Source organism: Streptomyces sp. NPDC058534 (assembly GCF_042717365.1).
Classification (GTDB): Bacteria; Actinomycetota; Actinomycetes; order Streptomycetales; family Streptomycetaceae; genus Streptomyces.
Window position 1 is genome coordinate 55,527 of record NZ_JBHXNW010000021.1, and the last position, 54,357, is coordinate 109,883.

A 54,357-nucleotide genomic window follows, 5' to 3' on the forward strand; every position below is an offset into this window, starting at 1 on the left:
GGTTCTTCTCGTCGTCGCCGTCCCGGTTCTTCTCGTCCTCGCCGACGATGTACGTCCCGTCGTCGTCGCCGTCCTCGGACTTCTTGCCGTCGCCGTCCTTGTCGCCCTCGGCGCCGGCCGCCTTCTCGCCCTTCTTGGGCTTCTTCACCGGGCCGCCGGGCACCCATCCCGCGTCCGCGAGCAGCGCTCGGGCCTCCTTGGCGTCCTGCTCGCCGAGCGCGCCGCTGCCGTCGGCGTAGGCGGGCTGGCCGGCCAGCGCGAGGTGGCTGCCGACCGGCTCGGCCGGCAGGCCCAGCGGCCCCAGGACCGCCTTGGCCAGCTTCTTCCGGTCCAGGGCGCGGGCCACGGCCCGGCGGACGCGCTCGTCGGCGAGGGGGCCGTCGGCGCCGTTGAGGGCGAGCTGGGTGTAGGCGGGCTCCAGGGACTTGCGCACCTCGAAGCCGCTCAGCGCCCGCTGCCTGCGTTCCCGCTTGGCCAGGGCCTCCTCCCGCTCCTCGCGGGCGAGGGTCTCCTCCTCGGCGGCGTCCTCGTCGGAGCCGTTGGCGATGGCCCAGGAGCGCAGCGCCCGCGCGGCCGACCTGCCCTGCGGTCCTGTGGCGGGGCCGCCCTCCGGGCCCATCAGCGGGGTGCCGGCGTCGCGGGGGCGGGCGGCCACGGCGACCTCCTCGGCGGTGTCCGGGTCGATCTCCGCGAGGTCGAGCTTGCCCGCGGCGAGCTGGGAGACCCGCTTCTCGCGGGGGACGGCGCGCAGCACGATCTGCTCCAGTTTGGCCGGCTCACCCCACCAGCGCGGGTTGCCGGTGAGGACGACCTCGTCCTCCTTGGTCTCGACCCGCTCGACGGCGAAGGGTCCCGCGGTGACCTTGAGCTCACGCCGGGCGCCGTCGTTGAAGGCGTCGGGGGTGCCCATGACGTCCTTCGGGTACAGCGGCGTGAACAGGGACTTCCAGTCGGCGTAGGGCCGGCTGAAGGTGACCTTGACCTCCAGGTCGTCGCCGCCGCGCTCGATCTTCTCGATGCGGTCGTAGCCGGCGTTGCGGGCGGTCCAGTACGCGCTGTCCTTGCCGGACAGGGCGCGCCACTGGGCGGCGAAGTCGGCGGCGCCGATCTCCCGGCCGTCGCTCCAGACCGCCTGCTGGTTCAGCTGGTAGACGACGACCTGTTTGGGCTCGGTGTCGACGACCTCGGCCGACTCCAGGTAGTCGGGGTTGCGGACCGGGCGGCCGGTCTCGTCCATCCGGTACATCGAGGGCAGTACGGCCTGCGCGACGCGGGCGGTGGTCGCGTCGGCGTCGGACTGGAAGGCGTTCAGGGTCTCCGGCACGGAGTCCGCGGCCCAGCGCAGGGTGCCGCCGTCGGAGATCCGGGCGCGGGCCGCGGCGGCGATGTCCTGCGCGGCGAGCGGCTTGCCCGACGGCTCCTCGGAGGTGCAGCCGGCCAGCGCGGGGACCGCGAGGACGCCCGCGGTGAGGAAGGCGACCGAGCGCGTGACAGCGCGCGGTCCGACGCCGACGTGGGACATCTCTGCTACCTCCGGAAGGCCGCGGGCGTTATGATCGCTTTTGGCAGTATATGGAGTTGATCATTTGTATCCAGCCGTATGTGGCCACTGAAGGGGAAAGGATTCGGCAGCGGAGGGCGACACGTCGGCAACGGCCGGTAAGGCCACCCGAGTGGAGCAACACACCTGGGAGTGCATCCACGCGCCTCGGCCAATCGGTGCACATCCCTTCCCACCGGCAGGTGTGACGCGCAACACTCGCAGGCGCATGAACGTCGCCATCCAAGGCCGGCCCCTGGCCGCGTCCGAAGGAAGTGAGGTCACGTCATGTCCGTGCACGATGAACTGACAAGGATCCAGCACACGCTCGACGACCTGTCCCGCTCGGTGGGCCGCCTTGAACAGCAGGTCGGCAGCGGCGGCCTGGAGATCCGCCGCGTCCGCACCGACGCCGAGCACCTGCGCGAGAGCGTCGCGCTGCTGCGCGAGGCCGCTGCCTCGCCGGGCGCACCGAAGCGGCCCGACCTCGTCACCATCTCCGACGATCCGTACGACCTCTCGCTGTGGACGGACACGGACGACGAGGGACTGGGCGCCCGCGACCGCCACGCCCCCTGAACCCGACCCGACGACCGGAGTCGCCCAGTGGCCACTGGAACCGAACCTCCAGCCACCGAACCCCATCCCCGGGGCGGCGGCGTCCACACCCCGACGCGCGCCGCCATCCGCGCACCGCACCTGCGCACCGACCGCTGGTGGCTGGCACCGGCCGCCACCGCCGCGGGCCTGCTGGCCTTCGTCGTCTACTCGACCTGGCGGGCCTTCGCGGGCGCGGACTACTACGCGGCCCCGTACGTCTCGCCCTTCTACTCCCCCTGTCTGGCGGAGAACTGCGAGCCGATGCGCGGCGGACCCAACTGGGAACTGTTCGGCGGCTGGTGGGGCATCTCCCCCGCGATCATCATCCTGATCTTCCCGCTCGGCTTCCGCCTGACCTGCTACTACTACCGCAAGGCCTACTACCGGGGCTTCTGGGCCTCCCCGCCCGCCTGCGCCGTGGCCGAGCCGCACAAGAAGTACACCGGCGAGACCCGCTTCCCGCTCATCCTGCAGAACATCCACCGGTACTTCTTCTACGCGGCGCTGCTGGTCGCCCTGATCCTGACCTACGACACCGTGCTCGCCTTCCGCGACGAGCACTACGCGTGGGGCCACATGGGCCTGGGCACCCTGGTGTTCCTCGCCAACATCGTGCTGATCTGGGCGTACACCCTCTCCTGCCACTCCTGCCGGCACATCGTCGGCGGCAAGCTCAAGCACTTCTCCCGGCACCCCGTGCGCTACCGGATGTGGCAGTGGGTCGGAAAGCTCAACGCCCGGCACATGCAGCTCGCGTGGGCTTCGCTGGTGAGCGTGGCGCTGGCCGACTTCTACGTGTATCTGGTCGCGTCAGGTGTCTTCGACGATCCGAGGTTGTTCTGATGTCCGTGGTCGACCGGCAGCAATGGGACGTCGTCGTGGTGGGCGCGGGCGGCGCCGGGCTGCGCGCCGCCGTCGAGGCCCGCGAGCGGGGCGCCCGTACGGCCGTGATCTGCAAGTCGCTGTTCGGCAAGGCGCACACCGTGATGGCCGAGGGCGGCATCGCGGCCGCCATGGGCAACGTCAACTCCGGGGACAACTGGCAGGTCCACTTCCGCGACACCATGCGCGGCGGCAAGTTCCTCAACCAGTGGCGGATGGCCGAGCTGCACGCCCAGGAGGCGCCGCAGCGGGTGTGGGAGCTGGAGACCTGGGGCGCGCTGTTCGACCGTACGAAGGACGGCCGGATCTCCCAGCGGAACTTCGGCGGCCACGAGTACCCGCGCCTCGCCCACGTCGGCGACCGCACCGGCCTGGAGCTGATCCGCACCCTCCAGCAGAAGATCGTCTCGCTCCAGCAGGAGGACTTCCGCGAGACCGGCGACCACGAGTCCCGGCTCAAGGTCTTCCAGGAGTGCACGGTCACCCGCGTGCTCAAGGACGGCCGCCAGGTGTCCGGCGTCTTCGGCTACGAGCGGGAGACCGGCCGCTTCTTCGTGCTGGAGGCGCCCTCGGTGGTGATCGCCACCGGCGGCATCGGCAAGTCCTTCAAGGTGACGTCGAACTCGTGGGAGTACACCGGGGACGGCCACTCCCTGGCGCTGCTCGCCGGGGCGCCCCTGCTGAACATGGAGTTCGTGCAGTTCCACCCGACGGGCATGGTCTGGCCGCCGTCGGTGAAGGGCATCCTCGTCACCGAGTCGGTGCGCGGCGACGGCGGGGTGCTCAGGAACTCGGACGGCAAGCGGTTCATGTTCGACTACATCCCGGACGTCTTCAAGGAGAAGTACGCCCAGTCCGAGGCGGAGGGCGACCGCTGGTACGACGACCCGGACCACAACCGGCGTCCGCCCGAACTGCTCCCCCGCGACGAGGTCGCGCGCGCGATCAACGCCGAGGTCAAGGAGGGCCGGGGCTCCCCGCACGGCGGGGTCTTCCTGGACGTGTCGACCCGGATGCCCGCCGACGTGATCAGACGCCGGCTGCCCTCCATGTACCACCAGTTCAAGGAGCTGGCCGACGTCGACATCACGGCCGAGGCGATGGAGGTCGGGCCCACCTGCCACTACGTGATGGGCGGCATCGCCGTCGACTCCGACACGGCCGCCGCGCGCGGGGTGCCGGGGCTGTACGCGGCCGGTGAGGTGGCCGGCGGCATGCACGGCTCCAACCGGCTCGGCGGCAACTCGCTCTCCGACCTGCTGGTCTTCGGACGCCGGGCGGGCCGGCACGCCGCCGAGTACGCGGCGGGCGGCGCGTCCGGCGCCCGTCCGCGGGTGCACGACCCCCAGATCGACGCCGCCGCCGCGGAGGCGCTGCGGCCGTTCTCCGCAGAGGCGGAGGCGCCCGACGAAGGCCCGCCGGAGAACCCGTACACCCTCCACCAGGAACTCCAGCAGACGATGAACGACCTGGTGGGCATCATCCGGCGGGAGCCGGAGATGAAGCAGGCCCTGGAGAAACTGGCCGAGCTGCGGGTACGGGCCCGCCGGGCCGGCGTCGAGGGGCACCGGCAGTTCAACCCGGGCTGGCACCTCGCCCTGGACCTCAGGAACATGCTGCTGGTCAGCGAGTGCGTGGCCCGGGCCGCGCTGGAGCGCACCGAGTCCCGCGGCGGGCACACCCGTGAGGACCATCCGTCGATGGACCGCCGGTGGCGCCCGGCCAACCTGCTGTGCTCGCTGGCCGACCCGGCGGGCGGCCTGGTCGCCACGGACCCGGAGCGCGGCCAGATCACCCTGGAACGGCAGACCACCGAGCCGATCCGGCCCGACCTGCTCGCCCTCTTCGAGAAGGAGGAGCTGGTGAAGTACCTCGCCGAGGAGGAGCTGTCCGAATGAGCGGCTACGAGGCCCGCTTCAAGGTGTGGCGCGGTGACGTCGAAGGCGGCGGACTGGAGGACTTCAAGGTCGAGGTGAACGACGGCGAGGTGGTCCTCGACATCATCCACCGCCTCCAGGCCACCCAGGCCCCCGACCTCGCCGTGCGCTGGAACTGCAAGGCGGGCAAGTGCGGTTCGTGCTCCGCGGAGGTCAACGGGCGGCCGCGGCTGCTGTGCATGACCCGGATGTCCGTCTTCACCCGCGAGGAGACCATCACCGTCACGCCCCTGCGCGCCTTCCCCGTCGTCCGCGACCTGGTGACGGACGTCGGCTTCAACTACACCAAGGCCCGCGAGATCCCGTCCTTCGTCCCGCCCGCCGACCTCGGGCCGGGCGAGTACCGGATGACGCAGGAGGACGTGGACCGCTCGCAGGAGTTCCGCAAGTGCATCGAGTGCTTCCTGTGCCAGGACACCTGCCATGTCGTCCGTGACCACGAGGAGAACAAGCCGGCCTTCGCGGGCCCCCGCTTCCTCATGCGCGTCGCCGAACTGGACATGCACCCGCTGGACGCGGCCGAGGACACCGGCCTGGACCGCGGGCGCACGGCCCAGGACGAGCACGGCCTCGGCTACTGCAACATCACCAAGTGCTGTACGGAGGTCTGCCCCGAGGGCATCAAGATCACGGACAACGCGCTGATCCCCCTCAAGGAACGGGCCGTGGACCGCAAGTACGACCCACTGGTCTGGCTGGGGTCGAAGATCCGGCGCCGGTCCTAGATCACCGGTCCTGACGGACCCAGCCCTCGCGGTACTCGTCCCAGTTCGCCTCGCTCGCCGCGAAGTCGATGTACGGGGCGACACCGAAGAGCTCCCGGTCGGCGTCCGTCCGGGACAGTCCGAGGCGGACGCCGCGGACGGCGGCGGCGACGGTCTCGGCGTGGCCCCAGTGGTCGAAGTTGCTCTCGTAGTAGAAGGGCAGGCCCATCAGCAGGTGGGTGGTGGGCGGCGTGACCTCCAGGGCGAGGGAGGTCTGCTGGGCCACGTAGCCGCCGTAGGTGCCCTCCAGGGGCTGCGCGGTGTCGTACGACATCACGGCGATCTGGGAGCGGGTCGATCTGGTGGGCGGCGACGGAGAGCTGCGCGTCCCGGGCCCGGGTGACGGCGTGCACGTCGTCCAGGAGGGAGAGGTAGTCCCGGTCTCCGGAGAGTCGACGACGGCGGCGCGGGTGGCGGCCTTCTCCAGGTGCATGCCGTCGGGGCCCTCGGTGGCGAGGACGTCGCCGAGGAAGGCCTGGACCCGGACGCCGGGCAGCTCGCGGTGCACGGCGTCGATCAGCCAGCGGGCCTTGGGGTACAGCGACTTCGGCAGGGTGCCGTCGTGCTCCATCGGGCCGGTGTGGACGTCCTGGTCCTGCTCCTCCCCCTCCTCACCGCCGAGACAGCCCTCCGCGTCAACTACATGGGCGACCCCGCCGACGGCACGTACACCAGGAACCGCGACGCGATCTGGCTCGGCCACGCCTGGGTCGACGGCCGCAAGGACGACGCGAGGGTGATGCGGCGGAGCCGTCTTCTTCTTTTTGGTTTCCCACCCGCACCACCCGTGCTGCTTTCGTTGTCGGGTGCGGGTGGCCCCTTTGGGGTGTCCTCGCCGTCGGCGGCTTTCGGTTCCGTGTGTCCCACCGGGTGTCCCCTCCCTGCGGCGCGCGTACGCTCCGGACCTGTTGCCTGCGGGGACGAGTCGAACCAGTGTTCCGGTTGCGGTCAGGGGTGCGGTCAGAACAGGCTCAGCAGGGCCTCCGCCGGGTCCGTGAGCTGGGTGTCGCCGCCCGGCAGGGGCAGTTCGAACCACACCGTCTTGCCGCGTGGCGTACGGCGGGAGCCCCAGGCCGCGCTGAGCAGCCCGACCAGTTGCAGGCCCCGGCCGCCCTCGTCGGTGTCGCGGGCGCGGCGCCTGCGGGGCTGGACCAGGCCGGAGTCCCAGACCTCGCAGACCAGGGTGCGGTCGAGGAGGAGGCGGAGCCTGATCTCGCCCTCGCCGTACCGGAGCGCGTTGGTGACGAGTTCACTGACCAGCAGCTCCGTCGTGTCGACCAGCGGTTCCATGTCCCAGTCGAGCAGCTGGGCGCGGGCCAGCTCGCGGGCCCGGCCGACGCTGCGCGGCTCGCGCGGCAGGGTCCAGTCGCCGACGGACTCCGTGGGCAGGCCCTGGACGCGGGCCATCAGCAGGGCGATGTCGTCCTCGCCGTGGTGGCTGTCGAGGGTGTTGAGGACCTGGTCGCAGACGTCCTCCAGGGGCCGGGTGGGGTCCGTGAGGGCGCCCACGAAGGCCTGGAGTCCCTCGTCGAGGGGATGGTCGCGGCTCTCGACCAGGCCGTCGGTGTAGAGGGCGAGCAGGGCGCCCTCGGGCAGTTCGACCTCCACCTCCTCGAAGGGCTCCCCGCCGACACCGAGCGGCAGGCCGGGCGGCACGTCCAGCATCAGGGCGGACTCGCCGGGCTCGACCAGGACGGGCGGCAGGTGGCCGGCGTTGGCGAAGGTGCAGCGCCGGGTCACCGAGTCGTAGACGGCGTACACGCAGGTCGCCAGGTAGACCTCGGAGAGGTCGGCCTCGCGGGGGCGGCGGGCGGCCCGGGTGGCCTGCTGGACGCCTCCGGGTGCGCCGAGGCCGCGCGCGATCTCGTCCAGCTGGGAGAGCACCTCGGCGGGTTCGAGGTCGAGCTGGGCCAGGGTGCGGACGGCGGTGCGGAGTTCACCCATCGCGACCGCGGCGCGCAGACCGCGGCCCATGACGTCGCCGACGACCAGCGCGGTGCGGTGGCCGGGGAGTTCGATGACGTCGAACCAGTCGCCGCCGACCTCGCTGGCCCGGCCGGTGGCCGCGTTGCCGGGCAGGTAGCGGCAGGCGATGTCGAGCCCGGACGCCTCGGGGTCGCCGGGCGGGAGCAGGGAGCGTTGCAGTATCAGCGCGCGTTCGTGCTCGCGCCGGTAGAGGCGGGCGTTGTCGATGCAGACGGCGGCGCGCGCGGCCAGTTCCACGGCGAGGTCGCGGTCCCGGTCGCCGAAGGGCTCGCTGCCCTTGGTGCGGGCGAACTGGGCGAGTCCGACGACCGTGTCGTGGGCGACCATCGGCACGGCGAGCGTGGACTGCACGAGGCTGCCGTCCTCGGCGGGGACGGTGCGCGGGCGGGCCGTGCGCAGGGCGTCCGCGCAGGGCGAGTTGAAGGGGTAGTGGTGGACGGCGCCGAGCTGGACGCGCTCGCCCGCGCCGTGCAGGGGCGCGTCGGAGACGGCGCTGGAGTAGGCGACGCGGCGCAGCTCCGCGCTGCCGTCGGCGAGGCCGGGCGGGGTCTCGTCGCCGACGAGGAGGCCCTGGTAGAGGTCGACGGTGGCGAGGTCGCAGAAGCCGGGGACGACGACGTCGAGGAGTTCGCGGGCGGTGGTCTCCAGGTCGAGGGAGTTGCCGATGCGGGCACCGGCCTCGTTGAGCAGGGCGAGGTTGCGGCGGGCGGCGGCGGCCTCGCGGGCGGCGGCGCGGCGGGCGGTGATGTCGGTTCCCAGCCAGGCGACGCCGATGGGGCGGCCGGAACCGCTGTGCACACGGTAGAGGTTGACCGACCAGTGGCGGCGTTCCTCCGAGCCCGGCACGAATCCCGTGACGTGCATGTCCGTGATGGAGTCGCCGCTCTCCAGCACCCGGCGCAGGGTCGCGGAGACCCGGTCGGCCTCGGCGCGCGACAGATAGTCGTGGACGCCCTTGCCGCGGTGGTCGTCGGGCGTGCCGCCGAAGGTGGAGGCGAACCGGTGGTTGGCGCGGCGCACCCGGAGGTCGGGGTCGATCAGCAGGAAGCCGAACGGAGACTGGCCGAATATGGCCTGCGAGGCGGCGAGATCGGTCTCGATGCGGCGCAGGACGCGCACGTCGACGACGATGCAGACGGCGGCCTTCTCGCCGTCCTCCGTGCGCGTCGGCATGACGTACACCTCGGCGAGGCCGCGTGTTCCGCGTCCGGTCCCTGAGCCGCTGCCGGCGTCCGGCGCGCGGTAGGGGACCACGCCGGTCCACTCCCGGCCGTCGAGGATCTCGGCCATCTTGCGCTGGCCGCGCTCCCGCAGGTCGGGGTCGATGAAGGCGTCGATGGGGTCGGTGCCGACGGCGTGTTCGGCGGGGATGCCGAGCAATTGCTCCGCGCGCAGGCTCCACTGGTCGACGAGCCCGTCGGGGCCGATGGAGAAGGACGCGACCTTGATGTAGTCGTAGATGGAGCCGGGCGGGCTGCTCTGCCACACCGCGTCACCGAGTGGCGCGTCTTCCGACGGGCCCTCTGACTCCGTGGGCCTCGCTGGTATCTCGCTCACGCGAACCGTCCCCTCCAGCTCACCGCGTCCGGCACCGGTCACCCAAGGCGGCTGCCCGCAGTATCCAGCACTACGGCACCGCACAACACGGTGTTCACGATCACAGCACGGTCCCGATGGTTTTCGGTCCGGACCGTGCCAACACTTCCAGTCTTCTAACCAGCGGACACGGCATCGAATCACGCAGTTCGACAACTGCCACTGGCCTGAACCAGTTGTAGCCGTTCTGTCATCCCGGGAGCGTGAGTTCGAACCACACCGTCTTGCCCGCCTCTCCGGCCCGGGTGCCCCAGCGGTGCACGGAGGATGCCACCAACTGGAGACCGCGGCTGTCCTCGTCCTCGGGACTGGCGACGCGCTCGCGCGGCGGGTCGGGCAGCGGGTCGGAGACCTCCACCAGCAGGATCCCGGGCGGGGCGGCGGGGCGGCGGAGCAGGCAGACGCCTATGGGGCCGGTGGCGTGCCGCAGGGCATTGGTCACCAGCTCGCTGACCAGCAGGATGGCGATGTCGCCGACGCTGTCCAGGCCCCACTCGCGCAGGGCGCCGCGGACCTGCCAGCGGGCGGTTCGCACGGCGTCCGGCGCCGCGGGAAAGACCCACTCGGCACGGCCGCCCTCGCTGTCGATCACGCCGCTCACTTCCCGGCCGGCGATCCCCCACCCATGTCTGGTTTCATGGGGTTAATGGGCACATACCCGGGATTCGGGCTCGGTACCGCTCGGGAGGGCGCACTGTGGCACGAGCGGCGTGCGGGGCGCTCATGACGGCCCGTTCACACACCCCGCGCATCCGTCGCGCCCAGCCCCAGGTGCGCGAGCGCCCGCTCGACGGCCGGCACGTCCTGGTCGAGCCAGGGCACGTCCCAGATCCGGGCGGGGGTCAGCCAGCGCAGGGCGTCGTGGTCCTCAAGAGGTTCGGGGGCGGGGGAACCGGGGAGCAGCCGCGCGGTCCACACGTGCAGGACGAAGGGTGATCTCAGGGGCCACTGCCCCGGGACGCGCTCCCCGGCTTCGACCGCCACTCCCAGTTCCTCGCGCAGTTCACGCACGAGGGCGGCCTCGGGCGTCTCGCCCGCCTCGACCTTGCCGCCGGGCAGCTCCCAGCGTCCGGCCAGTTCGGCCGGTGCGCTGCGGCGCGCGGCGAGCAGGCGTCCGGCGTCGACCAGGGCGGCGCCCACCACGATCCGTTCCGTCATGCGCCGGAGCCTACGGGCTGTCCGGCCGGCCGTCGGCCCCGGTCAGTCCGCCGCGCCCTTCCCGTTCGCACTGAGCCGCTCGACCCAGTAGAGCTGCTGGTGACCGCGGCCGTCGAGGGTGTCCGCGATCTTCTGGGCCTCGGCCCGGGTCGCGTACCTGCCCACGCGGTAGCGATTGCCGTTGTCGTCCTGCCGGACGACCAGCCAGGGAAGAGTGACCGTGCTGTCGTTCATCGCGCCCCTCCACTTCCCGCCCACGGCCCGCGCCGCGCCCCGCCCGCCAAGGAAACCCCGATCCGCATATGCCCGAGCCTACGCCCAACCTTCACGGAGCGAATACGGCTTTGTACAAAGAGGTACGCAACCAGCCAGAACGCAGGGGGCGCACGATGCGGAACGCGCCGTCTCCGCACACCGATGCTTCCGGTCGGAGGCATGGCGGCGCCGACGGAGGCCACCTGCGGGAACGATCGGATTGACCGGATTCATGCGCCGCGCGAACGGCGGGACCGGGCGGCAGGGCGGGCCGACGGGCACGGGAAGGGGGCGCGGGAGGCGCACGGGAGGCGTGCGCCATCTCACACACCTGTAGGCCGCCCCAACTTCCCCGGCGGCGCCGCTGGTTGGTGGCGGGGGCCGCCGCCGGGTGACGGGCGGGGGCCGCCGCCGACAGACGGGCGGGGGCCGCCGCCGACAGACGGGCGGGGGGGCGCCGTCGGGTGACGGGCGGGGGCCGCCGCCGACAGACGGGCGGGGGCCGCCGCCGACAGACGGGCGGGGGGGCGCCGTCGGGTGACGGGCGAAGGCCGCCGCCGGACGACGGGCGAGGGCCGCCATCGAGTGACGGGCGAGGCCGCCGCCGGACGACGGGCGAGGGGCGCCGCCGACAGACGGGCGGGGGGGCGCCGTCGGGTGACTGGCGAAGGCCGCCGCGGGATGACGGGCGAGGGCCGCGATCGGGTGACGGGCGAGGCCGCCGCCGGACGACGGGCGGGGCCGCCGGCAGACGGACGGGGGGCGTCGCCTGCTGACGGACGGGGAGCGTCGCCCGCTGACGGACCGGGGGGCGCTACCTCACCGGCAAGTGGTAGGCGACCCGGTACCGGTCGGCGGGGACGACAACCTCGGCCGTCTCCACCGCGCGGCCCGAGGCGTAGAACGTGCGCTGGACGACCAGGACCACATGTCCGGGGACACCGCCGAGGGCGAGCAACTCCTCGGCGAGGCCGGGGCGGGCGCCGACCTCCTCGGTGACGTTGTCGACGACGACGTCGATGGCGGCCATCCGCTCGACGACGCCCATGCCGCCGAGCGGCCCCTCCTCGGGCAGCATCACGGGAGTGCGGCCGGTGACGTCCAGCGGCTCCCAGGAAGTGGAGAGCATCATGGCCTCGCCGGCCTCCCGGAAGACGTACCGCGTGCACATCACGCGGTCGCCGGGCTTGATGGCGAGCCGCTCGGCCACGGCGACGCTCGCCTCGGCCTGTTCGCTGCGCGACTCCCAGGTGCCGTGCGCGTCGCCGTCGGCCTGCTCCTGCCGGAAGGGGGTGGCGCCGCCGGTGGGCCGGTATCCCGAGCGGGCGACACGGCGGGGCACGGGCCGCTCGCGCACGTACGTCCCGGAACCGGAGCGGCCCTCGACCAGCCCCTCGGCCATCAGCACCTTGCGCGCCTCCAGGGCGACGGTGTCCGAGACGCCGTACTCCTCGCGGATCCGCGCCTGCGACGGCAGGCGGGTATGGGGCGGCAGCAGGCCGTCGGCGATCTTCTTGCGGAGATCACCCGCGACACGCAGATACGCCGGCTGCTCACCGAATGTCACTGGCCGCTCCCATCAGGTTGTACAGACAGCAACAGCGTGGCAACCGTAGGTTGTACCAGGCAAGCAAAGGCCAGAGAATCACTCGATGTGATGACGTGTGCCGCCCGGGGGCTTTACGCAGGCACTTTCTCCCCGTTATAGGAGCGGTCACACCTCCAGACCGGGGTCGCTCCCGCCGCCGTCGCCGCCGCCCTCGTACTCGGGCGACGTGGTGGCCAGCCCCAGAGCCTTGCGGGCGGTGACCGTGGTGTCGGCGAAGACGAGGTCGTAGCCCTTGCCGTAGTGCTCGAAGTACGCGTCGACGTCAGGGGCCTTCGCGGCCAGGGCCCACTCCTTCTGCGCCACCTTCAGGTCCTCGACCAGCTCGGCGACCGGACGGTCCGCGTCGGCGGGCCAGTCGTGCCGGTCGAGCATCGCGATCTCGCCCCTGAGCGCCTCCGACACCTGCCCCGCCCAGACCCGGTAGGCCGCGAAGTCGTCCTCGACGGCCTCCGCGTCGGGCACCTCGTCCATCGCCCGGTTGAGGTAGCCCTCCGCCAGCAGGTACGTGTGCTGGTCCGAGTCGAGTCCGGCACCGTCGTTGCGGAGCGAACCGGTCAGCGTGGCCCGCTCGTCCGTGTTCCCGAACAGGCAGGTGATCTCCCGGTCGCCGGTCCGCCAGCTCTCGGAGGTCGGGGTCAGGTAGTACACGTCGACGTCGGCAGGCAGCGCCCACCGGTCCATCGCGTAGGCGTCCTGAAGGGCGTAGCACCGGTCGTCCGCGGTCCGCGTGATCTCCGCGTCGCCGGGGAAGGAGCCGCTCGGCAGCTCGAAGGAGGCGAACACCTCGCCGTCGTGCTTCTCGTCGCAGGAGACCTCGTCGACGTCGTACGTCACGCCCTGGAGGGAGCCGCTGGGGGTGGTGAAGCACTGGCCCTTCTCCAGCCCGTAGGCGGTGCCCTCGCCCCGCGCGGCGTCCCGGAAGCCGTCCCAGAAATCGGCGGCGGCGCCGGTGGAGAGCGACACCACCCACAGGACCAGCCCCACCGAGGACAGCACGGAACCGGCCACGGCGAACCCCTTGCCCCGCTCGCCCCGCTTCCTGATCTGCGCCAGCGCGACCAGACCCAGCACGAGCCCGACCGCCGGCACGAAGCACAGGAGACCGAGCACGAAGGCGGCGATCGCGAGCCCGTTGACGGACGGCCGCTGGGGGTACGCCCCGTAGGGGCCGTAGGGGTTCCCGGGATGCCCCGGATACCCCCAGGCACCCGGATACGGGTGCGGGGGCGCGGGGTACGGCCCCGGCGGCGGCTGCTGTCCCGGCGGGTACTGCCCCTGGGGATGGGGGCCTTGGGGCCCGGGCGGCGGCGGTATGGACACGTGTGCCGTGCTCCTGTTTCGGACGGTGACGCGAAGGCGCCGCGGAACTGAGGCCGGGCCCTCGCGGTGGCCGGCCGATCACTGAGCGCATGGTAAGCCGTGCTCTCCGCGGCCGGCGTCCGGCCCCTCGCGCTCCGGCATTCGCGCCTCGTCCTCGCGGCGGGCCGGGTCGCCGACCCGAAGCCTTACCGCGAGGACGAGTTCGTTCACTGAGCTGCCGTCAGAACGCCGTCAGAACTGCGTCAGAGCTGCGTCAGAACTGCAGGGCCCAGGCGTCGATCCGCCCGGTGTCCCACGACGCGTTGTCGCTGACGCGGAGCTTCCACGTGCCGTTCGCGGTCTCCGAGGAGGCGTTCACGGTGTACGTGGTGTTGATGTCGTTCGCGCTGCCGCCGGTGCCGTACGACTTCAGGGTGTACGCCGTGCCGTCCGGGGCGACCAGCTGGACCTGGAGGTCACCGATGTAGGTGTGGACGATGTTCACCTCGACCGCGAGGGACGACGGCGCGTTGCCCGAGACGCCGGAGACGGTCACCGGGGACTCGGCGGTGGCGTTGTCCCGGATGGTGTAGTCGCCGGTGTTCTCGAAGCGGTCGCCGGTCGGCGGGGGCGTGTCGCCGTCACCGACGTACAGCAGCCGGTTGGGCGAGCCGCTGCCCGGGTTCGAGACGGCGCCGCTGGTGGCGGCGGACGTCAGGGCGGTCGCGACCTGCGCGGGCGTGGCCGTGGGATTGCCGGCCAGGTGGAGCGCGGCGGCGCCGGCGACGTGCGGGCTGGCCATGGACGTGCCGGAGATGGTGTTGGTGGCCGAGTCGCCGCTGTTCCAGGCGGAGGTGATGGACGAGCCGGGCGCGAACAGGTCGAGCACCGAGCCGTAGTTGGAGTAGCTCGCGCGGGCGTCGCTCGACGTGGTGGCGCCGACGGTGATCGCCTCGGTCACCCGGGCCGGGGACTTGGTGGAGGCGTTGGTGGACTCGTTGCCGGCCGCGACGACGAAGGTGACGCCGGACGCGATGGCGTTGCGCACGGCGGTGTCGAGGGCGCTGTCGGCGCCGCCGCCGAGCGACATGTTGGCAACGGCGGGCTTGACCGCGTTGCGGGCGACCCAGTCGATGCCGGCGACGACCTGGGCGGTGGTGCCGGACCCCGAGTTGTCGAGCACGCGGACGCCGACGATCTTGGCCTGCTTGGCCACGCCGTAGGCGCTGCCCGCGACGGTGCCGGCGACGTGGGTGCCGTGGCCGTGGCCGTCCTGGGCGGTGTTGTCGTTGTCGATGGCGTCGTAGCCGTAGGAGGCGCGGCCGCCGAAGTCGTTGTGGGTGATGCGGACGCCGGTGTCGATGACGTACGCCGTCACACCCTGTCCGGCGCTGTCCGGGTAGGTGTACGAGTTGTCCAGGGGGCGGTTGCGCTGGTCGATGCGGTCCAGGCCCCAGGACGGCGGGTTGGGCTGGGTGCCGGTGACGTGGAAGGTGCGGTTCTGGACGACGGAGGCGACGGCCGGGTCGGCAGCGAGACGTTTCGCCTCGGTCTCGGAGGCCTCGACCGCGTAGCCGTTCAGGGCCTTGGTGTAGGTGCGCTCGATGTCGGCGCCGTACTTCTTCGCCAGCGCGCGGCCCTCTGCGGAACCGGACTTCGCCTCGTCCGCCTCCAGGGTCACGATGTAGCTGCCGGCGACCGCGTTCGCCGCGTCCGCGTACTGGACGTGGCCCTCCGCCGCGGTGGCGGGGAGCGCGGAGACGAGGCTCGCGGCGAGGGCCGCGGTGGCCACGGCGCCGACGGCGGACAGTCTTCGTCGGTTGGTGCGAGGGGGGTTGTGACGCAGCACTGCCATGTGAGGGGTCCTCCTCGGTCGGTGGTGCGTGGTGGGGTTCGTGCACGCCGAGCAGACCGCCCCGGAGAGACCATTAGGTCATGGCCATGTCAAAGCGGGGCGGTTTTGGTGCGTCAGCCGAAAGATTGAGGCTTCCAGAGGAATTGCACAAGGGTCCTGCACGGATGTGCGGACCCCGGTGTCGTTTGAGCGCCCGACTCGCCGGCCGCGTCGACCGGCGCTCAGTCGGCGCCCAGTCGGCTCTCAGTCGGGCCTCAGTCGGGCCTCAGTCGGGCCTCAGTCGTCGAACGCCGTGGCCCGGGTCTGCTTCTCCCACGCCTCGACGTCCCCCCGCACCTGGTCGAGATGGCCGAGGACCGCGCCGACCCCGTCGCCCCCGAGCGGCAGGCGCAGCGGGGTGTGCTCGGCGGCCAGGGCGGCGCGGATGACGGCCGCCGCCTTGGCGGGGTCACCGGGCTGGCTGCCGTCGCCGCCGGCGACCATCCCGCGGGTCTCGCCGACCTTGGCGTACACACCGCTGTCCGCGCTGGTCCCGGCGTTGCCGGCCGCGAACAGGCCGGTCCGGAAGGCGCCCGGCTCGACGATCAGCACCTTGATCCCGAACTCCCGCACCTCGTCCGCCAGCCCCTCGGACATCCCCTCCAGCGCGAACTTCGTGCCGCTGTACGCCGAGAACCCCGCGACCGACATCTGCCCGCCCATGCTGCTCATCTGCACGATCGCGCCCGAGCGCCGCTCCCGCATGTGCGGCAGCACGGCCCGGGTCAGCGCGGCCGGCCCGAAGACGTGCACGTCGAACAGCGCCCGCAGCTCCTCCTCGCCGGTCTCCTCGAAGGCACCGACGTGGGTCCGGCCCGCGTTGTTGACCAGTACGTCGATCCGTCCGTGCCGCGCCACCACGTCCCGCACGGCGGCCCCGGCGGCGGCCGTGTCGGCGAAGTCCAGGCGCAGCGCCTCCATCTGGTCCGGGTGCGCGGCCACGAGGTCGTCGAGCGCCTCGGGTCGCCGGGCCGCGCCGACCACCACGTCGCCGTCGGCCAGGGCTGCCTCGGCGATCGCCCGCCCGAAGCCCAGCCGTTACGCCCTGGCCCGGCGCCGGGAGGACGAGGGTCGGCCCCTGGTACGGGGATACGTGGAGGCGTACCGGCGGGTGCAGGCCGGGGGTGACGCAGGGTGACGGGCATTCAGGGCGTCGCGGTCTGTTCGTCGTTCATGCCCAGCCGGGCCTGCTCCTCCTCCACGATCCTGCGCGCCAGGTCCGTGTCCGACACGTACACGGCGTCCGGCGTCGCCTCGGCCACCGCGCTGCGCCGGGCGTAGGCGTCGAAGAGGCGGGTCTTCTTCTCCAGGAGCCGCACCATCCGCTCGTCCACTCCGCCGGTGGCGAGGAGCCGGTGCACGCTGACCGGCCTGACCTGGCCCATGCGGTGGGACCGCGCGACCGCCTGGTGCTCGATGGTCGGCTTGATCGGGGGCGCGCACACGACCACGACCGAGGCGGCCTGCATGTTGAGCCCGATCCCCGCCGCCTGGATCTGCGCCAGCAGCACCGCCGGGCCGGGTACGGCCGTGAACTCGTCGACGAGCAGCTGCCTGCGGGCGGGCGGCACACCGCCGGTGAGCGGGCCGCCTCGTGCAGCCTCGTGCCGCGCGCGACCGCCTCCCGCTCATCGCGCCCCATCCGGTACCGCGCCCCCTCCCGGCCGCTCCCCGGCCGTCCCCCCGGCCCGCCGTTCAGCCGCTGTGCACATGCGCGCGCACTCCCTGCAGCCCGAACAGGACGAGCAGTTCGACCGCGCCCCCGTCGGCGCTGCCCAGCCAGTGCGGCAGCGACGTGTCGAACTCGGCGGCCTCACCGGAGGACAGCGTCAGGTCGCGCTCCCCGACCAGCAGCCGCAGCCTGCCGCTCAGCACGTACAGCCACTCGAAGCCCTCGTGCGTCTGCGGCGTCGGTTCGAGCGGCGCGGGCCGGCTCGGGATGATCATCTTGAACGCCTGGGTCCCGCCGGGCCGCCGGGACAGCGGCACGAAGACCATCCCGAAGCGCCGGACGGGCTTCAGGTGGATCCGGGGATCACCGGTGCGCGGGGCGCCGACGAGGTCGTCCAGCGGGACGTCGTAGATCCGCGCGAGCGGCAGCAGCAGTTCCAGGGTGGCGCGGCGCTGTCCGCTCTCCAGCCGCGACAGGGTGCTCTCCGACACCCCGGTCGCCGTCGCGAGGTGGGCGAGGGTGATGCCCCGGTCCCGGCGCAGCGCGCGCAGCCTCGGGCCCACCGCGTCGAGTACGTCGTCCGTTCCGGCGTCCATCCGGCCACCTTGCCACAACGGCAAGTTTTCGTGCCAGCCGGTCGGGTGCCCGGTGAGACTGGCGGCATCACGACACGAGAGGGAGGAGTTCCGATGAGCGCCACGGACGAGGTCACGTTCTGGGACGGGCTCTACGCGGCCCGGCCCGCGGCGAACGACGCGCGGCCGAACCACCGGCTCGTCGAGGCCGTCACCGGGGTGCCGCCCGGCGACGCGCTGGACCTGGGGTGCGGCAACGGCGGCGACGCGCTGTGGCTCGCCCGACAGGGCTGGCGGGTCACCGCCGTCGACATCTCGGCCGTGGCGACCGAACGGCTCGCCGCGCACGCCCGCTCGCAGGGCATCGGCCACCTGGTCGGCGCCGAACGGCACGACCTGCGCGCGTCCTTCCCCGAGGGCCGGTTCGACCTGGTCTGCGCCCACTACCTGCACACGCCCTTCGACCTGGACCGGGCGGCGCTCCTGCGCACGGCCGCACACGCGCTGCGCCCGGGCGGGCGGCTGCTGGTCGTCGACCACGGCTCGACCGCGCCGTGGTCGTGGAACCAGGACCCCGACGCCCGGTACCCGAGCCCGCATGAGGTCGCGGCGGACATCGGCCTCGACCCGGCCGCGTATCCGGTCGAACGGGCCGACGCCCCGCGCCGCCTCGCGACCGGGCCCGGCGGACGGACCGCGGAGGTCGTCGACCACGTGCTGCTCATCCGGCGCGACGCCTGACGACGGCGGCCGACACACGACGCCTGACGGAGCGACGCCTCACGGAGCGACGCCTCACGCGACGCCTGACGGAGCGACGCCTCACGGAGCGGCCGAGAACGGTCGGTCGCCCCACCCCGACCAAGGAGGTCACCATGCCCCCCGCCACCCGACACGGCCGCCGCCGGGACACCCCGCCGCCCCGGACCGGGAGCAGCGAGGCCGAGACCCTGCGCGGGTTCCTCGACTACCTCCGGACCTCGATCGCCGGCACGGTCGACGGCGCCCCCGAACCCCAGGTCCGTACGGCCGCCGTGCCGTCCGGCACGAATCTGCTCGGCCTGCTCCACCACCTGACCCACGTCGAGCGCGCGCTCTTCCTCGGCGCGGAGGTGCGGAACTGGCAAGCGACGTTCCGGGCCGCGCCGGAGGACAGCGTGGCCGGCGTCGTCGCCCGCTACCGGGAGACCGTCGAGCGCGCGAACGTGGCGCTCGACGCGTGCACCGACCTCGCCGCACCGCTCCCCCGGCACCGGCCCGGCAAGCCCGCCCCCAGCGTCCGCTGGGCCCTCACCCACATGATCGAGGAGACGGGCCGCCACGCCGGCCACGCGGACATCCTGCGCGAGCTGATCGACGGCGCGACGGGGCGGTGACGGCGGTCGCCCCGGTGCGGTGGTGTGCGCGTACGGCGGTCAGCGCGTACGGCGGTCAGCGGCTCGGCGGTTGCGCCACCAGGTGACCAGCCAGAGGACGTTGACGCCGCCGAGCGTCACCAGCACCGCCGCCGAGTCGGCGTTGCGGGCGAGGCCGTGCTCCGGTCCCAGTCCCCGCGCCGCCCGCACCAACAGGGCGACGTCGAGGGGGATCGTGACGACGGCCATGAACGTCAGGCAGGCGGCCGTGCCGACGACGAGGACGACGCTGTAGAGGCGCACGGCCCGGCGTTCGTGCGGGGGGCAGCCGGGTGCTCGGATCGTCGGCCCTGGTGACCCGGGTGGTCCGAGGACGGACACGCGGCGCCCGCACCAGCCGCCGGAACCGGTACCGGGCGTACGCGAGACCGTCGCCGTACAGGTCCCGGCAGCCGGTGAGGTCCTGGAGGACGAAGTAGAGGTCGGCGCGCGTGAAGACCATGCACTGGAAGGGCAGCGGCAGGAGGGCCAGCAGCAGGGCCGCGGCCAGCAGCCGGTGGGCGGTCGTGCCGGTGTCGGTCAGGGCGAGGGCCAGGATCAGGGACGAGGCGACGGAGAGATTGAGCGCGACGCCGGAGAGGTAGGCGGTCAACCGGTGACGGTGCGGGGCGAGTTCGAGCCGCTGATGTCGGTCTGCATGACGAGGAACTGGAGCCGGGTGCCCAGCCGCATCCGTCCCGGCACCCCCGCGGCACGGGCGGTGACCAGATGCGCCGGCTCATGGGCGAGCAGCAGCGTCCACCCGGCCGCCGCCCCACTGAGCAGCACCAGGCTGCCGTGCGGGCTCCACAGCAGGTCGCGGTAGCCCGGCACCAGGTCGGGCCGGCGGAACAGGACGACGACGGCCACCGTCAGCAGTACACCGCCGAGCACGGGCAGCGCCGGGTGCAGGGCGAGCCGGACCTGGTGCGGGCCCAGCCACGGCAGTGACGCGCGCGGCGGTGCGACGTCCGGCACCGGACGGTCCCCGATCCGCGCCACGAAGCCCAGCGCGGTCAGGTCCCTGACGAAGTCCGTGATCGAACTCCTCGCCGGTCTCGGCGCGCAGGGTCCGTGCGGTACGGGTCACGCTGCATCCCTCGCCCAGGAGTTCCACCGCGCGTGCCCCGGCCGCCGGAAGCGCGACGAAGGTGCGGGTGCTCATGCGGCCGACGATCCACTCGTCCCGGTCCCGCCGTACCGCCAGGTCGTGCAGCAGGACGCGGGTCGACGGGTCGATCCGGGGCGGGTCCTCGGCGGCGGTGTCCGTCACGAGGGGTCCGTGGGGGCGTCGTTCACCTGATGCGCCCCGCAGGCCGGGCAGTCGGGGCGTCGTTCCGCGCGCTGCGTGATCGGGTCGCCGGGCAGCATGAGGTTGAGGCCGAACCGGCAGCCGGACGGGCGGGGCGGTGGGCGACCCGGTGGACGCCACGGAGACCTGACCCGGCCCTCCCCGCTGTCGTTTCCGTCCAAGACGAACCCCCGGGCCGCGTTCTAACGTGACCTCAACAGCTCGCCGACCACCATGAGGAGACAGCACCATGCGTGACTTGGTCTACACCGGCTTCATGTCGCTCGACGGCGTCGTGGACTCACCAGGCGGCGGGCCGAGCGAGGGGCACCGCAGCGGCGGCTGGGTGTTCAAGGACCTTGAGTTCGTGCCGGAAGCCTGGTCGCTGAAGGCCGAGGAGCTGGCCGACACGACGGCGCTGATGTTCGGCCGCCGCAGCTACGAGGCGTTCGCCCCGGTCTGGCCCGGCTCGGAGGACCACGCCGCCTACAAGGACATGCCCAAGTACGTCGTCTCGACCACGCTGTCCGACGATGCCCTCGTCGACGGGTGGGGGCCGACGACCATCCTGCGCTCGACCGAGGACGTCGCCGCGCTCAAGGAGGGCGAGGGAGGCGCGGTCTTCATCCACGGAAGCGCGGAACTGGCCCGGCGGCTCTCGGACGCGGGCCTGATCGACCAGTACAACCTGCTCGTCTTCCCCACGCTGCTCGGTGCCGGGAAGAGCCTGTTCGGCCGGTCCGACCGCGACAAGCAGATGCTGACGCTGCGGGAGTCGCAGAGCTATTCGAACGGCATCCTGAAGCTGGTCTACGACGTCAAGCGCTGATCCGGGCACTGATCCAGGTCAAGCGCGATCGGCCCGCCGGCCCCCTCGCGCAACTGTCCGGCGGTGCGACCGACATAGGCGCGCAGGGCCCGGGCCAAGTGCGGCTCGTCGAAGTACTCCAGCTTGACGACGACGTCGGCGGCCGGTCCCCCGGCCGCCAGCAACTCCGCTGCCATACGCGCCCGCTCGATCTGCCGGACGGCACCCCGCGTCAGCCCGGTCGCGGCACGGAACCGCCGCTCGACCGTACGCCCCGAGACCGCCGGCCGGTCCCCCCGAAGCACCTCGGAGACGAGCGGATCACGGACAAGAACCCCGGCCCGGACCAGACGCTCGACCAGCGCCTCGGCGTCATCGGCCCCGGGAGTCTCCCAGCGCCCCCCGTCCAGCCGGAACGTCCGCCGCGTGGTGTCGGGAAGCGCGACACCACCGTCGACCAGCCCCGACACGGGCACGGCCCGCAACGACGTACCCACGGCGAACTCGATCCCGGTGAACCTCGCCCCCTCCGGCACCGGCGCCGTACCGGCCCGAGTCTCGGGCCCGGTGACGCCCGCGAACGCCCGCCCCTCCTGCTCCCAGAACACCAGACCCCAACGCACCCCGGCGACGGACGTCATCCCGGTGACCTGCTCACTCCGGCAGGTCCACACGGCGTCGACCCACGACGAGTCGGACCCACGGGTCTCAAAGCGCAGCGACACGGCGGCAGAATACGCGGCGCCATGGCGACGCGGGCACCCGTCTCTCGACTACACGTTGAAGTGGAACTCGACCACAAGCCTCTGGCCTGCGAAAATACAGGCGCATCCCAGCACAGGATTCACGACAGAGCACAAGCGGGAGCAGGGCGTCTCGATGCCCTCGGAACTCCTCGGTGCCCTGCGCACGCGCCCCGGTAAGCGCGGCGTCTCCGCCTACGTGACCGCGGCAGTCCGGCATCAGCCGGCGATGGACGGCCTCGCCGAGATCGTGGCCGCCTACGAAGCCGAGCACGAGCCGTTGAGCGAGGCCGAGGTCCAAGCAGCGCAGCGCGAACTGTTCGGTGACGCACCGGCGCCGTACGCATCCGGCGACAGCACCGCATGAAGGCACCCGCGGCCAGGTCCCTGGTGAACACTCGGCCCGTACAGGCACAGTCGAGCGACTTCCCAGCGCCGTTGCTCCGTCACGCGAATGGCAAGTATGCGCTTGTCCCGCACTGACCATCCCGCGGCTTCTTCAAGCACCATGGAGAGTGCCTCCACGCGGCTAAGCATGGGCTCGACGCGGCCGAGAATGCCGGCCGTGAGCAGCCGACCCGGGCGACGGCGACCGGTGGTCAGCATCATGGTCACCATAAGGAGAGCCGGGATCCAGGCCGTGTTGAAGTTGAAGAGCTTCATGAAGAGGCTGACCTCATTCTCTCTCCACCCTGGCGCCGGACTGCTGGCGAGCACGCTGTAAGCGGTTGTTATGCACATGGACGTCACGATCATGGGCCGGAGCTTGGCAGTCGCCACTGACAGTGCGGCCCGGAATCGGCACACCCAGGTCAGCCGCTTTCCCCTTGACTTAATGACACAATCATAGTGTCATTGCTCCATGATGTACGTGACTCCGCGATTGGATGCCAACGACCACCGGGCCCTTGACGAAATCGAGGTCATGCGCCGTGCCCTGCGCCACATGCTCAGGGCCACCCCGCGCTGGACCCGCCAGCTACGCCGCAACCTCACCGCCCGCGCGATCGCCGGATCGAACACCATCGAGGGATACGCCGCGACGGTCGACGACGTGGAAGCCCTCATGTCCGGCGAGGAACCGCTGGAGACCGGGGAAAAGACACGTGCCGAGCTGGAGGGCTACCAGCGCGGCATGACCTACATCCAAGCCCTCGCCGACGCAGGTGACGCCTTCCGCTACGACGCCGGCCTGCTCAACGGCCTGCACTTCACATTGCAGGGCCACCATCTCGACAAGCGCCCCGGCCGCTGGCGCGACGGGCCCGTCTACGTCACCAGCCCCGACGACCCCCTGGTCCCCGCCTACACCGCTCCCGACCAGGCCGACGTCCCCACTCTGATGTCGGAGTTCATCGACTGGCTCAACGAAGGCGACCTCGACGCCCCCGTCCACGTCCGCGCTTCCATGGCCCACCTCAACCTCGTCAAGATCCACCCGTGGAAAGACGGCAACGGACGCATGTCCCGCGCCCTGTCCACCCTGGTGTTCTCCCGCGAGGCCCTGATGCCGCCTGAGTTCTCCTCCATCGAGGAGTGGCTCGGCCGGGGACAGAACACGTACGCCTACTACCAGGTCCTGGAGGACGTGGGCGGCCCGCACTGGAGTCCGGAGCGGGACACCCGGCCCTGGATCCGGTTCTGCCTGACCGCACATCACCGCCAGGCCCAGCAGGCCCAGCGCCGCTTCGATGTGATGTCACGGGCTTGGACCCGCTTGGTCGAAGGCGTAGAGGCAGCCGGCCTGGACGAGCGGGTCGTTTATGCCCTGCTGCCCGCCTTCTCGGATGCGAAGGTCCGCCGCACCGTCTACCAGCAGGACGCCGACCTCAGCGACCAGCAAGCCATTCGCGACATCCGGGAACTCGTCGCCCGCGGCTGGCTCGTCCCCCACGGCAAGGCCCGAGCCCGCTACTACGCCCCAGGCCCCCTCATGGACCCGGTCCGGGAAGAGGTCCGCCAGTCCATGGAGCCGTACGTGGATCCGTACCGGCGAGAGCGCTGACCCACCCGCACTTCCCTACCGCCGCCAGGCTCTGGACAGTGCACGCCCAGCATGTGCGCTCTCATCCAGCACGAATCCAGCACGGTACGGATAGGAGGGGTGATGACAGGTGACAGGAGGTCAGAGTATCCAGCACCTATCCAGCACCGTAAAGATCAAGGGGCCTGACCCCGGAGACCCAGACCCCGTCTCACCTGCACGTTTGCCAGATCAGCGACGTGGCGATACGTCAGCCGCTACACGGGCCGAGGTCTGCAGGACTTCTCCGCAAACGTCTGCGGCCCGATCGCGCTCACCAACTCCCGCGCCTCGCCCGTCATCCGCCACTCACAGCGGCCAGGCAGTCAGCAAATCGCCGGGGCCGTAGGCGGCATCGAGCCCCGGACAGTCGACTCCGCTGCGCGAGACCGCCGCGACCGGAACGGGTTCGTCGGTGAGGGCGGCCCGGTGTCGATGGAGAGCTGCCAGGTCGTGCCGGTCGAAGGGCGACTGCTCCAGCCACTTGATGGAGCCGACGAAGAGCAGCTCCTTGGCAACGGGGGCGCGGTCCGCCCCGACGATGTCGATTTCGACGTCGTGGGTGCGGGTCCAGTAGCCGCCCACCGCGGGGGCCGCGGGCAGCTGGTCGTCGGGCAGTATCCGCGCCAGGGCCTCACGGACAAGGGGCTCGACGGCCCGTCCGCGCCAGCTGGTCCAGTTCTCCCGGATGCGCGCCAAGGTCAGATCGCCTCGCCCTCGCTCGATCTCCGCCATGACGGGCCGAGCACGTGCAGCCAAAACCGCAGGTAGGGATCTGTCACCCGGTAGCGGCGGTCCTTCGACGGGCGCAGCGATACGGGTAGCTCCCCGGCGACGATCCGCTTGTCCGCCAGCAGCTCCAGCGCTCGCTGCAGCGGGGTCGCCCCGATGCCGCCGGCCGCGCGGGCGATGTTGGTGAAGGTCCGCTCGCCGCTGCCGATCGCCGCCAGCACCGCACGGGCCTGGGCCTGGGGTGGGAACTCCGCTGCCAGCGAGCGCTCGGCGGATACCAGCAGGGCCGAGACCGGATCGTTCAGCGCTTCGCCAAGGAAGTCCCACAGCCCCGCGCCGTGCGGCCACTCCGCGCAGATCAGCGGCAGCCCGCCGGTGACCAGCGCGGCGTCGAGGGCTTCCGCCGGATCCAGCTCGAGCATCCGCCCCACTTCGGCAGGGTTCAGCGGTCCCAGCACCATCTCGCGGCCGCGCTGATGAGCCGCGGCCGCGTCCAGTTCCGCGTACGTGATGACATGGCCGTCGAAGCGCAGGGCGGGCCGGTCCGGATGGCGACGGGCCGTCGCCGCCAGGTTCTCCGCGATGTTGGGCATGGGTCCTCCTGTGGTGCTGCGGCTCGCAGACCTGTGATCATCAAGTGCGCTGCGGGATGGGGTGGTTCAGGCGGTCCACGTGGGGCGTCCACCGAAGTAGGTGGCGGTCACGGCGACCTGGTCCAGGAAGCGGTCCGGGTCGGCGGTGCGCGGGTCCCGGCTCAGGACGGCCAGATCCGCGCGCATGCCGGGGCGCACCATGCCGATCTCGTTCTCCAGGTGGAGCTGCCAGGCGGGGTTGACGGTGACCGCGCGCAGCGCTTCGTCGATGGTCAGCCGTTCCCGTGTGCCGTGGACACGGCCGCTGCGGAGCGTGCGGCGAGTGAGGGCGGTGGCGATACTGGACAGCGGGTCGGTGGGTGAGCAGGCGCCGTCGTTGTGAAGGGAGAGGCGGTGGCCCGCGTCCTGGGCGGAGCGTGCCGCCATCCAGTTGTCGGCGATCTCAGAGCTGAACAGGTCGTCGGCGAGGACGTCGCCCCACCAGCGGATGTGGTCCATGAACAGGCTGACGGTGGCCCCGAGTTGGGCCGCGCGACGAAACTGGGCCGGAGTGACGGCGCCGCAGTGCTCCAGGCGGGGCCGTAGCCGGCGCAGTCGCTGCGGGTCGTCCTGTGCCGCTTGTTCGTACGCGTCGAGGACGGCGTCGACGGTGACGTCACCGTGCACGTGGCAGGCCACGGGGAAGCCGCGCTCGGCGAACATCCGGACCAGATCGGCGAGTTCGCCAGGCGTGTAGTTCATGGATCCGTGGGAGCAGGGGTCCAGACCGATGCGTCGCGTCGCCTCGTTGTCCTGATAGGGGAAGCTGGTGGCGATGCTGCCCTCCCAGGCGGTGCCTTCCGCCCAGAACTTGATGCCGCTGACCCCGAAGAGCTCCGTCGCGGGCGCATGGCCGGCGAATCGCTGATCGCCTTCCTTGGCCAGCGCGGCGGTGCCGATGAGGTAGGAGCGTACGCGCAGCGGTACGCCGGGGCGCTCAGCGGCCTGCCGCAGGGCGTCCACCAGGTCGGGCAGGGTGGCCATGTCGGTGGCTGTGGTGATGCCAACCCGGGCGTGCTCGGCGTAGGCCCAGTCCAGAGCGGCCGCGAGCCGGTCGGGCCGCAGGCGGTCGCCGATCGCCACGCGGGCCAGCGGCTCGACCGCGGCGGTCTCGTGGGCCACGCCGGTGGGTTCGCCGTCGGCGTCGCGGACGTAGCGGGCCCCGGCCGGGTCGGGGGTGTCGCGGGTGACACGGGCCGCGCGCAGCGCCGCGGTGTTGGCGTAGGCGGCGTGGCCGCTGTTGGTGAGGACGACCAGGGGCGCGTGCGGCGACATCTCGTCGAGCACGTGTCGCTCCAGGGGCGGCAGGTCGCGCTGGAGCAGGAGATCGATGCCGTACGCGGCGACAGGCTCCCCCTCGGCGGCCGCCACCGCCTCGCGGATGCGGCGCAGCACCCCCTGCCCGGTCGGTTCCATGAAGGGGCGCACGTCCAGGGCGGGCGGCGCGAGCGCCAGGGCCATGGTGGTGGGGTGGCCATGGGCCTCGATGAAACCGGGCAGAACGGACTGCCCGGCCAGATCGACGGTTTCGGTGCGCGGGCCGCGCAGCGCGAGGACCCGCTCGGCCGTGCCGACGGCCTGGATGAGGCCGTCGGACACGGCGATGGCCTCGGCCTCGGGGGCACTGGTGTCCATCGTCAGGACCGGGCCGCCGGTGAGGATCAGTTCGGGATGGTCAGCCATGTCTGCTCCAGGGGGGAAGGTCAGGAGGCGGCGGGGTGGGTCAACCACTCGGACGCGGCGCTCAGCATCAGCCGTACGCCGGTCTCGATCGCGGGACCGGCCAGCGGGGCGAACCGCGGCGAGTGGCTGCTCGGGACGTCCGGCAGCCGCCCTTCGGTGACCAGGTCGGCGAGCTGGAAGCCGTCGAAGATCTCCGGGTCGAGGGCGCCGTAGAACCAGAACACCGACGGGACCTGGAGCGCCGCTCCGAAGGTGCCGAAGTCCTCGCTGCCGGTCACCGGCTGCGGCATCGTGAACGCCCGCTCCGACCCGACGACGCGGGCCATCGCCGTGAGGACCTGGTCGGTGGCGGCCGGGTCGTTGACCGTCACCGGGAAGGTGTGCAGCTCGGTGATCTCCGGTTCGCGCGGCGCCGCGGAGGCCATCGCCTCGCTGCGGATGATGCGCTTCACCGCGGAGACGACCTGCTCGCGCACGGCCGGGCCGGCGCTGCGAATGTTGATCTTCAGTTCGGCCGTGTCCGGGATGATGTTCTCCTTCGTCCCGGCCTGGACGGCACCCACGGTGACCACGGCCATCTGGGTAGCCCCGATCTCCCGGGCCACGACCGTCTGCAGCCGCATGATGACCGCAGCCGCCATCACCACCGGGTCCACGGTGGTCTCGGGCGCCGACCCGTGCCCGCCCTTGCCGAACAGCCGTACGTGCAGGTTGTCGGAGGCCGCCATCACCGTGCCGTGCCGGGTTCCGGCGTATCCGACCGGGAGCGGCGCGACATGCTGGGCCAGGCACACGTCGGCGCGCGGGAACCGCTCCAGGAAGCCGTCCTCGATCATCACGGGGGCCCCGCCCACCTCCTCGGCGGGCTGGAACACGGCGAGCACCGTGCCGCGCCACGTATCCGGGTTGGCAGCCAGCAGCTGCGTGGCGCCCAGCAGACAGGTGACGTGCATGTCGTGCCCGCAGGCGTGCATGACGGGCACCGTCTCCCCCGTCTCGTTCACGGCGGTGGCGGTGGAGGCGTACGCGAGGCCGGTCTCCTCCTTGACCGGGAGGGCGTCCATGTCGGCGCGCAGCAGCACCGTCGGCCCTTCTCCGTTGCGCAGTACGCCGACCACGCCGGTGCCGCCGACGCCCGCGGTGACTTCCCAGCCCTGCCCGCGAAGCCGGTCCGCGACGACCTGGGCGGTGCGCTTCTCCTGGAAGGAGAGCTCGGGGTGGGCGTGCAGGTCCTCGTACAGATCCCGCAGGCCGGGCAGCAGTGCGGGCAGACCGGCGAGCAGCGGGTGATCGGTCGACGTCATGACAGGTCCTTTTCGTATGAGGGAGAGCCGGCAAGGGCCCCGGCCTGGATGCGCTGATCGGCCGTCGCAAGCAAGGAAGCGGTGTCCTGCGGGGTGAACCAGGCCATCACCGCAGCGATCACCGCCCCCAGGGCGAGGAAGGCGAAGGCGACCTGGAAGGAGAACGCATCGGCCAGCACTCCCATGACCGTGGGCGCGACGATGCCCGCCAGCTGGCCGCCGAAGAGCACCACCCCGCTGGCCACGCCGATCTGCTGGGCCGACAGGCTGCGCACCGGGACCGCCAGGATCGGCATGTAGCACAGCGACACAGCGAAGACCGCGACGGTGGCGAGGACGACGAACATCGCCAGGCCGGACGCATAGGCCATGGCGGGCAGGGTGACGACGGCGATCGACATGGCAGGCACGACCACCTTGCGGTGTCCCCCGCCCATCCGGTCGATCAGACGGCCGCCGATCACCGTGGCCACGGCCGCGGCCAGCGCGGGGATGGCCATCAGGACGCCCGCCGAGGAGAGGTCGATGTCCCGCTCGTCGTTGAGATAGGTCGGCACCCAGCTGACCAGTCCCCAGATGATCAGGGAGTAGCCGAACATCATCGCGCCGAACCGCCACAGCACCCCCCACTTCAAGAGGACCTTCGTCGGGGTCTTGGGCGCCGCGGCCGTCTCCTCCTCCTGCGCGAGCGGCGGCGGCAAGCGGCGCGCCATCGCCGTGTAGACGAAGACGCCGAGCGCGGCGACGGAGAAGTACGCCGAGCGCCAGCCGAAGGCCACCACCAGCGGAGCGACGACCAGGGGTGTGCACACGCCGGCGATCGCGTTGGAGCTGAGGATCAGACCGTTGGCCCGCATCCGCTCCCCGGGCTCCGTCCGCTCCACCGTCACCTTCATGGCCGCGGGCGGGAACACCCCCTGGGCAAGGCCGAACAGAAGGCGCAGTACGAGCAGCGCGGCGAACGACCAGGCGAGCCCGGTCAGCACGGTGAACACCGTCCAGGCGCCCAGCGCCCACAGGGCCATCCGCCGGCCGCCGATCCGGTCCGCGAGCAGGCCGCCGGGTATCTGGCAGATCGCGTACGCCAGAAAGAACACCGAAATGATCAGACCCTGCTGGCTGCGGTTGAGGTCGAACTCATCGCCGATCGACGGCAGTACGAAGTTGATCACGAGCCGGTCGGCGTAGTCGATGAACCAGGCCGCGAACAACAGGGCCACCGTGGTACGGGCAGTACGGCTCAGCGGGGCGGATCTCCTGACACGAGAACCGCGGGATCGGGGAGCGAGCACCGGCACTCCTTCCAGCAGATGGCCGATAATCGACCGTGGCGGGGGATCCCCCACATGCTCCGACCCACGTGCGGAAGGGCCTCGAAAATGCCGGAAAGCAGCGGATCGCAGGTGAGGTCACAGAAATCCGATGCCGGCTTCTCCGAAGGTGACCTGGCGCTCATCGACGCCCTGCAGTCCTCACCTCGCGCCACCTGGACACAACTCGGCAGGGCGCTGGACATCGACGCCACGACCGCCGCGCGCCACTGGGAACGGCTGCGGTCCGAAGGGCTGGCCTGGATCACCGCCTACGAGACGCCCCACATCGCGACCGTCGCGTATGTCGAAGTCCGCTGCAGGCCACGGCGGTTCGAGTCGGTCAGCCACGCGCTGACGCAGCTCCCCTGGGTCGTCAGCGTCGACGAGACGGCCGGCGAGTTCGACCTGTTCCTCACCGTCGCCGCGGCCGATCTGCATTCCCTGGGCAAGGCGGTCCACGGCACCATCGGCCGTCTGCTGGGCGTCCGTGCCACCCACACCCGCCTCGGCCTGACCCTCTTCGGCGAGGGCAGCAACTGGCGCACCCGCGCCATCCCGTCCGCAAGCCGGGCCCTGCTGCCGGATTCCGGCACCGTCCACGAGTCCCGCGACGCCTACAGCACCCACATGCTCACCCGCCTCACCCCGCAGGACATCGCACTTCGCACCGCGCTCGGCCACGACGGCCGCCTCAGCTACAAGGATCTCGGCGCCGAGATCCGTATGAGTGAGTTCACCGCCCGCCGAAGGGTCCGGCGTATGCTCCGCGACCGCGAGCTCACCTTGCGCTGCGACTTCGCGCACCCGCTGGCCGGGTACCGCGCGGTGGCCCTCTACCGCGCCACCGTCCCGCACCCCCACCTCGAACACACCGGCGCCACCCTCGCCCGCATGGAGCAGGTCCGCCTCGCCGTCTCCGTCAGCGGGCCCCACAACCTTCTCGTCATGGTCTGGGTCCACGACCTCAACGGGATCAACTCGTTCGAAGCCCTCCTGGCCGACCGTCTGCCCCACCTCGAGGTCAAGGACCGGACCATCACCCTCCACACCCCCAAGCGCATGGGCTGGCTTCTCGACCCCCTCGGCCGCGCCATCGGACACATCCCCCTCGCGCTGCCTCTCGACGGTGGCATGTGAACGGACCTCAACGACGGACCTCATCGGGCGAGGAGATCGCAGGCGCACAGCTCGCCACCGCTCGACGCCGCACGTCGTCCTCGGCTCGGAGCGGGCCTTGCCGCCGGAAAGACAAAGGGTCCGACCCCGAAGAGTCGGACCCTCTCTGACCTGCACGTTTACCAGATCAGCGACGTGGTGTTATGTCGGCCGCTACACGTTGAAGCGGAACTCCACCACAACTGGTCTGACCTGGGGTTATGCGGACGCATCCCAGCACCGTCCCAGCACGGGATTCTCGACAAAGTACGAGAAGACTCGACGCCGAGAACGCTACCCAACGTCTGCGGGCGCCGGTGTGCGGATGCTCGAAGCTCTGGCCTGAGTTCCAGCCGCAGTCCCCGAACCACGCCTTTGGGTAGATCCGCGACGATCCGGCTGACGACGAGCATGCCCTGGCATGGCATGAGCGTTCCCGGCTCAGTCGGCGGTGCCGGGCTCCACGACCCACTCGGCTTGCAGTCCGCTCACCGAAGCAATCATGTCGAAGTCGCCGTCGTAATGCAGGACCGTGGCCCGATGCCGCTCGGCGGTTGCCGCGATGAGGACGTCGGCCAGCGAGAGCGCCCGGTGAAAGCCAGCATTCAGGGCCAGGGCCTGGATCTCGAGCGCCCGATCGAACTCTTCGTCATTGCAGGGCAGGTAGTCGAACCCCCGGAGCAGGGTCCGCAGCCGCAGCGCCTCGGGCTTTCCGCGCGCCGAGTACAGAACCTCGTACTCGGTCGGGGCGCACACCGCTAGGAGCCCGTCGCGGTCCAGCGCATCCAGTCGTGCCCGCACTGCCGGTTTGCCCCGGCGGGCCAGCGCGGACTTATCGATGAGGTAGCGCCCCTTCACGCCGCCGAGGCCCCGCCTTCGCGCTTCAGCGAGCCGTCCGGATTCCGCGGCCCCGTCTGCGAGCGAATCTCCGCGAACGCGTCCTCGAACTCACCATCATCAATGGCATCGAACAGCTCCCGGCGCAGCCGCAGCCTCACCCCCTCCTCCATGGCCGCCCGCACTGCGGCGGCCTTCGTATTCACTCCGTACACCCGCATCGCCTGCTCGACAATCGCCTCGTCCAGATCGATCACAGTCCTGGCCATCAGTTATCCCTCCACGTCCCGACGACACAACAACGATATCAATTCGTACTCGAAAATGACATCAGGACGCTGGGGCGCGTCGATCAGGGGCGGGAGCACAGCGCCGGAGAACGATCACCAGCCGGATCGTTCAGCGTCCAGTTCGAACGCCTCGCTCAGACCCCGAGGACGTACGGGCCGAGTCACTCCGCGTAGAACATTCCGCACCCGCCCTCACGATGCAGCGGACGTGCATGAAGATCAGAGCGGGGACGTCGTTGCCGGCCCAGTCGGCCACCCGAGGCAGGCGGGAGGTTACAGGCGCATCCGCTGCTGCGGCGAGTTGCACTCGTGCACGGGGCAGCCCAGATCGCCGGGGCCTCAGAGGTCGTGAGCGATGAGGGCGCGGAGGGTCGCAGCCTGACCGCCCCGGTACCCAGCGTTCGGGAAGCGCTGCTGGGGTCGCCGTCGAGCCGGGCTCTCGCACAGCAGCCAGAGTCTTCCTCACACAGAGAGCATCCCACCATCTGCTACAACTACTTCGTGGATCTGTCCCTTTCTGCCTCAGAATGCCGGTTGCTGCGCCATCTCGCCTTGGCGGACATGCCGTACTCCGACCAAGACGCAACTCCCGTAGCTGTGCGAGGTCTCGACGGCGAGCAGATGCAGGACGATGTCCGGTCGCTCGCGTGGAAAGGGATGGTGGCAGCCGAGGGCGGCAGCCTTTCCCTCACGCCACTCGGCGCGGCGGCGCACTACGCAGCTGAGGTAGAGCTGCTGTCGGCGCGTCTGGTCGATGTGAGTGTCCTTGCGGACGAACTCGAGCGCCTCACTCCATCTCTTGCCCGTGAGATGCACGCTGTACGTCAAGTAGCCGAGGGAGCTTGGCCGTTGGAGCAAGCCATGCGCTACGGCTCGGGCAAGAACGCTGCAGACGCGGACTGACAGCACACGCGCTATGACTGGCTCTGTGCATCACATAAGCGTGTTGGCATCGCTTTCGTCGCCGCTGCTGAGCGTGAGAAGCCGACGCCGAGGCTTTCGTGTCTTCGCGCCGACCGGCAAAATTCCGGCCTTAGTGAGGTCTGACTCGGTGATCACCGAACCGGCCACAACCCGTTCCAGGAGCACCTGCTGAGCAGGTTCGAGTTCCACCAGCCGACGCAGCACCGAGAGAAGTTCCATCAGCTCCGTTGACCACTCCGCGGGCCAGGACTCGGCATGAATATCGTCCAACGGGCTGGTCTTCCTGCTGTTCGGCTTGGCCTTGCGGTAGCCGAACCACTTCTTGACGATCTGCATGCCGCCGACGTCGTACGCCCAGACCTCTGGCGGGACGGGTCCGAACTGGCCGGAGCCCAGGTGTAAGGTCTCCGTCATCTCGGCGTACTTGATTTCAGCCGGGAGCTCCTGCCCCACAGCCTGTTGATAGCGGACGCGGCGCGGATCCCCTTGGGGATAACAGACATCTCCTTCAGGCCGGCCCTCCGCGGGTGCGACGTAGCGCTCGCCGTATGTCGACGCCCAGAGCACCTCGGAGCCCAGTCGGACAGCCTCGTTCCACAACTGCGGGTCACGAGTGAGCGGCAACCGCACACCAGGTGTGAGTAGTTGCTCTGTGAACTGCTTGGTGAAGCCGGAGTGCCCTGTCACCGCCGCTACGTAAGCTGCCAGGTCGTGCACGGTCACTCGAGGGATTCCCAACTCCGTGGCGAGGTGGGCGAGTAGCCCAGGGGGAACATTGGGCGTTCCGTCCGGGTGGAGGATGGGCATGATTTTGCCGCCCCGCCCATTGAAATGGTGAGTGTCCGGCAGTAGCGCGGTGGCGACGACCGCCGGTCCCGAGTCGATCTCATGCGATGACTGCTGGTTGAGGAACAATTGATTCGGTTGCAGTGACTCCCACAGATCTGGGCGCGGAAAGTCGATGACCCGGTTGTCCGCGACGAGCCACTGGCGGTCGAAGCTACGCATGCCGATCCGGATCAATCCGGGCTGCAACGCCGTCTCCTGCCAATCGCCGTCTCATGCTCAGGGCTACCAGGCAGCGGCGCCAACTTCTTCTCGAGCGTGCGGTCGCGGGTCTCCTTGAGTAACTCGGCCTTCTTGGCCCGGTCCCGCTGAGAGACAAGATGGGCCCACCGCCGCTGGAGGATGTCCTCGGCCGGACCGTTCACCCACGAGCGGTTGGCCGTAATGCCGAGGCTTCCCCATGGGAAGAGGTCGCTCAGTTGCGGGCACTCTCCCCAGCCGGTCCCCGTGGTCGGACGGAATGGCTCTATGGCTCCGGAGTGAGCTTCGTGCCATCCCCCATCATCCAAGCGAATTTCCTTGAGCTGACGGTACTTGGAGCTGCGCTTTCCCTCGACCGTGCGGTAGTGGATACGAGCTGGGCGCTCCGGATCATGGTCGGTACGCCGTACAAAGATGCAGATGGCCAGCGGCTGTGCCACACCCGGGAAGATTCGGGTACCCACGTCCGGACGATGGCCTTCCGGAGAGACGTCGATGATCCAGCCTTCATCGCAGGTGCGCCGAAGGTAGTCCCTCATGCCGCGGCCACCCGGTCCACTGGCGAAACCGGAGGGTGTAATGAAGCAGACCACGCCGTGCTGATCCTCGTCGTGTGCGTTGAAGACCTTCCACGTCGCCCAGCGCCAGAAGTAGATGTACAGGTTCTTCAGGATGTGTTCGTAGCGCCCGTTGCCGGGCCACTTGAACTCGTTGATCGGCGGCGCACCACGTCCCGCGGCGCCGCTCTCGATCCATCCTCCGCGCCCCTTGGCCTTGTCGTCGTACGGCGGGTTACCGATGACCACGGTCACCGGAGCGGTGGCCTTCACCTGGTTCGCGCGCTTCCGTGACTCCGATATCACCCCGTATGTCGAAGCCAGGGACTCCTCGGCCACATACGGGTTGTCCAGCGTGTCCGTGACGTAGAGCTGCAGCCCTTCCCTGGGATGCGCCGCGCGATGACGCTTCAACAGGTCAGAAGTACGCAGCTCGGCAACTGCGAAGGGGCCCATCTGCAGTTCGAATCCGACCAGGCGACGAGCGAGGCCACTGATGGCCTCCGGAACTGCCCCGGGGCCGGTGTGCTGTTCGGTCCACTCAGCCACATGCTCGATGATCGCGTGGAGGTAGGTGCCCGTCCCCATTGCCGGATCGACAATGCGCACGTCCTGGCTCGCATAGCCCTGCGGCCGCTCAAGGCGCGTACGTAAAACGTCCTCGGTCAGCCGGACCATCTCTTCCACGACCTCGCGAGGCGTGTAGTACGAGCCGCTTTTCTGCCGGAGTTGTTCGTCGTAGACCTCAAGGAACGACTCGTACAGATGCAGATAGGCATCTCGACGACCCTTGCGGATGGACTCCCAGCGCACTGCGTCGATCACGCGCACAAGTAAGTCCAGCGTCACCTCGAAGTTTTCGGTGACGTTGTCGGTGAGTAGTTGGAGGGCCTTGCCCATCAGGGCATGCCCGGCATCGAGTCGCCGGCCGATCTCGTGCAGCCCGGTGTCCGTCAGGCGGAGGTCCTCCGTGCGGGCCAGCAGAAGCGCGAAGGTGACAGCCTGCGCGTAACCGTCCGCGAAGGTGGCGTCGTCTGCCGTCGGGAAGAGAAGTTTGCGCCAGTCACCCATCAGACCGGTGAACCGAAGATCCCTTGAACGCGCCCCATCGGCTGCCGCGCGCCGTTCGGCCTCCAACTGCTCCAGTACCGCGGCACGCAGGAGACGACACAGCGGAGCTATCCGCCGTACAAGTACGGAGACTTGGCGGATCTCTTCGGGATACCAGTGGAGGAAGGTCTGTAACAAGGAGTGGAACGCGTCCGGGGCAACGACCTTCAGGGCGACGCCGGCTTGCTCCAGATCGCCGTCGAAGACGACGGGGTCGCCGACTGGCTCTCCATGCCGGAACAGGCGCCATTCCGTGCCGTTCGTATAGAGCAGGTTCGGCAGGTCGCGCAGGCGCTCCCACTGCTCCTTGTTCCTGCCAGTGAACTTGCTCGGGTCAACGCTGTGCCCGGGCCTCTTGATCTCGATGTAGCCGATGATGGCGCCGTGGACCTCGACCGCATAGTCGGGGCGTACTCCAAGATCCGGGAGCGGCGTCTCGGTGTGCCACAAGACATCCTGCAGGGCGTATTGGGCACCCGCGGTCTGCAGAAGCTTCTCCAGCGGTGCACGAATGGCGAATTCGGGCCACCCCGGCCCGGCGAGCATCGCCTTGCACGAAGCACCGAAGTCCGACACGGCCCTCGTTAACCACCTGCGCTGGGTCTCCACCATGTCGCGCCCCCCACGACTTCCAACTCACGATCTCGCTGAGAGTATGTCAGGGAGCCGTCGATCATGAAAGGCGCACGAACCTTCGCATCGCACCTCCAGCCATCGATCGCGATCGTCACCCTCGAAGACGGCTGAGTTCTGCACGGCGTTGGCCAACAGCCTGACAGACCTTCGGTCGAGATACCCGCCGTCGATCCTCCCGGTCCACAGCGACGCGCACTCGAAGGAAACCGAGGTACAACCTCAGCGGGTTCATCCAGGGTGCGTGCCGCGCACCGACGCCACGCTGGACAGCACCCCAACGGGCACGCCCCTCTCGACGCAAAAGCCCTCGTCCCAGTGGAATCCCCACTGCCCCCGACTCGTAGCGTCCAGGGCAGTGGAATCCCCACGGCCCTGGACGCTACGAGTCGGGCTCTGCACCGGGTCAGTCCCAGCACCGTCAGCCCATCCACATCCCAGCACAATCCCAGCACGGTACGGATGACCAGGGATGACGGCAGGTGACGAGGGGTCAGCTATCCCAGCACCATCCCAGCACGGGAAAACGCAAAGGGCCCGACCCCAAAGAGTCGGACCCTCTATGACCTGCACGTTTGCCAGATCAGCGACGTGGTGTTATGTCGGCCGCTACACGTTGAAGCGGAACTCCACCACATCCCCGTCCCGCATCACATACTCCTTGCCCTCCATCCGCGCCTTGCCCTTCGCGCGGGCCTCCGTTACCGAACCCGTGGTGACCAGGTCGTCGTAGGAGATGACCTCGGCCTTGATGAAGCCCTTCTGGAAGTCGGTGTGGATGACTCCCGCGGCCTCGGGGGCCGTGGCGCCCTTCTTGATGGTCCATGCGCGGGATTCCTTGGGGCCGGCCGTCAGGTAGGTCTGGAGGCCGAGGGTGCGGAAGCCGACGTGGGCGAGGGTGGCGAGGCCGGGTTCCTCCTGGCCGACGGACTGGAGGAGTTCCAGGGCCTCGTCCTCGTCCAGCTCGGCGAGGTCCGACTCCAGCTTGGCGTTGAGGAAGATCGCCTCTGCGGGGGCGACCAGGGCGCGCTGCTCGTTCTTGAAGGATTCGTCGATCAGCTCGTCCTCGTCGACGTTGAAGACGTAGAGGAAGGGCTTGGTCGTGAGGAGGTGGAGGTCGTGGAGGAGTTCGTCGCGCTCGGTGCCCTGGACGATGCCGTGGGCGAAGAGTGTGTCGCCCTTCTCCAGGATCTCCTTGGCCTCCTCGACGGCCTTGACCTTCGGCGCGACGTCCTTCTTGATCCGGGACTCCTTCTGGAGGCGCGGGAGGACCTTCTCGATGGTCTGGAGGTCGGCGAGGATCAGCTCGGTGTTGATCGTCTCGATGTCGTCCTTGGGCGAGACCTTGCCGTCGACGTGCACGACGTTCTCGTCCCGGAAGGCGCGGATGACCTGGCAGATCGCGTCGGACTCACGGATGTTCGCGAGGAACTTGTTGCCCAGGCCCTCGCCCTCGCTGGCGCCGCGCACGATGCCCGCGATGTCCACGAAGTCGACGGTGGCCGGGAGGACCTTGTCCGAAGAGAAGATCGCGGCCAGCTTCGTCAGGCGGGGGTCCGGGACGCCCACGACGCCGACGTTGGGCTCGATCGTGGCGAACGGGTAGTTGGCCGCGAGCACGTCGTTCTTGGTCAGGGCGTTGAACAGGGTCGACTTGCCGACATTCGGCAGACCGACGATTCCGATCGTGAGCGACACGTTGCGACTTCCCGTACGTGAGGATGCGGAGGGGGTGGGGCGGGCCAGGCAGGGGGCCGATCCACCAGTCTACGGGGTGGCCGGTACCGCCCCCGCGTGGTGTCGAACGCTTGGCCAAGGTCTGGCCGACGGCGTGTCTGTCGGCCTATTCGGCACATAAACCGACCTAAGTTGGTCCAGTGGAGCAACACAGGACGCGACCTGCGCAGTACGGACCGCGACAGAGCCGGGCAGCGCTGCCCCCGCAGGGGCGGGGCGGCGCCGCTGCCGCCCGGCCGGTCGGGCGGCCGACGGGACCGCGGGCGGGCGGCGGTCCGGCGCGGGCGGCCAGGGGCCGGCAGGCGGGCCGGCCGGGTCCGCCGGCGGCGCGGGAGGTGCGCGCCCCGCGCACGATGCCCAACCCGCGGCTGACGGGTCTGGGCAGCGGTCTGTTCTGCGCCGCCGTCATGGTCGTGCTCGGCTACCTCGACGCGCTGCTGTTCGGGGCGTCCCTGACCGTCTACGGCGTGCTGTTCGTGCCGGTGTGTCTGCTCACCGCGGTCTGGGTGCGCCGGGGCGACCTGCTGACCGCTCCCGTCGTCGTGCCGATCGCCTTCGCGGTGGGGCTGGTGACCGTGGCCGAGAGCGGGGACGGCGGCCTCGGGGGGCGCCTGATGGGGATCGTGACCGCGCTGGCCACCGAGGCCGGGTGGCTGTACGGCGGGACGCTGGTCGCGGGGTCGACGGTGATCGTCCGCAGGGTCCGGCTGATGCGCCGGCGGGCCGCCGCCGCCCGGAACCGTCCGCCGGTGTGACATGCGGCGGACGGTGCGAGGGCCGTCGTCAGCCGGAGGCGTGCATCGCCGCCCCGACGATTCCCGCGTTGTTCTGGAGCTGCGCGGGGACGATCTCCGCCTGGATGCCCTCGATGTAGTGCAGGAACTTCTGTGACTTGCGGCTGACCCCGCCGCCGATGATGAACAGCTCGGGCGAGAACAGCATCTCGACGTGGGCGAGGTACTTCCGCACGCGGTGGGCCCAGTGCTCCCACGACATGTCGTGGTCCTCCTTGACCTTGCTGGAGGCGCGCTTCTCCGCGTCGTGGCCGTCCAGCTCCAGGTGCCCCAGCTCGGTGTTGGGGACGAGGACGCCGCCGTGGAAGACGGCGCTGCCGATGCCCGTGCCGAAGGTGAGCAGGATGACCGTGCCCTGCCGGCCGCGGCCGGCGCCGAAGTTCAGCTCGGCGACGCCCGCCGCGTCCGCGTCGTTGACGACCGTCACGTCCAGCCCGCCCAGCCGCTCCGCGAACAGGCTCCGCGCGTCCGTGTCGACCCAGCTCTTGTCGACGTTGGCCGCGGTGCGGACCATCGCGCCGCCGGTCACCACGCCCGGGAAGGTGAGTCCGACCGGTCCGGTCCAGCCGAAGTGCTCGACGACCTCCTTGACCCCGTCGGCCACGCCGTCGGGGTCGGCCGGTTGCGGAGTCAGTACCTTGCAGCGCTCCTGGGCCAGGTCGCCCCTGTCGAGGTCCACAGGGGCGCCCTTGATCCCGGATCCGCCGATGTCCACGCCGAAGATCTGCATGGCACCACGTTACGGCCTGCGACTGACGGTCACGCCCCGGCCGTACCCGAGCCGCCCCGCCCCTCCACCAGGGTCGCGGCCTCCTCGCGCAGGTCGCGGCGGAGCTCCTTGGGCAGCGAGAAGATGATCGACTCCTCGGCGGCCTTGACGATCTCCACGTCCTCGAAGCCGTGCGGCGACAGCCACTCCAGGACCTGCTCGACCAGGACGTCCGGGACGGACGCGCCGGAAGTGACGCCGACCGTGGTCACGCCCTCCAGCCAGGCCGCGTCGATCTCGTCGGCGAAGTCCACGAGGTACGCGTCGCGGGCGCCCGCCTGCTTGGCGACCTCGACGAGCCGCTTGGAGTTGGAGGAGTTGCGCGAGCCGACGACGATCACCAGGTCGGCCTCGGCGCCCATCTGCTTGACCGCGAGCTGGCGGTTCTGCGTGGCGTAGCAGATGTCGTCGCTGGGCGGGGAGATGAGCTGCGGGAACTTGTCCTTGAGCGCGTCGACGGTCTCCATGGTCTCGTCGACGGAGAGGGTCGTCTGGGAGAGCCACACCACCTTGGACGGGTCGCGGACCTCGACCTTCGCGACGTCCTCGGGGCCGTCGACGAGCTGGATGTGGTCGGGGGCCTCGCCGGAGGTGCCGATGACCTCCTCGTGGCCCTCGTGGCCGATCAGGAGGATGTCGTAGTCGTCGTCGGCGAAGCGGACGGCTTCCTTGTGCACCTTGGTGACGAGCGGGCAGGTGGCGTCGATGGTGGCGAGCCGGCCGCGCTCGGCCTCCTGGTGGACGACGGGGGCCACGCCGTGTGCGGAGAACATGACGATGTTCCCCGGGGGGACCTCCTCCGTCTGCTCGACGAAGATGGCGCCCTTCTTCTCCAGGGTCTGGACGACGTACTTGTTGTGAACGATCTCGTGCCGGACGTACACCGGAGCCCCGTACTGCTCCAGGGCTTTCTCGACGGCGATCACGGCGCGGTCCACACCCGCGCAGTAGCCACGGGGGGCGGCGAGCAGGACACGGCGGCCAGGCGAAGCAGTCATGGCACCCATCGTAAGGCCGCGTTCGGCGGGTCAGAGATCGCGTGGGTACGGCGTTGCCGGGGAGACTGGCGGGAACGTTCCGAGGCGGAGTTCGCGGCGGGGTCCGAGACGGAGTCCGAGGCGCTGGCGGAGGCACGATGTCGGAGACCGGTACGACGGCCCCAGGGGCCGGTGAGGAACACCAGCTGCGGCGCAGTCTGGGCTTCAGGGACCTGGTCGTCTACGGCCTGCTGTTCATCGCGCCCATGGCACCGGTCGGAGTGTTCGGCACGCTGGACGCCAAGTCGCACGGCGCGGTGGCGCTCGTGTACGTCGTCGCCACGATCGCGATGGCGTTCACCGCTTTCAGCTACGCGCAGATGGTGCGGGTGGTCCCCCAGGCCGGGTCGGTGTTCGCGTACGCGCGCGTGGGGCTCGGTAACGGGGCGGGGTTCATCGCGGGCTGGATGGCGATGCTGGACTACGTCCTGATCCCGGCGGTGGCGTACCTGTTCTCGGGGATCGCGATGGAGGCGCTGATTCCGGAGGTCTCCCGGTGGGTGTGGACGGCGATCGCGGTGGTCGTCACGACGCTGCTGAACCTGTGGGGGGTGCGGGCGGCGGCGCGCGTGGGCTTCCTGGTGCTCGCCATGGAGATCGTGGTCCTGGTGGTGTTCGTGGTGGCGGCGATCGTGGTCCTGGCGCGGGACGGGGCCGAGCGGGACTGGCTGTCGCCGCTGTCCGGGGACGGCACGCAGGGGGCGTTCGCGCTGTCGGCGGTGGTCGGGGCGGTGTCGGTGGCGGTGCTGTCGTACCTGGGCTTCGACGCGATCGCGACGTTCGCGGAGGAGGTCGATCAAGAGGGGCGCGAAGCTCGTTGGAAGGGCGGTGGTGGGAGACGGGCGGGCGGGTCGGCGAAGGTCGCGCGGGCGCTGCTGTTCTGCCTGGCGCTGGCGGGTGTGCTGTTCGTGGCGCAGACGTATCTGGTGGCGCTGCTTGAGCCGGTGTCGTCGGCGCAGCTGGCGGCGGAGCCCGAGCGGCAGGGGTCGGCCTTCTACGACGCCGTGGACGCGTCGGTGGGCACGTGGCTGCACGACCTGGTCGCGGTCAGCAAGGCGATCGGCGCGGCGTTCGCGGCGCTGGCCGGGCAGGCGGCGGCCGGGCGGCTGCTGTTCGCGATGGGCCGCGACCGGCGGCTGCCGGGGGTGTTGTCGCGGACGGATTCCGGGGTGCCGCGCGTGGCACTGCTGGTCTCGGCGGTGATCACGATGGTGGCGGCGGTGTGGGCGGCCCGCCGGGACGACGGCCTCGACCACCTGGTCTCGGTGGTCGACGTCGGCGCGCTGACCGCGTTCACGCTGCTGCACGCGAGCGTGGTGGGCTGGTTCGTGGTCCGGCGCGGGGACGCCCCGGTGAACTGGTGGAAGCATCTGGTGGTGCCGGTCCTGGGCGCGGCGATCACGATCACGGTGATCGTGGAGGCGTCGGGGAGCGCGCAGGTCGTCGGGGCGATCTGGCTGGCGGTGGGTTTGGTGGTGCTGGCGGCGCAGGCACGCGGGCGGCGCGCGGACGGGGCGTGACGGGCCGCGGCTCGGGTCGGGTCGGATCGGGTCGGGGCAGAGGTTTCCCGCACCGCCGACCCCAGCCGCGCGAGCCCCGCCGGGTTGTCGTACCCGGCCGTTACGCTCAAGCGCATGGCTGTTAACTCGACTCCCGAAAGCCCGCTGCCCGTGGGTGAGGTGTCACGGCTGATCGGGGGGTGGATCGACCGGCTCGGCGCGGTCTGGATCGAGGGACAGATCACGCAGTTGTCGCGGCGGCCGGGCGCGGGGGTCGTGTTCCTGACGCTGCGCGACCCCTCGTACGACATCTCCGTGAGCGTCACCTGCTACCGGCAGGTGTTCGACGCGGTGGCGGACGTGGTCGGCGAGGGTGCCCGGGTGGTCGTGCACGCCAAGCCGGAGTGGTACGCGCCGCGCGGGCAGCTGTCGCTGCGGGCAGCCGAGATCAAGCCCGTGGGTGTCGGGGAGCTGCTGGCGCGGCTGGAGCAGCTGAAGAAGGCGCTCGCGCGGGAGGGGCTCTTCGCGCCGGAGCGGAAGAAGCCGCTGCCGTTCCTGCCGCAGTTGATCGGCCTGGTCTGCGGCCGGGCCTCGGCGGCCGAGCGGGACGTCCTGGAGAACGCCCGGCACCGCTGGCCCGCCGTCCGCTTCGAGGTGCGCAACGTCCCCGTGCAGGGCGTGCACGCCGTGCCGCAGGTGGTGCAGGCGGTGAAGGAGCTGGACGCGCGGGACGACGTGGACGTGATCGTCGTCGCGCGGGGTGGTGGCAGCGTCGAGGACCTGCTGGCGTTCTCCGACGAACAGCTGGTGCGCACGGTCGCCGCGTGCCGTACGCCGGTCGTCTCCGCGATCGGGCACGAACCGGACAATCCGCTCCTCGACCACGTCGCCGACCTGCGCGCCTCCACGCCGACCGACGCCGCGAAGAAGGTCGTGCCGGACGTCGGCGAGGAGTACGAGCGGGTGCGGCTGCTGCGGGACCGTGCGCGGCGGTGCGTGGCGGCCTACGTGGACCGCGAGGAGCGGGGGCTGGCCCACGCGCTGGCCCGGCCGTCGATACAGGATCCGCACCGGATGATCGACGAGCGGGCCGAGCAGGTGACCGCCCAGCTGGACCGGGGCCGCCGCTCGTTGCGGCACCACCTCGACCGGGCCGACTCCGAGCTGACGCACACGCACGCGCGCGTGGTGGCCCTCTCCCCCGCCGCGACCCTCAAGCGGGGGTACGCCGTGCTCCAGCGGGCCGACGGGCACGCCGTCCGGGACCCCGGCGAGGTGGAGCCCGGTGAGACGCTGCGAGCACGTGTCGCCGAGGGCGATTTCTCCGTACGAGTCGACGCATAGGGTGGGTGGATGACCAGCGAGGTGGAGCAGCCGACGGCCATGTCCGAGGCGCTCGGGTACGAGCAGGCGCGGGACGAGCTGATCGAGGTCGTCCGGCGGCTGGAGGCCGGCGGTACGACGCTGGAGGAGTCCCTCGCCCTGTGGGAGCGGGGCGAGGAGCTGGCGAAGGTGTGCCGCCGCCGGCTGGACGGCGCCCGGGCCCGCCTGGACGCGGCGCTGGCCGAGGAGGCGGGCACAGAGGACGAGGAGGGCGAGATCCTCTAGCCCTCCTTCGCCGTGTCCTCCGCGAGGGTGTGGGCGACCAGCGCGTTCGCGTGCCCGTGGCCCAGGCCGTGCTCGGTCTTGAGCCAGCCGACCAGCTCCATGTGCCTGGCCGCGACAAGCAACCGCCGGCGCGGTGTGATCCGCGACACTCCACCCCTTCACCGACGATGTGAAGCGGATCACCGCACTCCTCTTTTGGTTGAACCTTGAACTTCTCTGCCGTACCGTCGTCGCAGTAAACGGCTCCGGCGTCCGACCGGCGTGGAGCCGACGCACCACCGAGGAAGATCACGTATGTCTCTCGTTCTTGACCCCGCCGCCCAGGACCTGCTGTTCCGCGAGGCCCGCACCGCGAACACCTTCACCGACGAGCCGGTGACCGACGAGCAGGTGCAGGCGATCTACGACCTGGTCAAGTACGGCCCGACCGCCTTCAACCAGTCCCCGCTGCGCATCACGCTGGTCCGCTCCACCGAGGCCCGCGAGCGTCTCGTCCAGCACATGGCCGAGGGCAACCGGCCCAAGACGGCCACCGCCCCGCTGGTCGCGATCCTCTCGGCGGACAACGAGTTCCACGACGAGCTGCCGCACCTCTTCCCGCACTTCCCGCAGGCGAAGGACGCCTTCTTCAGCGAGCGCCCGGCGCGTGAGGGCGCCGCCCTGCTGAACTCCGCCCTCCAGGCCGCGTACTTCATCGTCGGCGTCCGCGCCGCCGGCCTGGCCGCCGGTCCCATGACCGGCCTGGACTTCGAGGGCATCCGCAAGGAGTTCCTGGACGACGACCACACCCCGATGATGGTCGTCAACATCGGCCGTCCGGGCCCGGACGCCTGGTTCCCGCGCTCCCCGCGCCTCGCGTACGACCAGGTCGTCACGACGGTCTGAGCCCCGCGGAACGACCGCGGAACGACCGCGGCGCGACGCGCATGACGAAGCCCCCGGCCCCTGCCGGGGGCTTCGCGGCGTAGGCCGCGGCTCACGCCAGCTTCAGTGCCGCCGCCATCTTGCCCAGCTGCTCGAACGACCCGGTGCCGGCCACGACCGTCGTCGCGCCCTTCATGCCGGAGTCACCCTCCAGCACCAGCGCGTCGTACCGGCCACCCGTGTACCGGGTCCACGTGCGGCCACCGATCTCCTCGGTCCGCTCGGTGGCCCGCGCCCCCTGGCTGGCGTCCTCGATGAACGAGGCGGGCTTCTTCGTGGACTGCTCGATCGCCACGTACTCGCCGTCCGGGGCGCGGAAGCCCAGGTGCCAGGCGTCGAAGTCGGCGCCCTGGAAGCGGACGGAGGTCGGCTTCCAGTCCTCGGACAGGCCCTCGGGCGCCGCCACCGGGTACGTCGCGGCACGCTGCGCGGTCAGCAGCTCCACCCGGTAGTCGACCCGCTTGACGTCCGGTTCGCCGTCGTCGTGCGGAATGAAGATCCAGATCACGCCCGCCGCGAGGACGATGAGCCCGAGGGAGAGGATCATGTCCCGGGCCGACTTCTGCTTGCCTTTCATACCTGCCACGCCCCCTATCGTCGCAGGTGCCTGATCCGCTCAAACGTGGGGTCCCCTGCTCATTTTGTCGGACTGACGATAGAGTCATGGCCATACCCTCATCCGGCCGTCGTCGTATCAGAAAGGTGCGCTCCGATGACCGAGCATCATCTGCCGTCCGAGCTGGACGTCCCCTCAGAGGCCCCCGACCGCAACCTCGCCATGGAACTGGTGCGGGTCACCGAGGCCGCGGCGATGGCCGCCGGCCGCTGGGTCGGGCGCGGTGACAAGAACGGCGCCGACGGTGCCGCCGTGCGTGCCATGCGGACCCTCGTCCACACCGTCTCGATGAACGGCGTCGTCGTCATCGGTGAGGGCGAGAAGGACGAGGCCCCGATGCTCTTCAACGGGGAGCGGGTCGGCGACGGGACCGGCGCCGAGGTCGACATCGCCGTCGACCCGATCGACGGCACCACGCTGACCGCCAACGGCATGACCAACGCCATCGCGGTGCTGGCCGCCGCCGAGCGCGGCTCCATGTTCGACCCGTCCGCCGTCTTCTACATGGACAAGCTGGTCACCGGCCCGGATGCCGCCGACTTCGTCGACATCAACGCGCCCGTGTCCGTGAACATCCGCCGGATCGCCAAGGCCAAGCGGCGCACCCCCGAGGACGTCACCGTCGTCATCCTCGACCGGCCCCGCCACCAGGGCCTGATCAAGGCGGTCCGGGAGACCGGCGCCCGCATCAAGCTGATCTCCGACGGCGACGTGGCCGGCTCCATCCTGGCGCTGCGCGAGGGCACCGGCATCGACCTGCTGCTCGGTGTCGGCGGCACCCCCGAGGGCATCATCTCGGCCTGCGCGGTGAAGTGCCTGGGCGGCACCATCCAGGGCAAGCTGTGGCCGAAGGACGACGAGGAGCGGCAGCGCGCGATCAGTGCCGGGCACGACCTGGACCGCGTCCTGACCACCGACGACCTGATCTCCGGGGACAACGTCTTCTTCGTCGCGACCGGCATCACCGACGGTGAGCTGCTGCGCGGGGTGCGGTACCGGTCGGAGACGGCGACGACCGACTCGATCGTGATGCGGTCGAAGTCGGGCACGGTGCGGAGGATCGATTCCGAGCATCGGCTGAGCAAGCTGCGGGCGTACAGTGCGGTGGATTTCGACCGGGCGAAGTGACTCTGTCGGTTGTGCGGGGCGCCTATTGAGGTGGGGGTGCCTGGTGATTGGCGGGTGCGGGTGCGTCGTGGCTGGTCGCGCCCACGCGGCGGAGCCGCACATCGTCAGCGCCCCGCGCCCCTGAGCCAACTGCCCCCACGGCATGACAAAGGGCGCCCCTTGTACGGAGGGGCGCCCTTCGTCGCGTCGGTGTCTACTAACCCGCCGCGGCTATGCGGGGCGCTGGCGTGCGCGGGGTTTTCTTCAGTTCGGCCTCGCGGCGGCGGCGCCTGGCCAGGACCACGCGGCGTTCGGCGGCGGTGAGGCCGCCCCAGACGCCGTAGGGCTCGGGCTGGAGGAGGGCGTGCTCGCGGCACTCGACCATGACCGGACAGCGGGCGCAGACGCGCTTGGCGGCCTCCTCGCGGGAGAGCCGGGCGGCGGTCGGTTCCTTGGAGGGGGCGAAGAACAGTCCGGCCTCGTCGCGCCGGCACACCGCCTCGGTGTGCCACGGAGCGTCTTGGTCCCTGTCCCGCACCGGCACCCGCTGGGCCGGAACGGCAGCTACCTGCAGGGACGAATGCGGCGGTTGCAGCACGGTCTACTCCTGACGACGGCTTCGCGAGCGAGAGACGATGCGTCAAGGCTTACCCGTTGTGCGCGTGCCTATGCACTGGGTTCCCAACGGCTGCCGACGGTGCGCTAGAGATGCTTGCGCAAACCCTTCTCGACTCTGCGGTGCACCCGGTCCAGGAGGTCCGCGACGACCTTGCCGCGCTTCGGACGCGCCTCCACATGGCCCAGCACGGCCCAGCCGTCCACGTAGACGACGGGGGCCTCGGGCTCGTCGGAGTCGAGGGTGTGCACCTCGAAATTGCCGAGCACGCCGCCGCCCGTGCCGCGCAACGACACGTTCTCCGGGACGCGGACCTCGACGCTGCCGAAGACGGAGAACGCCTTGATCACGACCTGCTGGTACTCGAAGACGGCCTCGCTGAGGTCTATCTCGACGCTGCCGAAGACCGCGTACGCGTGGATACGGCGGCTCGCCCGCCAGCGGCCCTTGCGGACGGCGCTGCTGAACACCGCCACCACGTTCTCGTCGGGGTCCGGGGGGATGGCGCCGGCCGTGGGCCGGTTGGGGGCCGGAGCGGCGGGCGGCCTGCCGTGGTGCGCGGCGGGCAGGTCGCGCACGAAGACGTCCAGCTCGCCGACCGTCTTGGCGGCCAGCACGCCCTCGACCCGCTCGGCGTGCTCGTCGGCGGTGAGCCGCCCCTCGACGAGGGCGTCGCGGAGCATGTCGGCGACGCGGTCACGGTCGGCGTCCGAGGCGCGCAGCTCGGAGGTGCGCGGTGCGGGCTGGGCGTGCTTCAGAAGGTCCACGGCAGCAGCGTACCGAAACGCGATAGATCGCGACTACCCCTGTGGACAACCTTGTCGCCGCCCGGCCTCGGCTTCCATGCGCCTTACTGAGCCTTACCTCACAAGCTCGGCGCCGCGGGCAGGTTCTACGCTGGTTGGCGCTGCCAATGGAGGCCAGCCGTCGTTGCTGAGGAATCCAGCCGCGCGTGATGTCGAGTGAGGAATGGGCGAGATGCCTGAGTTCGCGTACACCGATCTGCTTCCCCAGGGTGCGGACACCACTCCGTACCGACTGGTGACCTCCGAGGGTGTCTCCACCTTCGAGGCCGACGGGCGGACCTTCCTCAAGGTGGAGCCCGAGGCGCTGCGCAAGCTGGCCGAGGAGGCCATCCACGACATCCAGCACTACCTGCGCCCCGCCCACCTCGCGCAGCTGCGCCGCATCGTCGACGACCCCGAGGCGTCGGGCAACGACAAGTTCGTGGCGCTGGACCTGCTGAAGAACGCGAACATCGCGGCGGCGGGCGTGCTGCCCATGTGCCAGGACACCGGCACGGCCATCGTCATGGGCAAGCGCGGGCAGAACGTGCTCACGTCGGGCGGCGACGAGGAGGCCCTCAGCCGCGGCATCCACGACGCCTACAAGAACCTGAACCTGCGCTACTCGCAGATGGCTCCGCTCACCATGTGGGAGGAGAAGAACACCGGCTCCAACCTCCCGGCCCAGATCGAGCTGTACGCGACCGACGGCGGCGCCTACAAGTTCCTGTTCATGGCGAAGGGCGGCGGGTCGGCCAACAAGTCGTTCCTCTACCAGGAGACGAAGGCCGTCCTCAACGAGTCCTCCATGATGAAGTTCCTGGAGGAGAAGATCCGCTCGCTCGGTACGGCCGCCTGCCCGCCGTACCACCTGGCGATCGTCGTCGGCGGCACGTCGGCCGAGTACGCGCTGAAGACCGCGAAGTACGCCTCCGCGCACTACCTGGACGAGATCCCCGCCGAGGGATCGGCGCTCGGGCACGGTTTCCGGGACAAGGACCTGGAGGAGAAGGTCTTCGAGCTGACGCAGAAGATCGGCATCGGCGCGCAGTTCGGCGGCAAGTACTTCTGCCACGACGTGCGCGTGGTGCGGCTGCCGCGGCACGGCGCCTCGTGCCCCGTCGCGATCGCCGTGTCCTGCTCCGCCGACCGGCAGGCGGTCGCGAAGATCACCGCCGAGGGCGTCTTCCTGGAGCAGCTGGAGACCGACCCCGCGCGGTTCCTGCCGGAGACGACGGACGCACAGCTGGACGAGGCGGGGGACGTCGTCAAGGTCGACCTCAACCAGCCGATGGACGACATCCTCGCCGAGCTGACCCGTCATCCGGTCAAGACCCGGCTGTCCCTGACGGGTCCCCTGGTCGTGGCCCGCGACATCGCGCACGCCAAGATCAAGGAGCGGCTGGACGCGGGCGAGGAGATGCCGCAGTACCTGAAGGACCACCCGGTGTACTACGCGGGTCCGGCGAAGACTCCCGAGGGCTACGCCTCCGGCTCCTTCGGTCCGACCACCGCCGGGCGCATGGACTCCTACGTGGAGCAGTTCCAGGCGGCGGGCGGCTCCAAGGTGATGCTCGCCAAGGGCAACCGGAGCAAGCAGGTCACGGACGCGTGCGACGCGCACGGCGGCTTCTACCTCGGCTCCATCGGCGGGCCGGCCGCGCGGCTCGCGCAGGACTGCATCAAGAAGGTCGAGGTCGTCGAGTACGAGGAGCTCGGCATGGAGGCGGTCTGGAAGATCGAGGTGGAGGACTTCCCGGCGTTCGTCGTGGTGGACGACAAGGGCAACGACTTCTTCCAGGACCCGGCGCCGGCACCGACGTTCACGTCGATTCCGGTACGGGGGCCGGGGCTGGCGTAGCTCGGTCACCAACAGGGCCGATGAGGCCGGTCGGGGGCGGTGCCGGAACATCCGCACCGCCCCGCACGCTGTATCCGGTATGAGCGACTACCGCATCGAGCACGACTCCATGGGCGAGGTCCGCGTCCCCGTGGACGCCAAGTGGCGGGCGCAGACGCAGCGTGCCGTCGAGAACTTCCCCGTCTCCGGTCAGCGCATCGAGCGCGCCCACATCGAGGCGCTGGCCCGGATCAAGGGCGCGGCGGCGAAGGTCAACGCCGAGCTGGGGGTCCTGGACAAGGACGTCGCCGCCGCGATCCAGGAGGCGGCCGGTGAGGTCGCCGAGGGGAGGTGGGACGAGCACTTCCCCGTGGACGTGTTCCAGACGGGGTCCGGCACCTCGTCCAACATGAACACCAACGAGGTCCTCGCCACCCTGGCCACCGAGCGCCTCGGCCGCGACGTGCACCCCAACGACCACGTCAACGCCTCCCAGTCGTCCAACGACGTCTTCCCGTCCTCGATCCACATCGCCGCCACCGCCGCCGTCACCCGCGACCTGATCCCGGCCCTCGACCACCTCGCGGGCGCCCTGGAGCGCAAGGCCGCGGAGTTCGCCGACGTGGTGAAGTCCGGGCGTACGCACCTGATGGACGCGACGCCGGTCACCCTGGGGCAGGAGTTCGGCGGGTACGCGGCGCAGGTGCGGTACGGCGTCGAGCGGCTGAACGCCTCGCTCCCCCGCCTCGCCGAGCTGCCGCTGGGCGGCACCGCCGTCGGCACCGGCATCAACACCCCGCCCGGCTTCTCCGCCGCCGTCATCGAGGAGGTGGCCCGCGCGACCGGGCTGCCGCTGACGGAGGCGCGCGACCACTTCGAGGCGCAGGGCGCCCGGGACGGCATCGTCGAGACGAGCGGACAGCTGCGGACCATCGGCGTCGGGCTGACGAAGATCGCGAACGACCTGCGCTGGATGGCGTCCGGGCCGCGCACCGGGCTGGCGGAGATCTCCCTGCCCGACCTCCAGCCGGGTTCGTCCATCATGCCCGGCAAGGTCAACCCCGTGATCCCCGAGGCCGTCCTCATGGTCGCCGCCCAGGTCACCGGCAACGACGCGACCGTCGCGGCGGCGGGCGCGGCCGGCAACTTCGAGCTGAACGTCATGCTGCCGGTCATCGCCAAGAACGTACTGGAGTCGGTGCGGCTGCTCGCCAACGTCTCGCGGCTGCTCGCCGACCGGACCGTCGACGGCATCACCGCCCACCGGGACCGGGCGCGCGAGTACGCCGAGTCGTCGCCCTCCGTGGTCACGCCGCTCAACAAGTACATCGGGTACGAGGAGGCGGCGAAGGTCGCGAAGAAGGCGCTGGCCGAGCGGAAGACGATCCGTCAGGTCGTCCTGGAGGGCGGGTACGTCGAGCGCGGCGACCTCACCGGCGAGCAGCTGGACGAGGCGCTGGACGTGCTGCGGATGACCCGTCCGTGACGCGACCGCCGTCGTGAAGGCGGACGCTCTCGCGATCACCGGCGCGCCGGGTGGCCACGGCACCTAATATCTGTCCATGGCAGACGGTGAAGCGGTGAGCGAGGCCACGGAGGCGGGCGGTGCGGCGGCCCCGGCGGAGTTCTGGGCGCCCGGGAGTCACCTCCTGTGGCGGTACCGGGAGAACGGCGGCCCGCGCTTCCACATCGCGCGCCCCGTCACCGTCGTACGGGACGACGCCGACCTGCTCGCGGTGTGGCTGGCGCCCGGCACCGAGTGCGTGAAGCCGGTGCTCGCCGACGGTACGCCCGTGCACCTGGAACCGCTGGCCTCGCGCTACACCAAGCCGCGCACCGTGCAGCGCGACCGGTGGTTCGGCACCGGTGTGCTGAAGCTGGCGCGGCCCGGCGAGCCCTGGTCGGTGTGGCTGTTCTGGGATCCGGGCTGGCGGTTCAAGAACTGGTACGTGAACCTGGAGGAGCCGCTGACCCGTTGGGAGGGCGGCGTCGACTCCGAGGACCACTTCCTGGACATCTCCGTCCACCCGGACCGCACCTGGTACTGGCGGGACGAGGACGAGTTCGCGCAGGCCCGGCGGGACCGGCTGATGGACGCCGGGGAGGCCGAGCGGGTGCGGACGGCGGGCCGCGCCGCGGTCGCGGAGATCCGCGCCTGGGGCTCGCCGTTCGCCGACGGCTGGGAGGACTGGCGCCCCGATCCGGGGTGGGCGGTACCGTCGCTGCCGGGGGACTGGGATCGCACGCCCGCGCACGTGTCCTCATGAGACCCTTGAAGTGCCCCCGGGCAACAAACGTAGGATCGTCCTCCGCAAGGGAGCGCGGCAACGGCAACCGGCGGAGCGTGCGCTGTGCTTGACCGATCGTCACCGAGGGGCGGCAGGACGTGAGCGAGGGGTACGAGGGCAACACGGAGACGGGCAGCGGAAGGCCCGCCGGTGACACAGCAACAGCCTCTGACCACGCGGGAACCCGGTTCCTCGGGCACGTATTCCGGGTATCGGGTTTTCTGCGGGACGAACTGCACGCGCCGCGCGCAGTCCCGGACGGATGGATTCGACACGCGTGACGGAGCACCCGACCTCCTTCGACCGCCCCCTGACGGGCGCCGACCCCACGGACCCCCGCGGGGCGCTCACGCGTACCCCCGTGGAGCCGCGCGCCTCCGGGTCCGCGTTACCGGCACAGGGACGCGCGGGAGAGACACCGCCCACCGCGGGCACCGACTCCCCCGGCGCCTTCGAACACGCCCAGCCGGGCGCCGAGCAGGCCGCCGAGCCCGACACGCACCGCCCGCGTCCCGCGGCCGAGGGCGTCCCGGTGCAGCCGGGCGGCGTGCCGTCCGGGCCCGCGGCGCCGGCCGGTCCGGACCGCCGGGCCGTGCCGGAGCCGGAGCGGCGGACCGTGCCGGAGCCGGAGCGGCGGACCGGGCAGCCCACCGCGCCCGGGCAGCCCACGCCGATGCGGCGTGACGGGGACCGGCTGCGGTTCGTGGGAGCCGCGACCCGGCGGATCGCCCGGGGCATGGACCTGGACGAGATCGTGATGGGCCTGTGCCGGGCCACCGTGCCGACGTTCGCCGACGCGATCCTCGTCTACCTGCGCGAGCCGCTGCCGGTCGGGGACGAGCGCCCCACCGGCCCGCTGGTGCTGCGGCTGCGGCGCACCGACCGGATACCGGCCGAGCGGGACACCGAGGGCGGCTTCATCCCGGCCGCCCAGCCGGAACCCTCCGAGCTGGAGGCGGTCGGCTCCGAGCTGTGCGAGGTGCGGCCGGGCAGCGCGCTCGCCGAGGTGCTGCGCGGGGTCCGTCCGGTCTTCACGGACACTCCGGCCGCCAGCGCCGCGCTGCCGGAACTGCTCGGCGACGGACGCGAGTTCGCCGTGCCCGACGGCCGCCGGGCGATCCTCGCGCCGCTGCGCGGCCGGCGCCGGGTGATCGGCGCCGCGCTGTTCCTGCGCGGCCCGGAGCGCGTCGCCTTCGAGGCCGACGACCTGCTGGTCGCCGCGCAGCTCGCCACGCACAGCGCCCTCGGCATCGACAAGGCGGTGCTGTACGGGCGTGAGGCGTACATCGCCGACGAGCTGCAGCGCACGATGCTCCCGGAGAACCTGCCGCGCTGCACCGGCGTACGGCTGGCCTCCCGCTACCTCCCGGCCGCCGAGACCGCGCGGGTCGGCGGCGACTGGTACGACGCCATCCCGCTGCCCGGCAGCCGGGTCGCCCTGGTCGTCGGGGACGTGATGGGCCACTCCATGACATCGGCGGCCATCATGGGCCAGCTGCGGACCACGGCGCAGACCCTGGCCGGGCTCGACCTGCCCCCGCAGGAGGTGCTGCACCACCTCGACGAGCAGGCCCAGCGCCTGGGCACCGACCGCATGGCGACCTGCCTCTACGCGGTGTACGACCCGGTATCGCACCGCATCACCGTCGCCAACGCCGGGCATCCGCCGCCCGTGCTCCTGCACCTGGGCGGCCACGCCGAGGTGCTGCGGGTACCGGCCGGTGCCCCGATCGGCGTGGGCGGCGTGGACTTCGAGGCCGTGGAGCTGGACGCCCCCGCCGGCGCGACCCTGCTCCTCTACACGGACGGGCTGGTCGAGTCCCGGCTGCGGGACGTGTGGACCGGCATAGAGCAGCTGCGGGAGCGCCTCGCGGCGACCGCGCAGCTCACCGGCCCGGACCATCCGCCGCCCCTGGAAGCCCTGTGCGACGAGGTCCTCGACATGCTGGGCCCCGGCGACCGGGACGACGACATCGCGCTGCTCGCCGCCCGCTTCGACGGCATCGCGCCCAGCGACGTGGCGTACTGGTTCCTGGAGCCGGAGGACGCGGCGCCCGGCCAGGCCCGTCGGCTGGCCCGGCGCGCCCTCGCCCGCTGGGGCATGGAGGACCTCACGGACGCCGTGGAGCTGCTCGTCAGCGAGGTCGTGACCAACGCCGTGCGGTACGCCTCCCGGCCGGTCACCCTGCGGCTGCTGCGCACGGACGTGCTGCGCTGCGAGGTCGGCGACGACGTGCCCCAACTGCCCCGGCTGCGGCAGGCGCGCGCCACCGACGAGGGCGGGCGCGGACTGTACCTGGTGAACCGGCTGGCCCGACGCTGGGGCGCGACGCGGCTGAGCACGGGCAAGGTGGTCTGGTTCGAGCTGAACCGGGGCTGAGTCGTGGGGCCGGGGGGTGGGGGGGGGCGGGCCGACCGCCGGCCGCCCGCGCGCGCCCGCCCCCCCCCCGGCGGCGCGGGGCCCCGCGCGGGGGGGGGGGGGGGGGGCGCGCGC

At 70.9% G+C, this 54,357-nt stretch carries 47 protein-coding genes and 4 pseudogenes (1 of these 51 cut by a window edge); 21 read left to right on the plus strand and 30 right to left on the minus strand.

The window, feature by feature from the left end; translation table 11 throughout:
- A protein-coding gene (locus ACFWR9_RS15650) for an ABC transporter substrate-binding protein (RefSeq protein ID WP_383841466.1) crosses the window boundary here: on the minus strand, positions 1–1,522 show its 5' portion. It extends 752 nt beyond the left edge of the window; the window shows 1,522 of its 2,274 coding nt (coding positions 1–1,522); the start codon lies at positions 1,520–1,522; its stop codon lies off the left edge, out of view.
- A gap of 306 nt (positions 1,523–1,828) precedes the next feature.
- Between ACFWR9_RS15650 and ACFWR9_RS15655 the strand changes: the two genes are divergently transcribed.
- Genes ACFWR9_RS15655 through ACFWR9_RS15670 form a run of 4 tightly spaced genes read left to right on the plus strand, consistent with a single transcriptional unit; the run spans position 1,829 to position 5,684 of the window.
- Positions 1,829–2,119: a hypothetical protein gene (locus ACFWR9_RS15655; protein WP_383841469.1), complete on the plus strand. Its 291-nt coding sequence runs from the start codon at positions 1,829–1,831 to the stop codon at positions 2,117–2,119.
- 27 nt (positions 2,120–2,146) lie between these two features.
- Positions 2,147–2,983 (plus strand): hypothetical protein, encoded by an 837-nt coding sequence (locus ACFWR9_RS15660; RefSeq protein WP_383841472.1) that lies wholly within the window; start codon positions 2,147–2,149, stop codon positions 2,981–2,983.
- Positions 2,983–4,920 carry a fumarate reductase/succinate dehydrogenase flavoprotein subunit gene (locus ACFWR9_RS15665; RefSeq protein ID WP_383841475.1) on the plus strand — a complete coding sequence of 646 codons (1,938 nt, stop codon included), beginning with the start codon at positions 2,983–2,985 and terminating at the stop codon, positions 4,918–4,920. The genes ACFWR9_RS15660 and ACFWR9_RS15665 overlap by 1 nt, the downstream gene beginning before the upstream one ends.
- Positions 4,917–5,684 (plus strand): succinate dehydrogenase/fumarate reductase iron-sulfur subunit, encoded by a 768-nt coding sequence (locus ACFWR9_RS15670; protein ID WP_383841477.1) that lies wholly within the window; start codon positions 4,917–4,919, stop codon positions 5,682–5,684. Before ACFWR9_RS15665 ends, ACFWR9_RS15670 begins: the two co-directional genes overlap by 4 nt.
- A gap of 1 nt (position 5,685) precedes the next feature.
- Here the strand turns inward: ACFWR9_RS15670 and ACFWR9_RS15675 are convergent.
- The 11 genes and pseudogenes from ACFWR9_RS15675 to ACFWR9_RS15725 all read right to left on the minus strand — a co-directional run.
- Positions 5,686–6,321: pseudogene (locus ACFWR9_RS15675) on the minus strand (hypothetical protein); the annotation flags it as partial.
- A gap of 362 nt (positions 6,322–6,683) precedes the next feature.
- Positions 6,684–9,266, minus strand: a complete 2,583-nt coding sequence (locus ACFWR9_RS15680; RefSeq protein ID WP_383841480.1) for a SpoIIE family protein phosphatase — start codon at positions 9,264–9,266, stop codon at positions 6,684–6,686.
- 229 nt (positions 9,267–9,495) lie between these two features.
- Complete coding sequence (locus ACFWR9_RS15685) at positions 9,496–9,906, minus strand: ATP-binding protein (RefSeq protein ID WP_383841482.1); 411 nt, start codon at positions 9,904–9,906, stop codon at positions 9,496–9,498.
- A 134-nt stretch (positions 9,907–10,040) separates the two neighbouring features.
- Complete coding sequence (locus ACFWR9_RS15690; RefSeq protein WP_383841485.1) at positions 10,041–10,463, minus strand: (deoxy)nucleoside triphosphate pyrophosphohydrolase; 423 nt, start codon at positions 10,461–10,463, stop codon at positions 10,041–10,043.
- Positions 10,464–10,505: 42 nt separating this feature from the next.
- Positions 10,506–10,721, minus strand: a complete 216-nt coding sequence (locus ACFWR9_RS15695) for an SPOR domain-containing protein (protein ID WP_383841488.1) — start codon at positions 10,719–10,721, stop codon at positions 10,506–10,508.
- Between the two features lie 811 nt (positions 10,722–11,532).
- Positions 11,533–12,285, minus strand: a complete 753-nt coding sequence (locus tag ACFWR9_RS15700) for a GntR family transcriptional regulator (RefSeq protein ID WP_383841491.1) — start codon at positions 12,283–12,285, stop codon at positions 11,533–11,535.
- Positions 12,286–12,432: 147 nt separating this feature from the next.
- Positions 12,433–13,647 carry a DUF4190 domain-containing protein gene (locus ACFWR9_RS15705; protein WP_383841493.1) on the minus strand — a complete coding sequence of 405 codons (1,215 nt, stop codon included), beginning with the start codon at positions 13,645–13,647 and terminating at the stop codon, positions 12,433–12,435.
- A gap of 253 nt (positions 13,648–13,900) precedes the next feature.
- Positions 13,901–15,481, minus strand: a complete 1,581-nt coding sequence (locus ACFWR9_RS15710) for a S8 family serine peptidase (RefSeq protein ID WP_383841496.1) — start codon at positions 15,479–15,481, stop codon at positions 13,901–13,903.
- Positions 15,482–15,757: 276 nt separating this feature from the next.
- Positions 15,758–16,555: an SDR family NAD(P)-dependent oxidoreductase gene (locus tag ACFWR9_RS15715; protein WP_383841618.1), complete on the minus strand. Its 798-nt coding sequence runs from the start codon at positions 16,553–16,555 to the stop codon at positions 15,758–15,760.
- A gap of 110 nt (positions 16,556–16,665) precedes the next feature.
- Positions 16,666–17,109, minus strand: a pseudogene (locus ACFWR9_RS15720) (helicase-related protein); the annotation flags it as partial.
- A gap of 106 nt (positions 17,110–17,215) precedes the next feature.
- Positions 17,216–17,788, minus strand: a complete 573-nt coding sequence (locus ACFWR9_RS15725) for a helix-turn-helix domain-containing protein (RefSeq protein ID WP_376361866.1) — start codon at positions 17,786–17,788, stop codon at positions 17,216–17,218.
- Between the two features lie 93 nt (positions 17,789–17,881).
- On the opposite strand from ACFWR9_RS15725, the gene ACFWR9_RS15730 reads away from it, so the two are divergent.
- Together ACFWR9_RS15730 and ACFWR9_RS15735 are read left to right on the plus strand one after the other, a co-directional pair.
- Positions 17,882–18,508, plus strand: a complete 627-nt coding sequence (locus tag ACFWR9_RS15730) for a class I SAM-dependent methyltransferase (protein ID WP_383841499.1) — start codon at positions 17,882–17,884, stop codon at positions 18,506–18,508.
- A gap of 134 nt (positions 18,509–18,642) precedes the next feature.
- Positions 18,643–19,143: a DinB family protein gene (locus ACFWR9_RS15735; RefSeq protein WP_383841502.1), complete on the plus strand. Its 501-nt coding sequence runs from the start codon at positions 18,643–18,645 to the stop codon at positions 19,141–19,143.
- A gap of 39 nt (positions 19,144–19,182) precedes the next feature.
- On the opposite strand, the gene ACFWR9_RS15740 is transcribed toward ACFWR9_RS15735, so the two are convergent.
- Entirely contained in the window at positions 19,183–19,425 is a 243-nt protein-coding gene (locus ACFWR9_RS15740) for a hypothetical protein (protein ID WP_383841504.1), read from the minus strand.
- A 345-nt stretch (positions 19,426–19,770) separates the two neighbouring features.
- Positions 19,771–20,139, minus strand: a complete 369-nt coding sequence (locus ACFWR9_RS15745) for a hypothetical protein (RefSeq protein ID WP_383841507.1) — start codon at positions 20,137–20,139, stop codon at positions 19,771–19,773.
- A gap of 563 nt (positions 20,140–20,702) precedes the next feature.
- Between ACFWR9_RS15745 and ACFWR9_RS15750 the strand changes: the two genes are divergently transcribed.
- A complete protein-coding gene (locus tag ACFWR9_RS15750) occupies positions 20,703–21,281 on the plus strand; it encodes a dihydrofolate reductase family protein (protein ID WP_383841510.1) in 579 nt (192 codons plus the stop codon).
- Here the strand turns inward: ACFWR9_RS15750 and ACFWR9_RS15755 are convergent.
- Positions 21,263–21,985 carry a helix-turn-helix domain-containing protein gene (locus ACFWR9_RS15755; RefSeq protein WP_383841513.1) on the minus strand — a complete coding sequence of 241 codons (723 nt, stop codon included), beginning with the start codon at positions 21,983–21,985 and terminating at the stop codon, positions 21,263–21,265. The genes ACFWR9_RS15750 and ACFWR9_RS15755 overlap by 19 nt on opposite strands.
- A gap of 154 nt (positions 21,986–22,139) precedes the next feature.
- Between ACFWR9_RS15755 and ACFWR9_RS15760 the strand changes: the two genes are divergently transcribed.
- Positions 22,140–22,370: a hypothetical protein gene (locus ACFWR9_RS15760; RefSeq protein ID WP_383841516.1), complete on the plus strand. Its 231-nt coding sequence runs from the start codon at positions 22,140–22,142 to the stop codon at positions 22,368–22,370.
- A 495-nt stretch (positions 22,371–22,865) separates the two neighbouring features.
- Positions 22,866–24,008, plus strand: a complete 1,143-nt coding sequence (locus tag ACFWR9_RS15765) for a Fic family protein (protein ID WP_383841519.1) — start codon at positions 22,866–22,868, stop codon at positions 24,006–24,008.
- A gap of 327 nt (positions 24,009–24,335) precedes the next feature.
- Here ACFWR9_RS15765 and ACFWR9_RS15770 read toward each other — a convergent pair.
- The 4 genes and pseudogenes from ACFWR9_RS15770 to ACFWR9_RS15785 all read right to left on the minus strand — a co-directional run.
- A pseudogene (locus tag ACFWR9_RS15770) lies at positions 24,336–25,237 on the minus strand (ATP-binding protein); the annotation flags it as partial.
- Between the two features lie 180 nt (positions 25,238–25,417).
- Positions 25,418–27,073, minus strand: a complete 1,656-nt coding sequence (locus ACFWR9_RS15775) for an amidohydrolase (RefSeq protein ID WP_383841522.1) — start codon at positions 27,071–27,073, stop codon at positions 25,418–25,420.
- A gap of 20 nt (positions 27,074–27,093) precedes the next feature.
- Positions 27,094–28,377 carry an amidohydrolase gene (locus ACFWR9_RS15780; protein ID WP_383841525.1) on the minus strand — a complete coding sequence of 428 codons (1,284 nt, stop codon included), beginning with the start codon at positions 28,375–28,377 and terminating at the stop codon, positions 27,094–27,096.
- Positions 28,374–29,597 (minus strand): MFS transporter, encoded by a 1,224-nt coding sequence (locus ACFWR9_RS15785; RefSeq protein ID WP_383841528.1) that lies wholly within the window; start codon positions 29,595–29,597, stop codon positions 28,374–28,376. Before ACFWR9_RS15785 ends, ACFWR9_RS15780 begins: the two co-directional genes overlap by 4 nt.
- Positions 29,598–29,780: 183 nt before the next feature.
- On the opposite strand from ACFWR9_RS15785, the gene ACFWR9_RS15790 reads away from it, so the two are divergent.
- On the plus strand, positions 29,781–30,827 hold the full coding sequence (locus tag ACFWR9_RS15790) for an Lrp/AsnC family transcriptional regulator (RefSeq protein ID WP_383841531.1): 1,047 nt from the start codon (positions 29,781–29,783) through the stop codon (positions 30,825–30,827).
- Positions 30,828–31,286: 459 nt separating this feature from the next.
- Here ACFWR9_RS15790 and ACFWR9_RS15795 read toward each other — a convergent pair whose 3' ends face one another.
- The gene (locus ACFWR9_RS15795; protein WP_383841534.1) at positions 31,287–31,703 is read right to left on the minus strand and encodes a PIN domain nuclease; all 417 of its coding nucleotides are present in this window, start codon (positions 31,701–31,703) and stop codon (positions 31,287–31,289) included.
- Positions 31,700–31,951, minus strand: coding sequence for a type II toxin-antitoxin system VapB family antitoxin (locus ACFWR9_RS15800; RefSeq protein WP_383841537.1), 252 nt, complete (start codon positions 31,949–31,951; stop codon positions 31,700–31,702). The genes ACFWR9_RS15795 and ACFWR9_RS15800 overlap by 4 nt, the downstream gene beginning before the upstream one ends.
- A 522-nt stretch (positions 31,952–32,473) precedes the next feature.
- On the opposite strand from ACFWR9_RS15800, the gene ACFWR9_RS15805 reads away from it, so the two are divergent.
- A complete protein-coding gene (locus tag ACFWR9_RS15805) occupies positions 32,474–32,875 on the plus strand; it encodes a hypothetical protein (RefSeq protein ID WP_383841540.1) in 402 nt (133 codons plus the stop codon).
- Positions 32,876–32,905: 30 nt separating this feature from the next.
- On the opposite strand, the gene ACFWR9_RS15810 is transcribed toward ACFWR9_RS15805, so the two are convergent.
- From ACFWR9_RS15810 to ychF, 3 genes are all read right to left on the minus strand, one after another.
- Complete coding sequence (locus tag ACFWR9_RS15810; protein WP_383841543.1) at positions 32,906–33,931, minus strand: type ISP restriction/modification enzyme; 1,026 nt, start codon at positions 33,929–33,931, stop codon at positions 32,906–32,908.
- The gene (locus ACFWR9_RS15815) at positions 33,916–36,186 is read right to left on the minus strand and encodes an N-6 DNA methylase (RefSeq protein WP_383841546.1); all 2,271 of its coding nucleotides are present in this window, start codon (positions 36,184–36,186) and stop codon (positions 33,916–33,918) included. Before ACFWR9_RS15815 ends, ACFWR9_RS15810 begins: the two co-directional genes overlap by 16 nt.
- 666 nt (positions 36,187–36,852) lie before the next feature.
- Positions 36,853–37,941 (minus strand): redox-regulated ATPase YchF, encoded by a 1,089-nt coding sequence (gene ychF / locus ACFWR9_RS15820; protein WP_383841549.1) that lies wholly within the window; start codon positions 37,939–37,941, stop codon positions 36,853–36,855.
- 179 nt (positions 37,942–38,120) lie between these two features.
- Here ychF and ACFWR9_RS15825 point away from each other — a divergent pair, with 179 nt between their 5' ends.
- Entirely contained in the window at positions 38,121–38,735 is a 615-nt protein-coding gene (locus ACFWR9_RS15825; RefSeq protein WP_383841552.1) for a DUF6542 domain-containing protein, read from the plus strand.
- A gap of 28 nt (positions 38,736–38,763) precedes the next feature.
- Here the strand turns inward: ACFWR9_RS15825 and ppgK are convergent, their stop codons facing one another.
- The gene (gene ppgK, locus ACFWR9_RS15830; RefSeq protein WP_383841555.1) at positions 38,764–39,504 is read right to left on the minus strand and encodes a polyphosphate--glucose phosphotransferase; all 741 of its coding nucleotides are present in this window, start codon (positions 39,502–39,504) and stop codon (positions 38,764–38,766) included.
- A 29-nt stretch (positions 39,505–39,533) separates the two neighbouring features.
- Positions 39,534–40,550, minus strand: coding sequence for a 4-hydroxy-3-methylbut-2-enyl diphosphate reductase (locus tag ACFWR9_RS15835; protein ID WP_383841558.1), 1,017 nt, complete (start codon positions 40,548–40,550; stop codon positions 39,534–39,536).
- Between the two features lie 128 nt (positions 40,551–40,678).
- Between ACFWR9_RS15835 and ACFWR9_RS15840 the strand changes: the two genes are divergently transcribed.
- From ACFWR9_RS15840 to ACFWR9_RS15850, 3 genes are all read left to right on the plus strand, one after another.
- Positions 40,679–42,100: an APC family permease gene (locus ACFWR9_RS15840; RefSeq protein ID WP_383841561.1), complete on the plus strand. Its 1,422-nt coding sequence runs from the start codon at positions 40,679–40,681 to the stop codon at positions 42,098–42,100.
- 114 nt (positions 42,101–42,214) lie between these two features.
- Complete coding sequence (gene xseA, locus ACFWR9_RS15845; RefSeq protein ID WP_383841564.1) at positions 42,215–43,423, plus strand: exodeoxyribonuclease VII large subunit; 1,209 nt, start codon at positions 42,215–42,217, stop codon at positions 43,421–43,423.
- A 9-nt stretch (positions 43,424–43,432) separates the two neighbouring features.
- A complete protein-coding gene (locus tag ACFWR9_RS15850) occupies positions 43,433–43,687 on the plus strand; it encodes an exodeoxyribonuclease VII small subunit (RefSeq protein ID WP_383841567.1) in 255 nt (84 codons plus the stop codon).
- Here ACFWR9_RS15850 and ACFWR9_RS15855 read toward each other — a convergent pair.
- Positions 43,684–43,794: pseudogene (locus ACFWR9_RS15855) on the minus strand (DUF4287 domain-containing protein); the annotation flags it as partial. The gene ACFWR9_RS15850 and the pseudogene ACFWR9_RS15855 overlap by 4 nt on opposite strands.
- A gap of 187 nt (positions 43,795–43,981) precedes the next feature.
- Between ACFWR9_RS15855 and ACFWR9_RS15860 the strand changes: the two are divergent.
- Complete coding sequence (locus tag ACFWR9_RS15860; RefSeq protein ID WP_383841570.1) at positions 43,982–44,572, plus strand: malonic semialdehyde reductase; 591 nt, start codon at positions 43,982–43,984, stop codon at positions 44,570–44,572.
- A 91-nt stretch (positions 44,573–44,663) separates the two neighbouring features.
- Here the strand turns inward: ACFWR9_RS15860 and ACFWR9_RS15865 are convergent, their stop codons facing one another.
- On the minus strand, positions 44,664–45,197 hold the full coding sequence (locus tag ACFWR9_RS15865) for a DUF4245 domain-containing protein (protein ID WP_383841574.1): 534 nt from the start codon (positions 45,195–45,197) through the stop codon (positions 44,664–44,666).
- Between the two features lie 126 nt (positions 45,198–45,323).
- Between ACFWR9_RS15865 and glpX the strand changes: the two genes are divergently transcribed.
- Positions 45,324–46,355 carry a class II fructose-bisphosphatase gene (glpX, locus tag ACFWR9_RS15870; protein WP_383841576.1) on the plus strand — a complete coding sequence of 344 codons (1,032 nt, stop codon included), beginning with the start codon at positions 45,324–45,326 and terminating at the stop codon, positions 46,353–46,355.
- A gap of 196 nt (positions 46,356–46,551) precedes the next feature.
- Here glpX and ACFWR9_RS15875 read toward each other — a convergent pair whose 3' ends face one another.
- Together ACFWR9_RS15875 and ACFWR9_RS15880 are read right to left on the minus strand one after the other, a co-directional pair.
- On the minus strand, positions 46,552–46,932 hold the full coding sequence (locus ACFWR9_RS15875; protein ID WP_383841579.1) for a WhiB family transcriptional regulator: 381 nt from the start codon (positions 46,930–46,932) through the stop codon (positions 46,552–46,554).
- Between the two features lie 104 nt (positions 46,933–47,036).
- Positions 47,037–47,717: a DUF1707 domain-containing protein gene (locus ACFWR9_RS15880; RefSeq protein ID WP_383841582.1), complete on the minus strand. Its 681-nt coding sequence runs from the start codon at positions 47,715–47,717 to the stop codon at positions 47,037–47,039.
- A 211-nt stretch (positions 47,718–47,928) separates the two neighbouring features.
- Here ACFWR9_RS15880 and ACFWR9_RS15885 point away from each other — a divergent pair, with 211 nt between their 5' ends.
- The 4 genes from ACFWR9_RS15885 (at position 47,929) to ACFWR9_RS15900 (ending at position 54,243) form a co-directional block, all read left to right on the plus strand.
- A complete protein-coding gene (locus tag ACFWR9_RS15885; RefSeq protein ID WP_383841585.1) occupies positions 47,929–49,596 on the plus strand; it encodes a fumarate hydratase in 1,668 nt (555 codons plus the stop codon).
- A 79-nt stretch (positions 49,597–49,675) separates the two neighbouring features.
- Complete coding sequence (locus tag ACFWR9_RS15890) at positions 49,676–51,061, plus strand: class II fumarate hydratase (RefSeq protein WP_383841588.1); 1,386 nt, start codon at positions 49,676–49,678, stop codon at positions 51,059–51,061.
- A 76-nt stretch (positions 51,062–51,137) separates the two neighbouring features.
- Positions 51,138–51,842 carry a DUF402 domain-containing protein gene (locus tag ACFWR9_RS15895; protein WP_383841591.1) on the plus strand — a complete coding sequence of 235 codons (705 nt, stop codon included), beginning with the start codon at positions 51,138–51,140 and terminating at the stop codon, positions 51,840–51,842.
- 283 nt (positions 51,843–52,125) lie between these two features.
- On the plus strand, positions 52,126–54,243 hold the full coding sequence (locus tag ACFWR9_RS15900) for a SpoIIE family protein phosphatase (protein ID WP_383841594.1): 2,118 nt from the start codon (positions 52,126–52,128) through the stop codon (positions 54,241–54,243).
- Positions 54,244–54,357: the final 114 nt, after the last annotated feature.

Excerpts from the sequence above, each read along its gene's own strand:
- ACFWR9_RS15655 (WP_383841469.1), top strand. The coding sequence starts at position 1,829 with ATGTCCGTGCACGATGAACTGACAAGGATCCAGCACACGCTCGACGAC.
- ACFWR9_RS15665 (WP_383841475.1), top strand. The coding sequence starts at position 2,983 with ATGTCCGTGGTCGACCGGCAGCAATGGGACGTCGTCGTGGTGGGCGCG.
- ACFWR9_RS15670 (WP_383841477.1), top strand. The coding sequence starts at position 4,917 with ATGAGCGGCTACGAGGCCCGCTTCAAGGTGTGGCGCGGTGACGTCGAA.
- ACFWR9_RS15690 (WP_383841485.1), bottom strand. The coding sequence starts at position 10,463 with ATGACGGAACGGATCGTGGTGGGCGCCGCCCTGGTCGACGCCGGACGC.
- ACFWR9_RS15710 (WP_383841496.1), bottom strand. The coding sequence starts at position 15,481 with ATGGCAGTGCTGCGTCACAACCCCCCTCGCACCAACCGACGAAGACTG.
- ACFWR9_RS15725 (WP_376361866.1), bottom strand. The coding sequence starts at position 17,788 with ATGGACGCCGGAACGGACGACGTACTCGACGCGGTGGGCCCGAGGCTG.
- ACFWR9_RS15730 (WP_383841499.1), top strand. The coding sequence starts at position 17,882 with ATGAGCGCCACGGACGAGGTCACGTTCTGGGACGGGCTCTACGCGGCC.
- ACFWR9_RS15735 (WP_383841502.1), top strand. The coding sequence starts at position 18,643 with ATGCCCCCCGCCACCCGACACGGCCGCCGCCGGGACACCCCGCCGCCC.
- ACFWR9_RS15750 (WP_383841510.1), top strand. The coding sequence starts at position 20,703 with ATGCGTGACTTGGTCTACACCGGCTTCATGTCGCTCGACGGCGTCGTG.
- ACFWR9_RS15760 (WP_383841516.1), top strand. The coding sequence starts at position 22,140 with ATGCCCTCGGAACTCCTCGGTGCCCTGCGCACGCGCCCCGGTAAGCGC.
- ACFWR9_RS15765 (WP_383841519.1), top strand. The coding sequence starts at position 22,866 with ATGATGTACGTGACTCCGCGATTGGATGCCAACGACCACCGGGCCCTT.
- ACFWR9_RS15775 (WP_383841522.1), bottom strand. The coding sequence starts at position 27,073 with ATGGCTGACCATCCCGAACTGATCCTCACCGGCGGCCCGGTCCTGACG.
- ACFWR9_RS15780 (WP_383841525.1), bottom strand. The coding sequence starts at position 28,377 with ATGACGTCGACCGATCACCCGCTGCTCGCCGGTCTGCCCGCACTGCTG.
- ACFWR9_RS15800 (WP_383841537.1), bottom strand. The coding sequence starts at position 31,951 with ATGGCCAGGACTGTGATCGATCTGGACGAGGCGATTGTCGAGCAGGCG.
- ppgK (WP_383841555.1), bottom strand. The coding sequence starts at position 39,504 with ATGCAGATCTTCGGCGTGGACATCGGCGGATCCGGGATCAAGGGCGCC.
- ACFWR9_RS15835 (WP_383841558.1), bottom strand. The coding sequence starts at position 40,550 with ATGGGTGCCATGACTGCTTCGCCTGGCCGCCGTGTCCTGCTCGCCGCC.
- ACFWR9_RS15840 (WP_383841561.1), top strand. The coding sequence starts at position 40,679 with ATGTCGGAGACCGGTACGACGGCCCCAGGGGCCGGTGAGGAACACCAG.
- xseA (WP_383841564.1), top strand. The coding sequence starts at position 42,215 with ATGGCTGTTAACTCGACTCCCGAAAGCCCGCTGCCCGTGGGTGAGGTG.
- ACFWR9_RS15850 (WP_383841567.1), top strand. The coding sequence starts at position 43,433 with ATGACCAGCGAGGTGGAGCAGCCGACGGCCATGTCCGAGGCGCTCGGG.
- ACFWR9_RS15860 (WP_383841570.1), top strand. The coding sequence starts at position 43,982 with ATGTCTCTCGTTCTTGACCCCGCCGCCCAGGACCTGCTGTTCCGCGAG.
- glpX (WP_383841576.1), top strand. The coding sequence starts at position 45,324 with ATGACCGAGCATCATCTGCCGTCCGAGCTGGACGTCCCCTCAGAGGCC.
- ACFWR9_RS15885 (WP_383841585.1), top strand. The coding sequence starts at position 47,929 with ATGCCTGAGTTCGCGTACACCGATCTGCTTCCCCAGGGTGCGGACACC.
- ACFWR9_RS15890 (WP_383841588.1), top strand. The coding sequence starts at position 49,676 with ATGAGCGACTACCGCATCGAGCACGACTCCATGGGCGAGGTCCGCGTC.
- ACFWR9_RS15895 (WP_383841591.1), top strand. The coding sequence starts at position 51,138 with ATGGCAGACGGTGAAGCGGTGAGCGAGGCCACGGAGGCGGGCGGTGCG.
- ACFWR9_RS15900 (WP_383841594.1), top strand. The coding sequence starts at position 52,126 with ATGGATTCGACACGCGTGACGGAGCACCCGACCTCCTTCGACCGCCCC.